Origin of the sequence: Acidiphilium sp. PA (genome assembly GCF_026191915.1) — a bacterium.
GTDB lineage: Bacteria > Pseudomonadota > Alphaproteobacteria > Acetobacterales > Acetobacteraceae > Acidiphilium.
This window is the reverse complement of the sequence record NZ_JAIMBY010000008.1, coordinates 1-57,671: the sequence shown is the minus strand read 5'-3', so window position 1 is coordinate 57,671 and position 57,671 is coordinate 1. Positions and strand designations below refer to the sequence as shown.

The window sequence follows — 57,671 nt, the reverse complement described above, 5'->3', positions numbered from 1 at the left end:
CAGAATGCCGTGCTTGCTGATCAGCCCCATGAGCGTGACCAAACCGACTTCCGTGTAGATGTTCAAGCTGAGGCCGAAGCCGAGGTAGATGAAGATGAGGGCACCGGCGATCGACATCGGTACCGAAACCAGGATGATCAGCGGGTCGCGGAACGAGTTGAACAGGGCCGCGAGAGCCAGGAAAATGACGATCACCGCAACGCCGAACGTCCCCAGGAAACCACCCTGCTGGAGGACGAACTGGCGCATCGCGCCACCGTAATCGATGTCGTAATCGGCGGGGAGTATTTTTTTGCTCGCCTGTTGTAGCACACTGACAGCTTCCCCGGTGGAGACGCCCGGTGCGGCAACGCCCTGGATGGTGGCGGCGTTGAGTTGTTGGAAATGATTGACCGATTCCGGAATCACGGTGGGGACGATCGTTGCGATCGCGCCGAGCGGGATCGGGACGCCGCCGATCGACGTGATCGGGTAGTTAAGAAGTTGAGATACGTTGAGGCGATATTTCTGTGAAACCTGGGGGATCACCTGGTAGGAACGATCGTCGAGACTGAAATAATTGACGTAATTGCCACCCAAAGCCTGAGATAGCGACGCGCCAACCTGACTCATCGTCAGGCCAAGGTTGGCCGCCTTGGCGCGGTCGATTTTTACAGTGGCCTGTGGTTGGTCAATTTTCAGATCGCTTTGCAGGAAGATGAATTTGCCAGTCTTTAGCGCCGCGGCTAGGACTTTTTGCGCGACGGTGTTGAGTTGGGCGAACGATTCGGTCGTTTTCAGCACGAACTGTACCGGCAGGCCTTGCGAACCAGGTAGCGGCGGCGGTTGGAACGCCACAATCTGCTGACCGGCAACCCCGGCGGCGGCCTGGTTCTGGATTTCGGTCTGCAGTTCCTGTGCCGATTTTTTACGCTGATCCCAAGGTTTCAGCACCATGCCAGCAATCGAGAAGGTTGTCGTTTCAAACTGGAAGGTATGTGCGACCGATTTATGCGCGATCATGAGTTTGTTGAGTTCCTGATCCCAGAGAAGTTTCTGGTCCAGCGTGGCGTTGGGCGCGGAGGTGGACGACAGGATGACAACGCCTTGGTCGTCCTGTGGTGCGAGCTCACTTTTCGAGCCAACCGCCAGGAAATAGATGCTGACCAGAATGATGGCACCGAACGTCAGGGTGACCGCCACGGTTTTCAGACTGCCACGCAGCAAGCGCATGTAGAGGCGATGGACTTGCTCGAACCGGCGGTCGATGAAGCGCGAAAGTCTGGCTTCAATACTGGGATCCTCAGGGCCGATGTAGCGCAGCAGGCGGGACGACAGCATGGGCGACAAAGTGAGTGCGACAATCGCCGAGATGGTGACGGCGGAGACCAAAGTGAAAGCAAATTCCGTGAACAGCGCGCCGGTGAGACCAGATTGAAAGCCGATCGGTACATAAACCGCTGCGAGCACCACCGTCATCGCGACGATCGGGGCGGCGAGTTCGCCGGCGGCGTTGATCGCGGCGGTGAGTTTCGGTTCGCCCATGGCGAGATGGCGATTGACGTTTTCGACGATGATAATGGCGTCATCGACAACCAGCCCGATCGCCAGCACGAGGGCCAACAAAGTCAGCAGGTTGATGGTGAAGCCCAACATCAGCATGGCCGCGAACGTGCCGATCAGCGAGAGCGGGATCGCGATGATCGGGATAATGACCGAGCGCGGCGTGCCGAGAAAAGCGAACACCACGACAACCACGATCAGCAGCGCCTCGATCAGGGCGGCGATCACGTCATGAATCGAGGCGTTCACGAATTCGGCTGAGTTATAGACCACCGCGCCAACCAGCCCGGACGGCAGCGCCGACTGGATCTGCGGAAATTTTTTGCTGACGGCATTGACCACGGTGAGCAGGTTGGCGCCGGGGGCCACCTGGATGCCGATGTAGACGCCCGGTTTGCCATCGAACGCGACCTGGCCATCATAGGTAGCCGACCCGAGCTCGACCTTCGCAACGTCGCCCAGCCGGACGATCGCTCCGCCCGATTGCAGCAGCACAAGGTTGCGAAACGCCGCCGCGCTGTGCAGGCTGGTAGAGGCGGTGAGCGAGGTTTGCGTGCTGCTGCCTTTGGAATTGCCGAGTGCGCTGATAAAATCATTGCCGGAGAGAGCGGTATAAACCTGGCTGGCGGTGAGCCCGTAGGCGGCAAGCTTGCTCGGTTCAAGCCAGATGCGCATCGCGAAATTCTGGGCGCCGAGAATCTCGGCCACCTGCACACCCTGGACCGACTGCAACTCGGGCTGCACCACGCGGGTGAGATAATCGGTGATTTGATTGGGACTCAGAACGTCGCTCTTAAAGCCGATATACATGGCATCAAGCTGCTGACCAATCTGCAACTTGAGCTGGGGCTGCTGGGTGCCGCTGGGTAATTGGTTGAGGACGGATTGAATCTGCGCCTGGATTTCGGTGAGCGCCTTATCAGCGTTGTAGTTCAGCACGAGGTTGACGGTGATGGTGCTGACGCTGGTCTGGCTGGTCGAAGTCATATAATCGATACCGTTGACCTGAGCGACGGCGTGCTCGATCGGGGTGGTAACGAAGCCAGCCATGGTGTTGGGGTCGGCACCCGGATAGGTCGTGCTGATCGTGATGGTGGCGTTTTCGGTCTTTGGATATTCGAGGACGGCGAGGCCGCCCATCGCCTTGAGGCCGATCACGAGAATTGCGGCGCTGACCACGAAGGCAAGCACGGGCCGCTTGATGAACAGGGCGGTGAAATTTTTCATGGATCAGTGATTCGGTACGACAGGATCGGGCAAATTGGGCGGCAGGATTTTGTTGTTGATCAACAGCGGTGTGCCATTGCGCAGCTTCATCTGACCGGCGACCACCACCTGCTCGCCGGCGGTCACGCCCTTGACCACCGAAACCTGATCGCCGCGCGCGCTGCCGAGTGTTACGAACACCTGGCGGGCTTGCAAGGATGGTTGTCTGGTTGTCTTGGCCTGGCCCGCAGCACCCGTTGCGGCGGAGTTGGGCGAATTTTTGTCCTTCACTGCCAGAAACACAGTATCGCCATAGGGATTGTAGGCGATTGCGGTCTGCGGCAGCGTAACGAGATTGTGCGGCGCACCGACATCGATTGCGACGCGGGCGAACATGCCAGGGCGCAGCTCGTTGTGCGGATTGTCCAGGGTCGCCCGAACCTGGATCATACGGGTGGTGGTGCTGACCGAGGAATCCAGCGCATCGATCGTGCCGGTGAACGGCGTGGCCTCGAAGGCGTTTACCGTGATCTTGATTTTCATTCCCGGATGGATGGTACGCAACGCGGCCTGAGGCAGATAGAAATCGATATCGATCGGGTTGAGGGTCTCAAGCGAGGCGATGGTGGTACCGGCCGCAAGATACTGGCCGAGATCGACTTGGCGGATGCCGATGCGGCCCGAAAACGGCGCGTAGATTTTCTTCTCTGCCATAAGCGCCTGCTGGCTTTTAACCTGGGCTTCGGCGCTGGCAAGATTGGCGCGATCGGTATCGACCGTCTGCATGCTCACGGCCTGGGCGTGGTACTGCGCGAGGTCACGCTGGTAGGTCACGCGGTCGAGCGAGGCGGTGGCCTGCAACTGGGCGAGCAGAGCATCGTCATTATTGGGCCGCAAGGTCAGGAGGAGCTGGCCTTTGTGGACGTCGTCGCCGGAATGGAAATCGATGGTTTGCACAATGCCCGCGATCTGTGCCGAGAGTGCTGCTCCCTGACGCGCGATAAGGGTGCCGGTCGCGGTTTCGTGCCGCTGGAATGGGGTTTTTTCCGCAATGATGGTCGCGACAGTTTGCGGCGGATTTTTTAGTTTGGCGAGGAACTTACCGATCATGATGTTGCGGAAGATGCCGAACCCAAAAATCATGAACAGGGCCACCCCCACCAGGAGGAGCATGATGACCATGCGCAGGATCGGGCGCGGCGGTTTCCCCGCGCGATGAGGGGTGGCACCGACCTGGCCGGCGGGTGTCGGTTCGAGCGCTTGCGCCGTCATGGCAGGACTCCACAGCAAGTTTCTACGTCTTTCGCGATATCCTCGCGGTGCCACCAGCCACCGCCGAGCGCCTGGAACAGGGCGGCGGTGTCGGCATAGCGCTGAGCGCTGGCCTTGATCCGGGCGATCGCTGCGGTTTGATAGGTCTGCTCAGCGGTGAGTACCGCGGTGTAGGGCGCGCCACCGAGACGGTACTGGTTTTCCGTAACTGCGAGGCTACGCTTGGCGGATTGCTGGTAGATCGTATCAGCGGCGAGGGTCGAGGCGTCGTAATGGAGGGCGAGCAGCGTGTCCGAGACGTTCTGAAAGGCAAGCACGACCGTATTCTGGTAGGTGGCAGCCGCGCTGCGCATGGTCGCAATCGCGGCGCGGCGCTTGAACAGGAGCGTGCCGCCCTGAAACAGGGGCTGCGTGATGCCGGATGCGAGACTCCACAGCAGGGTTTGCGGCGTGAAAAGCGAGGCAGCCGACAGGGCTTCGTGGCCGACGCTGCCGGTGAGCGTGATCTGTGGCAGCATGTTCGCCGTCGCAACACCGACCAATGCGGTATCCTCGTGCAGCACGGCACCGGCCTCGCGGATATCGGGCCGTTGGCGCACCAGCGCCGAGGGTAGGCTTACCGGCAGGTCATGCGGCAAAGTCAGATCGGCGAGGTTGAAATTATCCAGATGAAACTGGCTGGGCAGCACGCCTTCATAGGCGGCGAGCTGGTTGCGCTCCTGGGCGAGTTGGCTCTGCAATGGCGGCAACGTGGCGCGAGTCTGAGCGAGCTGGCTTTCCTGGGTCAGTTCGTTGGCCGCGGGAATGCCGCCGAGTGCCACCTGGCGGTGCAGAATGCTGAGCTCGTGCTCCTCCGCCGCGATAATCTGGTCGGTCGCCTTGATCTGCTCGACCAGCGAGGCATCGGTGACCGCGGCCGTGACGATGTTGGCGGTGAGCGAGAGGTATGCAGCTTCGAGCGCGAACCGCTGATCCTCGGCCTGGGCACCAAGATCTTCGACCTGACGGCGGACGCCGCCGAAAATATCCGGTGCATAAGAAACCGAGACCGAGGCGTTCAGCAGCGAGAACGGCGTGCTGCCGGTGCCGGTGGCCGTACTGCTGCCGGCGCCAATGGCGCCTGAGCCGCCGCTGGAAACACCGAACGGGCTGCGTTCCCGCGTCGCCTGAACACTTCCGCTCAGCGATGGGAAGAACGAACCTTGCTCGGCCCGGGCGGTATCGCGCGCTGCAAGTAAAGCGTTCTGCGCGGCGAGCAGGCTGGGGTTGTTGGCAAGAGCCGTGGCGATCAACTGGTCTAGCGGGCGAGAGTGGAATAAGCCCCACCAGTCACCCTCGATCGCCTGACCCATGACCAGGCGCTGCGCCGCGCCACCTTCAGCATGCGCAGTCGCCATGGCAGCGGGGAGTGCGTGCTCGGTGTAGCTCGTAACGCGCGGTGCCGCGGGCCGATGGTAATCCGGTCCGACGGCACAGCCGCTCAAAACCGAAATACAGAGCAGTGCCGGCCCGAACAGGCCGGACGAACGGCCGGAGCTTGATCGCACCGCCCGGCCCGTTGTTGAAAAATGATATGTCATGGCTGGTAATGATCGTGACGCGACAAAACGTTCGTGGCCCGAATTGGTGGTGCCAGCATCTGCGCGGCCAAGCCTCCTGAATTGCGGATTGGAAACTACCGAGTTTTCAGCGGTCCCGTCAAGCTGATCGGAACATGCGGCTCGGGCGCTTGAAATCAGGCTGGGTCTCTGCAATGTCTTACGAGGTCCGGGAAAGAACCAATGGATACCAACACAGCCGTTTCACGCGCACCGCGCCCGGGTTCGGGCGGTGGATCGCATCCAGCCTCCGCGCGCAGCATCGCCGATACGATCGAGCAACGTCGCGCGGCGCTGATCGCAGCGGCGGAGCAGGTGTTTGCCAAGCGCGGCTATCATGAAGCGACCATGGACGATGTGGCCGCCGCAGCCGGCATTTCGAAACGGACCCTGTACCAACTTGTACAATCAAAAGAAGAATTGTTCACCGCCCTGTTGGCCCAGCATCGCAAGCCATTCGATTTTTCGGTCGAGACAGTGGGACGGTCGATCGAGGATGTATTGCACGAAATGCTATCGGTCTGGGCGCGCCATGTGCTCAGCCCGTCAGTGGTGGCGCTGTTGCGGCTGATCATGGCGGAATATATCCACGGCACGACACTTTCGCGCCTGCTCGATCGCGAAAGTGCGAAACCCTGCCGTGACGCCTTACAATCCTATTTCAAATCCTGCTGCGCCGCCGGCACGCTGATGATCGCGGACCCCGATGAGGCAGCGCAAATGCTCTACGGAATGGTCATCGGTAATATTCATATCGAAATGTTGCTCGGTATCGGCAAGGCGCCCAGCCGGGCGGCGCTGGACGCCCGGATTACCCGGGCGGTGGCCCTGTTTCTGGCCGGGGCCTGGCCGCGCGGGTCAGCGCAAGTCGGCGAAGCGGTGGGCGAGGGATGAATCCGCGGGCGGTAGATTGCCCCACTGGGTGATTGCGTTGGTATCGAGCCATCGCTCGGACGCCGGGCGCAAGGCAGCGTAAATCGCGGCACATAGGCGCCGTGCGCCGGCACCGATCCAGGGCGAGGGCAGGAACGCGACTGGCAGGCGGGGGTCGCGCAGCATGATCCTGCGATAATCGTGGATGATCAGGGTGCGCGCCAGCATCGCATCGCGCGGGGTGAAGGCGGCGGCGATTTCGGCGATCGGGCCGAAGGATTCGATAAAATCTGTGTAAAGTGCCGCGAGCCCTTCGAGCCGCCATGCCTTGGTGGCGAGGCGCATGATGGTATCATCCGTCGCGGTTGCGGTGACGGCGAGGACGTTCGCCGCGACCGAGGGCGGCAGCGGGCGTTCGGGGGCAATCATGACGCCTTGCCATGCAACGAAACCAAGCCGGGTCAGACGGTTGCGCAGCGGCTCGCGCGCTTCACCGGCCTCGAGCAGGATCAGACTGAGCTGTTTGACCTGCGGGCGGCGGCTGGGGCCGAAGATATGGCGTGCGGCGCGGACGAATTCGCCGCGCCGCGCCGGACCGATCCCATAGAAGCTTGAACGGCTTTGCCGGCTGGCGACCAGCCAGCCGTCGGCGGCGAGCCGTGAGACGGCAGTGCGAACAACACCGGAACCGATATCCAGCCCCGCACAAAGGTCGAGAATGGTCGACAGGGCCACGGTGCCCCCGCGCGGCATGATCGCATCGCCCATCAGCGTCATGATCAGCGACCCGGTATGTGAGGGTTGCTCTTGCAATCGGAGCACTAGGGCGGCGAGATGGGGATTCATGTTACGATAACACCTCAATCCGCTGTTTTTGGCCAGTATGGTCGGTGGCGGATTGGGGCCTGACACGGAGAGATCATGGTCGGAGCCATCACGCTGCTGCTGGTATGCCAATTGCTCGGCACCATCATTGCCCATGCCGCGGGCTGGCCGATCCCCGGGCCGGTACTGGGGCTGGTGTTCTTGCTGGCGCTCCTCGTGTGGCGCGGTGGGCCATCGCCCGCGCTGCACGAGACATCCGGCGGGTTGTTGCGCCAACTTGGCTTACTGTTCGTCCCCGCGGGGGTCGGGATCGTGAACGAACTTCACGTGATCAGGATCGATGCGCTGGCAATTGCGGTGGCAGTGCCGGTTTCCACGCTGCTGGCGCTTGGAGTTACGGGCACGCTGATGCAGATTTTGACACGCGGAGAGCGCTGATGCGCGGTCTGGCGGGCAATGATTTGTATCATGTGTGGGTTTACCTGCAGAGCGGACCACAGCTGGGCCTCGTCGCGACTTTGTTGGTCTGGCAGGCCGCGACTTGGCTCGATCGGCGGACCGGCCATGCCGCCTGGTCCAACCCGATCATGATCTCGATCGCGGCGCTGGCGGTTCTGCTACTGGCAACCGGCACCTCGTACCGGGCGTATTTCCGAGGCGGGCAATATGTGCAGTTTCTGCTCGGGCCGGCCACGGTGGCATTGGCGGTGCCGATGTACGCAAATTTTGCCACGATGCGGCGAAATCTGGTGCCAATTCTGGTGGCGGTGACGGCCGGATCGGTCACGGCTTCGGTATCGGCCATGCTGCTTGCGCACGGGCTCGGCGCACCGCGTGATGTGGTGATTTCGATGGCGCCGAAATCGGTCACGACGCCGATTGCAATGGGCATTTCGCAGGACCTGGGCGGGATTCCCTCGCTGACTGCGATTTTCGTGCTGCTGACCGGCGTGTTCGGCGGCCTGGTGTGCATTCCGCTGTTTCGTCTACTGCGCATCGTGGACCGGCGGGCGCAGGGATTGGCTGGGGGCACGGGCGCACATGGTCTGGCCACGGCGCGCCTGTTGCTGGCGAGCGAAACCGCAGGCGCGTTCGGTGCGCTCGCGATAGGGCTGAACGGCCTGATCACCGCGATCCTGGTGCCGTTTCTGGTGCGGTGGTTAGGGTTTTGAACGACGTGCCGGGCTACTGACTTCTTCCACGCCACCAGTGGCGTGTTCGGGATGCGGCAGTCAGTGCAACGAGTGGCAAAACCGTACAATCCGGGCGCAGGCTTCCGCCAAGGCAGCATCGCCGGTTGCGGTGGAAAGGCGGATATGGCCGGACATCGCAAAAGCGGAGCCCGGCACCGTCGCCACCAGGGCTTCCTCGAGGAGAGCATTGGCCACATCATCGTCGTTCAGCAACCGACGGCCGGCCTGTGTCGTGCAGCCAAGCAGACCGGCGACGGCGGGGAAGGCGTAAAACGCGCCTTCAGGCTTGACGCAAGCGAGGCCGGGGGCATCCAGCAGTGCAGCTGCTACCAGATCGCGCCGGCGCCGGTAGATGGCGCGGCGTTCCGCCAGGATATCCTGTGGTCCATCAAGGGCCGCGACCGCGGCGGCCTGGCTGATGGTGGAGACGCCGGCAGTGGCCGTGCCCTGCACCAGACTCATTGCATTGAGCCAGTCGGCCGGTCCGGTGCAGAAACCGAGCCGCCACCCGGTCATTGCATAAGATTTCGACACACCACTCATGGTGACGATGCGATCCGCGAGATCCGGTGCGACCGCGGCGAGTGTCTGATAGGTGCCGTCAAAAATCAGGTGTTCGTAAATATCGTCGGAGATCACCAAGACGTGCGGATGCCGCCGCAGTACCGCACCAATCGCACTGAGCAGGGCACGATCGGCAACCGCACCGGACGGATTGTTGGGATAGTTCAGCAGCAGCAAGCGGGTTCGATCGGTAATGGCCGCGTCGAGCGCTGCCGGGTCGAGACGGAAGCCGCCGGCCGCCGGACCGTCGAGGAACACAGGTACCCCGCCGGCGAATTCGACGACCTGGATGTAGCCGGCCCAGCACGGCGCAGGGATAATCACTGCATCGCCGGCCTCGATCACTGACATGACGGCGTTATAGATTGCCTGCTTGCCTCCATTGGTGATCAGCACGTCCTTCGCAGTCACTCGCAACTGCTGTTCGCGGGCAAATTTGCGTGCAACCGCGGCTCGGCAGGCCTCGGTTCCGGCGATGGGCGGATATTTTGTCTCGCCCGCGTGGGCAGCACGGTGGGCCGCTTCGACGACATGCACGGGCGTGGGCAGATCGGGCTCACCGATCGACAGGGAAATTACGTCCTTGCCAGCGGCACGCAGGGCGCGGGCGCGGGCGGCCATGGCGAAGGTGGCGGCTGGTCTGGTGCGTTGGATGCGGGCGGTGAAGCGTGTCATGTGATCCGCAGGACCACAGACACGCCCTCAGATCAAGCGGCAGCCGAGAGTGCGACCGCGCAATACTCGTGCCAAGCGTACTGCAACGCGTCGCCGAGATTTTTGCCGAAGCGTGCCGCATCACACAGCGGGCTTTGCAAAACCTGCGCGCGCAGCCGCGCTCTCAGGGCAGCAAGAGCCGGCAGGTCGCTGGCCATCGCCACGGCACGTTCGATGTACTCATCCGGCGTGGTCGCCACACAGCCCTCGACCCCGACGTTCGATAAATGACTCACCGAATGGCGGGCCGCAAAAAAATCTCCGGCCAAAGTGATCACCGGAACGCCCATGTACAATGCCTCGCACGTGGTCAGGCCGCCGGAATAGGGATAGGGATCGAGCGCGATATCGATATCCCGATAGGACGCTATGAAAAGCTGATGCGATGCCTTTCCCTGAAGCGTCAGCCGCGATGACGGTAGTCCCAGCGCTTCGGCCCGCCCGATGAACCGTTCCAGTACCCGGGGTTCGGAGAATTGCGGACAGCGTAAATTCAATCGCGAGTCCGGCAGGCGTCCCAGCAACCGGGCCCAGAGTTCTAACGACGCATCGGTCAGTTTAGCCAGGTTATTCAGGCAGCCGAATGTCAGATGACCATTGGTCAAGGCGGGCAGCGCACTGACGTCTGCGGCTTGGGGCGGCGGCGTATAGCAAACATATCCATCCGGCATTCGAAGCAGTTTTTCGGTGTAGAACCGATCGTATCCTTCAGGCGTTTCCCAGCGGTCGCTGATCAGCCAGTCCATCGTCGGTACGCCCGAGGTTGAGGCCTGCGTTCCGACCCATTTGATCTGGACCGGCGCGGGCCGGTAGGCCACGATCGGCGTCCGCCCGCCATCGCCGATGCCGCTCAAGTCGATTAGAATATCGATATCCTGGGTGGCGATAAAGGCAGCCGCTTCGCGATCGGTCATAGCATCGATGTCGTGCCACGCGTCAACATGACGGGCGAAATCAGGCGCGAAAACGTCACTCGCCTCATAGTGGCCAAAACAATGCAGCGAAAACCTCGACCGATCGAGGGCTTTCAGACCCGCGAATGTCAGCCACGCCACGGGATGGAGCCGCAACGTGTTGGACAATAAGCCGACCCGCAAGGGTCGATCACGATCGACCATGGACATTGGACGCAGTCGCATCAACGGTGAGGCATCGCGTGGCAGGGCCTTACCGAGGGCCGACATTGCGTCGCGCAGGGATTCCGCGTTGGCATCGCTGCGATAAGGCAACAAGGCGCACTCCGATTGCAACGCCAGGCGTAAATCATTGGTCGCGCATTTCGCCGCATCGATATCACGGCGTGACCCTTCGAAATCGCCGAGCGCGGCTCTCAACGTGCCCCTGTTGAACAGCATCTGTGGTGGCAACGCGTCATCGCCGATCTGATTCATCAGGGCTTCGGCTTCGCCAAATCGATACAGGCGTGCCATCGCCACCGCCAGATCGTTCATCGTTACCGCGTCGCCAGGCAGCAGCCGAGCCGCTTCGCGCAGCAGAGGTTCCGCCATTTCAGGACGCATCGTGCCGAGATAAACCGCAGCCAGATCTTTCAGGACGACCACATCGTCAGGAAGCAGGATCGCCGCAGCCTCGAGCAAATCAGCTGCCTCATCGAATGCGCCACGCGAACTTGCCGCCCGCCCATCCAGCGCGAGCCGGACCCCGTCCGACCAGTCGGGTGGTGCGGCCACCTCATCCAAGCCGTATCGTCGCATCACATCCATCAAATCGACCGCATAGAGCAGGCAATTCGGTGCCAGTCGCCCCGCTTTCGCAAGCGCGTCCGCCGCCGCGACGCCTTGATCGAGCAGAGTCAGGGCGTATCCCAAGGCGTGCCAGACCTGATGTTGATCAGGCGCGACGTCGGCCGCTCGCTGCAACAATACAACGGCACTCTGGGGGCTTTCTGCGAGCGCGAGAACCCCGCGCGCCAAAAGGCTTTCGAACCGATTGGGATTACGCAGCAGCGCCGCATCGTATGCCGCAGTTGCCTCGACGCGCCGCCCCTCCCCGCGCCAACTCTGACCAATCCGCAACCAAGGTTCGTCCCAATCCGGCGCCATATCTGCTACCCGATGCATCAGGGCGCGCGCGTCTTCGCGCTCGCCCTGATCTTCAAGCAAGATGGCCCGGCTCAGCAGCGCGATCGGCAGTTCGAGCGCGGCGCCGATCACAGGGTCGGAGCGGCCGGCGTCAAGCATGACGTGGCAGATGTGCGGTCGATTTACCGAATAAGTCAGTCGCTTCGGTCCATCGACCGGATTTGACTGCCGACTGGATCGCGTAGATCCCGGTTTGCGCATCAGCCAAACCGCCAACCGTCATGGCCCTGATCTCGGTGTCGGCCGCATCAGTGTCGCTCGCTTCGAGCAATGCACCAATCAATGCGTTTCGCATCCCAACGCTATCACTCCCGGCTGCGATCGCGGCACGGATCATCGCAACCGCATCGGCGGGCGCCGCACGGGTCAGCGCAGTCAGGCTCGACATATCCGTCGGCATATCCGCCAACGCGTCGCGCAGGCAGATCGCGGCCTGTTCGGTTTGGCCGAGCTCCAGCAGTGCCTGGCCAAGGATTGACTTTGCCGATGGATTGGCCGGATCCGCGATGACTGCGTCGGCGGCCGCCAACGCGGCACCGACCATATCCCGGTTCTGGAAATTCAGCCGAGCGCGTAAGACGAGCAAAGGGGCATTATTCGGTGATTCGATTAGACCTTGGTCGATCGCTGACTTCGCCTCGGCAAGATTGCCGCGCGCAAGTGCAATTTCTAGTCTGAGGAGCGCGACATCGGCTTGGTCAGGACACAGTTTCTGCAGTGTCGGCAACAGCAAATTTGCAGCATTTATTTGTCCGCGACCAATGAGGCTGCGCACGCGCTGTACAAGACTTACTGAGAAATCCGGTGGTGATGTTTGGCTAATCACCGGCTGAGCGAGCGTATCGGAGAGTGCGGGCATCTTTTATGTCCTAACGATGTGTGTTGATGTTATGCGACGAGGCCTTGCGCCTTGACCGCCAGTGCGGCCAGATTATTCGATGAACTTGCCGAGGATCGAGCTGCGGATTGCTCGACGGCAAGATAACGATCCGCAAATGTCTGGACGAACTGAGGTTTCTGGAAATCCGAGACGTTCAACCCGTTGTTGATCGCCTGCTCTTGTGCGCTCAACGGCTGATAGGCGATTTGCTTGGGAATGCCCAAGGCGGTGGTGACCACCGATCGCATCACGGAATCACCAAGGATTTGTACGGCAGAGGTAAAATTCTTGGCATTCTGAATGAGGTAGAGCGCGTTGGACAATCCCGGTGTCTGCGCATCCAACGATTGCCGCCACAGCACCTCCGCATAGCCGTTGGTGATCGTGCTGATCGCGCTTGGCTGCTGGATGATTGCCAGACCCTTAGTGGCGAACTGGTAGGTCTGCGCCGTCGATAACCATTGTGAGTTCGTACCGGACAATTGATTGGCCAGAGACTTCGGGTCCGATGGGTTGGACATCAATGCCTTCTGCGCCAACGCCGTAAAACCCGCTTCGGAACCAAGCCCGTTGGCAGTGAGCAGTACGTTCAGAACCGTCGGATTGGCCAGAAGTTGTTTGACCGATGTCGCGCTTTTGACCGCCTTGGTGAAGGCGGCAATCTGGTGCTGAACCGCCGGTTGCAGCGACTCGGCCTTGATATCTTGGGTCTGATTGCGCTGTGCAACTTGCAAGGCCACGATCGGATTTTCCGAACTCGCGCCGGATGTGGCCGCAGAGATATTGCCTTGCGCGATGCTGATCAGCGAAGATGCGCTTGTCGCATTGCTCCCCGATCCGCCGATCGCTGAGAACAGCGTCGAAATATTGGTCGATAATCCAGCAAGACTAACCGACATGCCAGCCCCCCTCGTATCAGGTACGGCCGCTCAGGCCGTCGGCAAAATTGTCACCGATCGTCGCGATCGTTGTAAGATTGGGCTGATCCTGCTCAGCCATACGGATGACCGCATTAGCGACTGATACGATCTGGGCACGTAACGGCGCCGGCAAGGGATTCAACGGATCGAGATTCGCGGCCATGACGGTGCGCCATAATGTTATCGTACCAGCGAGCGCACGAGTGCGACTGAGATCGTCCGAAGCGCTGCGCAGCAGGGCACTGAAATGGCGAAAAACATCCGCATCCTGATCGCGCGGGCTGCGAAGCGCGGAGGCGGTGTCATAGGCTTTTAGCATGCGGGTAGATGAGGACATGTTTGATCCTTTTTGATCATTGATGGGTCTGCAGTACGGCGGCCTCGTGCCGCATGATGCGCCGTGCGAGTTTCAATGCCTCGTAACAGTCATCAGCTCGCGCAAAGGCCAGAGCCTTATCGAGAATTTCACGCGCCAAGGCCGAGGTCGTCACCGCCTTGAACTCCTCGATCAACTCCTGCGCATGCACAAGCGCGGCGTTGCGTTCATCCTCGGTGCCGATATAGGCGGTCTGCAGCGAGAAATAGATCCGCTTCGCCGGCGAATCGACTTCATCAGGCCGCAGGATCTGTTTGCCGAACATAAACCGCGCCTTCGCGGTCAGTTCGATGCGCGACTTCGTGCGGAATCTGATCGGGGCGCCGTTCAGCACCATGATATCGCCCTGACGAAGCTCGAGTACCAGCACGGACATTCTGTCTACCTCAGCTGAGCGGGGAAACGATCTCCGGCCCGCCGAAGCGGCCCGGAGATCACGCGGTAGGTTAGATCAGCTTCGTCAGCAAAGAAGGCGACTGATTGGCGATCGACAGCGCGGTAGTGGCAAGCTGCTGCTGAATCTGCAGCGACTGCAACTGCGCGGACTCCGCGGCCATGTTGGCATCGACCAAGGCGCCGAGCCCGTTGCTGAGCGCGTCCATCTTGTTCTGGTTGTAGGTTACCTGGTTGTTGATCTGGTTGGTCAGGTTACCATAGGTATTCATGTAGCCACCCATGGAGCTAACGGATGTGGTCATCTGGCCCGTTGCTGTGAGAAAAGCCTTGACCGTCGCGGCGTTGGTAGTGTTAGTGGTCAGGGAAGCGCCGATCGTGCTCAAAGACTTGTAGACGCTGTAAACACTTTGCGTCGTGATCGTCAGGGTACTGCCGTTCGCATCCGTCGCGACAGACAGACTCGTCCCGCTGAACTTCGCAATCGTGTTGCTCAGCGTCCCCGAAGCGCTACCGATCAAGCTTATGCCATTGTAGTTGGCGCCCGTGACGAACGAGGCGATGTTCTTCAGCTGCGACGTGAATTCCGACGCATATTGCGATCTCTGGCTGGACGACAGAGTCGAGCTCGACAGATTGACGAGCGTCTGATCCATGCTCTGCATCAGGTTGGAGATGTTGGTCAGCGCCGTACTGGTGGTCTGCACGAGACCTGACACGTCGCCAAGCTGCTGGTTGGCCGCGGTCAGGCCGGACATGGTGGTACGGACCGACTGGGCCACTGCGTATGCCGCTCCGTTGTCGGCCGCGCTGTTGACTGAATAGCCGGTCGAGACGGCGGTTTGCACCGTCTGCAGCGAAGAGTTGATCGAATTCAGGGTTTCGACGCCGACCATGGCGGCTGAATTTGTGATGATGGACGAGGAGACAATGCCGGACATAGTATTTTCCTTAGGTACGATTTATCAGATGATCTGCATTTTGCAGAGCTGACGCATATTGCGCCAAGGTTGTTAACGTCCGATGAATCAATATCACTCAGATATATTGAGTGAGCGACATTGTTTTCATCGCGGCGATCAATTGGTACGACGCCTGCAACTGGGTTTGCGTCGACGACAGATTGGCCAGTGTGCTTGTCATGTTGACTTGGTCGTAACCGGCGAGCTGTGTGGTCAGCGCCGTCGCTGTCTGTTGCAGCGTGGTCGCCTGCGTAGAGATCAGCGCCTGATTGTTACCGAGCGCTCCGGCATCGGACGCCATCGTATTGATGGCACTGGACAAGGTTTTGACCATGCTCGCCGCAAACCCGGCGAAATTCGCGCTGCCGGTCTGCGCAGTCGTAACGCTGCCGATCGCGGCAAGACTCGTCATGATGTCGTTCATGTACGAGCCGGTGGTGGTCGAGCCGGTCGATGCCGGGATCAGCGTGTTGGCATTGGCGACCAACCCCGTGGTAATCAGCGCACCGCCTGCACCGAGCACTTGTGGTGGTTGCAGCGTGCCAAGCGCGCTGTTAAACGGTGGCGTGGTCATACCAGATTGGAGAACTGCTGCGGCAGCATTCGGGTTGGATGTCAGACTTTGCACCGAAGTCTGAATACTGATGTAAAATGACGAGGACGTTATCGAATTCGGGTTCGATATCGGCGGCACGCTGCTGTTCTGACCGCTAAAGATATAGGTCGCGCCATCCTGTGTGTTGAGCAGATTGCCGATCTGGCTCAGCGCCTGACGCGCCATGGAAGCGGCGGTCAGCGCTCCCTGCGGTGTTGCCGCATTGACGGTCTGGAACTGCGACAGCACGTTCGATGCAATCTGGCTAATTGCAGTAATCGTGCTCTGCTGGACTTGCATCTGCCCCGCGACCGCGTTGAGATTGGTCACTGTGGCATTGATGCCGGCAATCTGCGGCGCGATCGACAAGGCGCCCGCCGCCGATCCCGGCGTTGCATTATCAAGCCCCGCGTAGGTACCGGCGACGTATCCGGTGGTCGATTGCGTGGTCAACTGGTCGAGCTTGGCCGATGTTCCCGAGGCATCGGCAATCAATTGTTGCATTAATCCATAGGTGCCGCCGGTGATGCCGGAAATGGAACCGCTCATGAAATCATGGCCTCCTGGGCTGCCCACATCTGCTGGGCGATGGTGACGACCTTGGCATTCGCTGCATAGGCGTTCTGCAGCGTGACCAGCAGGCCCATCTGTTGATCGATGCTGACGCCGCTGGTGGAAGATGCCTGGTTGGTCAAGGCGGTGGATAGCGAGGCAGCCGCGGTGCTGGCGGTCTGGGCGTTGCTACTAAGGGCTGCCTGATTGGCGGTCACATTGCTCGCCGCCGTCGAGAGGGTTCCGCCCGGCGCCGTGGCCGGGCTGCTTAAGATTGCGCTGATCACGCCAGTGAACCCGGTGGCACCAGTGGGGTTCAGCGCGCTGGCCGGCGTGCCATCCCGCACGAGCGATGGCGTCGCGGCGACTTGCGGATTGACGGCAATGACACTGGCGAAGCCGGACGCTGTTGAGGGCACATTGCCGGACGGATCGGAAAACAGGGTGAGACCGGTAGCGGCAAAGCCGCTTGCCAGCGATTGGGCGAAACGATCGAGGTTGGATTGTAGTCCCGGCAGCGTGGTCGTCGCTAGCTGCAGGCCGGCGCCGATCGATCCAGCGGTGAACGTGCCAGTGACGATCTGGCTGCCGAGCGTAATGATCGGCGGGTTGCCGCTCGCTTGGAACGTCCCGGCACCGGCCGTTGGCAGTTGCTGGCCGGAGGGCGTGTACAGCGAAATCGCTCCATCGGGCTGCAGGATGGATTTGGCACCGGTGAGCGAGGCGATGGTCTGCACCAGGGCGTCGCGTTGGTTCTTCAGATCGGCCGTGCTTTTGCCCTGCTGGCTCAGGCTGATGATCTGGTTATTAAGCGTCCCGATCTGGGTCAGCGACGTGTTCAACGATGTTATACCGGCGGCGACTCCGTTCGCAGCCGTCTGCGTCGCATTGCCGATCGCGCTTGAAATCGCGTTCATCTGGCGCGCGAGCGTTTGCGCGCTGGAGACAACGGTGGATTGCTGCACCGTGTTGGCCGGATTGGTCAGCAGCGTGGCAAAGCCCGCTTGAAGATTGCCGAGCAGACTCGACAGATCGTTGCCCTGACCCGGCGTGCCCATCACCTGATCGATGCCGGACAAGGACTGAGCCGTGGTTTGCTGAAACGACTGATTGCCGACCGCGGCGTTGACCTGCGCCTGCATGCTGGCGTTGACCAACTGGGTCGCCGGTCCGCTGATCACCCCGGTACCCAGGCCCTGCACGGATGTCGCGGTCAGCGTTGCCGCTTCGGCCGAATAGCCGGCGGTGTTCGCATTGGCGATATTCTGCGACACCACCGCCAGTTGCGCTTGGATCGCGGCGAGGCCGCTATTGGCGATTGAAAGTCCGCTTGCGATGCTCATGACGATGATTATCCGCTTAAATAGTTACTGAACCATGTTCACGACTGTAGTTAGTAACTGCTGCGCCGTGGTGATCACCTTGGAATTGGCGGTATAGGCCTGCTGCGCGGTGATCAGGTTGGTGAACTGGGTCGCGATATCGACGTTGGAGCTTTCGGTCGAGCCGGTGACCAGCGCATTTCCGTTGCTGCCAATCGGGTTGATCGTTGCGGACCCGGACCCCTGGCTCGCTGTATAGATCTGACCGCTCTGGTTTTGCAGTGCATCCGGCGCATCGAATGTCGCGATCGGGATCTGGGCGACAGCCTGGGAGAAGCCGTTATTGTAATTGACGGTGATGTTGCCTTGTGTGTCGATCGAGAGATTGGAAAAATTGCCGGGCGGCGTGCCGTTCTGCGAAGCGCCCTGGAGATTGAGGCTGGTACCTGCATACTGCGTCAGCCCGGCGGTGCCACCGAACGTGCCGAAATCGAGCGCGATATTCTGGGTGCCGTTGCCGAAATTGGCAGGAATCGTCAAAGTTGCCGGTTTCCCGGCTGTATTGGCCGATGCCGCAGCATTGGTGGTGGTGGTACTCAAAGCGCTCAACGTCCCATTGCTGCCGAACGTCATGCTCGCGGTCGCGATCGGGGCGGCAGCGGTACTCGCGCCAAGATCACCAGGCGCATAGGCGGCCATATTCCATTGGTTGGTACCCGTCTGCGTCCAACTCAGATTGAGCTGCTGCAGATTGCCGAGTGAATCGTAAATATCGACCTGCGTATTGACCGGCGATGTCGCAGGCGTCGTCGGTAGGGAGGCGGATAAACTGACGCTGCTCGTCGCCACCGGCGGTGTGGTGGCCTGAGAAATCTGGATCGGCGCGAGGGACGAGGTGTTGACGATACCGGTTGCGGTGTCGATCGGCCAGGCGTTCAGATAGGCGCCCGCGCTGTTAACAAGGTAACCCTGCTTGTTCAACGTGAAATCGCCCGCCCGGGTATAGTATTGCTGACTTTGAAAACTTTGCGTCGTACCGCCAGCTGTGGCACTGGCCGCAGGCTCGCTGACGTTGAAAAAACCTTGTCCACTAATTGCCAGTGCCAGAGGGTTGGTGCTTTGCGTGACCGTTCCCTGCACTGTGTTGGTGTAGCTCGGCCGGGCGATTACCGAGTCGGCACCGTTGCTGCTAGGTGAACTCTGAACCAGATAATTTATGAAATTGGTGTCGACCCCTTTGTAGCCGGTGGTCTGGCTGTTGGCGATGTTATCGCTGATATTGGTGAAGGCGCTGGACTGCGCCTGCATGCCACTGACCGACGTATCCAATGCACCAAAAATCGACATTCTGTCCTCATTGCTGGAATAGTAGCGGTTTTGTGTTCCGATCTCACGAGATCGCGTTAGTGAAGGGGGAACGTAGAACCGTATCTGCAGGAACCATGCCAGCATTCCACAAGACTAGTTTGGCTGTTATGTGGGCGGAAAAACATCAGTCGACCCGGCAGATTTCGCCGAGCTAACTATAATGACCCGGCAAAAAATGCCGTACCGCCTTGATGCGTATACTGGTTTATTACCAAATTCGAACGATTGCGTCCCGGTCAACGGTAAAAATCTGACTGGCAGGGATCTTGCAAAGCGTGCGACATGACTGGTCTCTCCGCAGCATCCAATACGTTTGTTTCTACAGGTCCCGTAAAACCGGCTCCAACCTCCGTCGCCCAAACGTCGGGGCCATCTGCGGCAACGCCGGCCGGTGCGACACCTGTCACCCCAGGCACAGCGATCCCGCTCAAAACCGCCGGGCCATTTGGCGAAGCGCTCTCGGCTGCCTATCCGGCCAAGGCAATCGTTGCCGATACTAAAAACACTTCCGCACAAGCTGTTGCACCAGGGATGCCGGTATCGGGATCAAGCCTCAACGCACCAGAAAGACTGGCGCCGGCCCGCCCACCGGTCGCTGCCGGCACCAATGCCACGCTTTACGACGCGCTCAGCAGTACGACGGACCCGCAGGCCGCGGGTTTAAACGCTGCGGGTCATCATAGATCAGCCGGCAATCCCGCGCCGGGGGCTGATAAGACGAAAGCAAAACCAGTAACCACCCAACCCGCACTGGTGAATGGGGCTCCAACCGTGGCGAGCACGCCCCCGCCCGTTGGATCACTGCCTGCTCCATCGCCGGCAGAAACAGCGCCTTCCAACGCAGCCCAGTGTATAGCACCGCAAATAATGGCTTCCACGCCTGCCGCAGCAATTCAGCCCGCGGCACTACCGACGATCGACCGGGTTGACGTGCCAGGACGCGCCCCAGCCCGGACTGCATCGCGCGGCTCAAACCTATGTCTGTCGAGTCTACCCGCACCCGCCGCAACAGCAATCGGAATACCGGCGGCGACAAACGCGGTACCAGCCACGATATCGTACCCGGGCTCTGCTATTCCGGCAGGCACAGCGACCACCCCGGTCGCCAGCCAGGGGGCGCCAGTGCCGGTAACGACGCAGGCTTCGGTCACGGGCCAGAGCAACCCCAGCACCGGGACCATTATGCCGCGCGACCACGCCGGCAACCCTGTGGCAACATCTGCGTCGAAGGTCACCGCACCGCACTTGCCGAGCGTATTGGCCGCTGGGTCGAGCTTCGGGGGTGCGCCAACCATTGGGGCGGTGGCAGGCTTTCCGTCAGACGGCGCTCCGCCGCCTCTGCTTGGAGCCCCAACACCCGCTGCAGCATGGCACCCAGCGACGCAGCAGATCGCGAGTGCAATGGTCGGCGTTGGTACTCTTACTGCCGATACCGGGGGCACCCGGCTCCTGATCGCGATGACACCACCCGCGATCGGCATGGTCAGTATCCAGATCGACCGTGCTACCGACGGCACGTCGGCGATTGCAATTGCCGCGACCCATCCAACCACTTTGGCGGCGCTGCAGAACGATCATGCCGGCCTCGACCAGATGCTGACCTTGGCCGGTCTTCCAACAGATCATCGGAACGTGACATTTCATCTCGACCCACCCCGCGTCGATGGCGGCGGCAATGGCGGCTCGGCGTCATCACAGGCCGGCACCAATCAAGGCGGCGGATCATCAGGGCATGGGGCGGAGCGTCAATCAGACGGTCACCAAGCACAGGGCAGTACGCAAGCCTACGATCGCCGCGGCCAGACCGCATCGCATGCGCCCGAAACCCCTGCGATCGCCGCGAGCATACCACCGTCCACCATTCAGATGCGCCGCTTCGGCGTGAACATGATGGCCTGAGAAGGTCATGGCAAAATCAAAGGAACCGCAAAAATGTCCGGCACGATCGCTTCTGTCGCTTATCAGCAAAGCCAATTGACCGCTGCGGCCAACGCGGCTGCCGCAGGTTTGACCAACACGGGGGCGAGCGCAAACGGTGCGGCGGCCGGCAGTACGAGTTCGCCGACCGGTTCGCCAGCCGGAAGTACCGCCTCGACGACTTCAAGCAGCGGCGGCGCTCTCGGCGCGCTCGCGAACAATTACAATGATTTCCTGACAATGTTGACGACCCAACTGAAAAACCAGGACCCTTCAAGTCCGATGGACTCCAGCCAATTCACCTCGGAACTCGTGCAGTTTTCGAGCGTGGAGCAACAGATCAACACCAACTCAAGCCTTGGACAGCTTATCCAACTGACCCAAGCCGGCGACCTCACACAGGCAAGTGCGATGCTGGGCAGTCAAGTCACCGCGACATCCAGCCAGGTTCCATTACAGAACGGCAAGGCCAGCCTGAGTTTCAACGCCCCGGCCGCCGAACCAGTCGCGATCGCTGTCTACAATGGCGCCGGCACCCAGATTTTGGATACCGCGCTGACCGCGACCCAAGGCAGCAACACATGGAACTGGAACGGCAAGGACGCCAGCGGTACCACCGTGCCGGATGGCGCTTACACCGTAGCCGTCATGGGTCAGGGCACCAATGGCACCCCAACCGCGCTGCCTTTCACAGTCACCGGCACGGCAACCGGGGTTAGCAGCAGTGGAAATGCCGTCAAGTTGAACCTCGGCACCCTATCCGTCCCATTCACAGCGGTGACAAGCGTGACCAAAGCAGGCTCAACCGCGGGTGGTTGACGGCGGTCATTCCTTGTCGTGGAAACAATGAGTGCCATGGGTAACCGCAGCCCCCGCCCGCAGTGCGGCTGTCACCATGATGGTTTCGGCCAACTCGGAGTCCGTCGCGCCGGCGGCACGCGCCTTGCCGACGTGAATGTCGATGCAATAGGGGCATTGGGTCGTATGCGCGACAGCAAGAGCGATCAATTCCTTATATTTTAACGGCACTGCGCCATCTGCCATCGCGGCCGCATCGAATGCCACGAATGCCTGCATCGCTACCGGGGCATGGGAACCGATGGTGGCAAGATGTTTGATGTGCTTCATATCATACATGGCGCAGCCTCCTGTTTTTGTTGGTTGGATTGTCCATCGATACCGGATCGCACGACGTCCGGGTCGACCGTGAACGAGTTTATGCGGCAAAGCGCTTATGTCAATTGAACCCAGCATAGCCACGATAGCAACTAATTGAAGGCCTGATGCCGTCGCCCGGCCAGGCTGTTGTGAGACATAGCTCGAGTCTGCCGCCGCGCGGCATTCCCATCGCCTCCCGCCGACTTACGCCTCCCAACCCCGAAAAATCGAACAGCGACCAAGATCGGGCAATCCAGCCCCGGTCCGGAATCCGCCGAGGCCCGCGACCCGGAGGACCGCAGCATGAAAGCCGCCCGACGCGGCATAACCGTCTTTTGATCCAGTTGAGCAGACCAAGCTTGCCACCGCCGTCAGTAAAGGCCGTCCAAGCAGAAAACAGTACCGAGGAGATGGTCCAACATGCTCAAATCGCTAAGAAAATCTGGAGCGGGCGAAGGGATTCGAACCCTCGACCCCAACCTTGGCAAGAGGCGGTAGAGCCTACGCCTTACTTCGATATGCTCCGCTGCGCTCGATTTTTCCACATAAAATCAATGAACTAATTTCCCCCTGCTTCGCCAGCCTGCGCTCCACTTTTCTCCCTCCTGCTTACCTGGTGCTTACCCGCATGCTAAGGTGCCATCCGGGTAAGCAGATCAGAGGAGGCAATCGATGGCAAGAATCACAAAGCGACTTGTGGATGCCCTTCGCCCCAAGAAAGCCGGCCCGAGCGATCTCGATGTCACAAGAGCCCGCTACGCCGGCCGCGCCTCAAAGAAGGACGTCGTCGCTTGGGACGACGAGCTGCGCGGCTTTGGCATTCGCTTCAAGCCGACCGGCGCAGGCGCCTACATCATCCAGTACCGAAACGCTGAGGGCAGGAGCAAACGCCTGACACTCGGCTCTGTGGCCGAATTGACTGCCGAGGAAGCCCGCAAGCTCGCTCGCAGCAAGCTCAGCGGCGTCGCTCAGGGAGGCGACCCCGTCGAGGAAAAACGCGCGGCGCGCACCGCTCCCACGGTGGCAGAGATCTGCGATTGGTATCTCGAAAAGGCAGAGAGCGGTGAACTGCTCGGACGCCGCCGCCGGCCGATTGCCCCGAAGACCCTGGCCCTCGACCGCAGCCGGATCGAGACGCACGTCCGCCCACTCCTTGGCGATCGCAAGGTCGAGAGCGTGTCGCTGGCGGATATCGAACGCTTTCAGGCCGATGTCGTCGCCGGCAAGACGGCGAAGCCTCGGAAGGGCCGCGGCGGGATAACCACCGGTGGCGCCGGCGTCGCAGGACGTACGGTTGGGATGCTGCACACGATCTTCGAACAGGCGACCCGCCTGCATCTCATCAGCCATAACCCGGCAAAGGGCGTCCGAAAGGTCAGCACCGACAACAAAGTCGAACGGCGCCTGTCGCTGGGAGAGATCGCCCTGCTCGGGAGGGCGATCCGGCAAGCCGACGAGGAAAGCCCGGTCGCGCTCGCGGCGATCCGCCTCATGCTCCTCACCGGGTTTCGTCGAATGGAGGTCCTGACGCTGGAGCGGGGCTGGATCGATCCGGAAGCCGCATGCGTGCGTTTTCCGACGACCAAGAGCGGCGCCCAGCTCCGTGCCATCGGTCAGCCAGCCCTCAAGTTGCTGCTCAGCCAACCCGGCGGCCAGAACGAGAACCTATACGTCTTTCCCGCCGAGGTCGGCGACGGCCATTTCGTCGGCGTCGTCCGGATTCTTCAGCGGCTCTGCCTGGCCGCCAAGCTCAAGGAAGTCACCCCGCACGTGCTTCGGCACACCTTCGCCAGCGTGGCCGGAGACATGGGCTTTTCCGAGCTGACGATCGCGGGCTTGTTGGGCCACACCGGGCGAGGCGTTACCCAGCGCTATGTCCACCTCGACAAGGCTTTGCTTCTGGCGGCCGACAAGGTCGCCGAGGAGATCGAGCTCGCCCTGGATACCGCCGCTGAACGGCGGTCAACGCGGCCGTCGGCAAAAGGGGGGCGCCATGTCGAGTTCGCTTGAAAGATATAGTCCCAAGAGCTATATTTTGGCTATGTCCGGTCGGCCCTGCCGGAAATGAGCGTTTACGTCACCAAGGAGTTTAGGCGGTTTGCCCGAAAGGCGGGCTTGGCCGATGGAGAGCTGCTCGAGGCCGCACATGACCTGGTGGCGGGCCGTTACAAAGCCGATCTCGGCGGTGGCGTGTTCAAGCAGCGCGTCGCCCGGGAGGGCGTCGGCAAGTCGGGCGGTTCCGGACGAACATCCTCTTTCGGATCGAGAGCCACAGCTTCTTCGCCCACGGTTTTGCGAAGAGCGACAAGGCGAACGTGTCGGCCAAGGAGTTGAAAGCATTGAAGCAGCTGGCGGATGTGCTGCTTGGGTTTTCGGATGAGCAGATCGCGGCGGCTCAGGCCGCCGGCGAATTGAGCGAGGTTAAGAGCGATGGCGGCGACCAAGAACAGGGCTGGAGGCGGTATCCTCGCCTCGGTCCACAAGACCGCGACCGGCCTCCACGAGGCTGGCCTGATGGACAAGGCGACCATGCGCGAGTTTGACGCCCTGTGCCTCACTCCGGTCGCACCGCTGACACCCGAGGAAATCCGGGCGCTACGCGAACGCGAACAGGTCTCCCAGCCCGTCTTCGCCCATTACCTCAACGTCCGGAAGGATGCCGTCAGCAAGTGGGAGCGAGGTAAGAAGCGGCCGGATGGGCCGTCGCTTAAGCTTCTCAACTTAGTTCGTGCCAAGGGACTTCAGGCAATTACCTAAGAGGCGGAATGCAATTTGAGTGATGGGATGAATATGTAATTGCGGAATATTTCGCTTTAGGAGAATATATGCCTGCAATATTCGTACACGTTTCGGATATTCACTTTGGTCAGGAAAGTGATCATACTGTCCATATCCATAATGATGTGAAGGGGCAGCTCATTCTGGATGCTGCTGAAGTAATTGCTGCTCTCCCGGGACACTCAGCGCACGGCATCCTCGTCACTGGTGATATAGCCTACTCCGGCAAGCAGCCCCAGTACGAAGAGGCGGGTCGCTGGCTCGACGAACTCGCCGACAGAATCGGCTGCCCAATCCACCGAGTGCAGATGGTGCCCGGCAACCACGACGTGGACCGAGATAAGCTCTCCATCGGTGGCTCAAAGTTGCTCGACTACATCCGTGCGGGCGGTGCTGCGGAGTACGAGAGGGTGGTGAGCAATTCGGCGGACCGCGCATCGCTGCTCGCCCGCTTCGAGGACTACGGCAACTTTTCGTTCGGCTACGATTGCGCGCTCGACGGGGAAGTCCGCTTCGCCACGAACCTTCGCGTCGAGCTAGCGTCGGGCCGCTGGATCCGTCTCATCCGCATGAATTCATCCCTTCTCTGTCATGGGAAGGAAAAAGATGATGCGCCAGAATTGGTGATAGGCGCGAGACAATTCACCATCCCCCGCCACCCTGGCGAAGAGAATGTTGTGCTCGTCCATCATCCACTCAATTGGTATAAAGACGCGGGCGAGGTTCGGCAGTACGTGCGAAGCCGCGCGCGAGTGGTCATTTCCGGCCATGAGCACAACCCCAAAGTGGAAATCGACCACGTCGAGGCTGAATGCGACGTTATGATGCTGGCGGCCGGTGCCGCTGTACCATTCAAGTCGGATGTTATCTATACGTATACCTACAATATCATCGAGTTCGATTGGGATCAGGAGGTCGATGCGCTAGCAGTCACAATACACCCCCGAATCTGGAACCCGGAGAAGACAAGCTTCCAGGCCGACGACAAGCGCCTCGGCGGAAGCAAGCCTCGCTTCACGCTGGGCTCGCCGAACTTCAGGAAGTGCAGACAGCCGGACGTCGATCAGGACATCGCGGAGGTTTCGGCGGTCGGCAGTTCGGAACCAGAACCGATCCTGGAAGTGGTCGCCGCCGATGGCGAGGAAGGGGAGACACCGCCCATGCCACCGCCCGTCGAAGGCTACGAACTCGCGCTGCTACGCTTCTTCCGCGACCTGCTTGAGAACGAGCGCCTCCGCATACTCGTCGAATTGGACGCTTTCCCCGCAGATTCAGATGAACGCATGACTCAGGGCGTCGAGCGCAAGCTGTTCGACTGGCTCGTACGTGAGGGCAGGCTTCCAGAAGTGAACCAAATGATCGACAGGCTGATCGGCGAACGACAACAGGGGCAAGATTGATGAGCAGGCTTCCGGTTCATATGAGAATCACCGGCCTTTCGGTGAGCAACGAGGACGTTGATTCGCGCCAAAAGGCGATTACGCAGCTTTCGACCGCTTGGGGCAAGATCAAGTCACCCACCGATATTCTGGCCAAGTCGGCGGAGATCGCGATCGCACTAGGGGGAGACGGTTCGCCCCCTGCGACCCTGTCCAGCGAGGTCGAGAGCGCGGTGCAGAAGCACGCCTCCGCGTTCTTGAGTTCAGACCGTCCCTTGGAGGTCGGGATCTGCTCGGGCATGGCGTTTCTCTCCATGATGGAAAGTAACCCCGGCGCCAGCGGCTGGACGATCACGGACCTCTATTCAAACGCCCTGTGGTTAGCCCTTGCGTTCCAGCCTGCGCTTCAGGAAGAGAAGAGAGAGGCGCTCCGCACCGAAGTGCTTGATCGAGCGCGGGCGCGCAGCCTGGAAAGCGCTACCAAGGCGCGCGAGCGGGAGCCGGTGCCGGAGGTACAAGATCTCGAAGTCGCTACCGATGACAAAGCCAATGTCACGACAAACTTCAAGAAAATAGCTGCTGGGATCATCGACCCGCTGCGACGTAACGCAGCGCTCGACCGAGAGGAGCTCGACTATCTCTGGTGGGCGCAACTGAACCGGAGCCGTGTGCTCAGTCGATCACTCCCCGACATTCCAGAGGCGGCTCGCTTGGTGACGATGGGCCTCGAAGGAGCAGCGTTACTCCGTCGCCTGCCGGCGGACGTGCATCGAGAGATTGTCCTTCGCACCGTGGAAGCCGATCCGGAATTGGACCTCGGCGAGTTGCTCGGAGTGATCGGTGCCGATCGCAAGGCGCTCGCCAACAAGATCCCCGCCGGAGTGACTTCCACCCCCACCATCTATCCGCTGCTGAACGCTCTCGTCACAGGCACCGCTGACGGTAGCGGTGCGACTGAGAAGAGAAGGGCTTCGACCTGGGGCTGCCGCGCGCTTCTGGAGGCTACGATGGCACACCTAGTGTCTAGCGGACCCGGACGCCTATGAGCCACGCCTGTACTTTCGATGGATGTACCGTCGGAGAGACGGGAGCGTGCGCCCTTGAGCGCGATCCAGCAACCTGCGAGCACCGCATCGGGACGGCAGCGTTTGCCGGCGTGGACGCGGTCGCATCAGGAACGTCGGCTGCTGATGCGATCGACGGCCTCGGCGCTCCGGTGCTCGAGAAGCCGAACAGTGCTGCGTCGTTCCCTTCGAGCCGGACCCTGCGGCCCGAGTTCGTGTCGGGCATGATGGGTTCGCGCTACGTAACCGTCGTCGGGATTTTGGGTGATCCCGAGTCAGGCAAGACTGCGTGCCTCGCGAGCCTCTACCTCATGATCGCCAATGCGCAGCTCGACGGGTGGTCTTTCGCCGACAGCAAAAGCCTTATGGCTTTCGAGGAGATCGCCAGGGGTGCTCGGGAGTGGAACGAGGGTCAGCTGCCGGACCAAATGACCCTCCACACCGAGATGACCGATGATCGCCGTCCTGGCTTTCTGCACCTGCGCTTGGCTAGGAGCTCCGATGGGCGTCGTTTCGACTTCGCGCTTCCGGATCTGCCTGGCGAATGGACCACAGCACTCGTCGGCACCGCTCGGGCCGACCGCTTCGAGTTCATGAAGTCGGCCGAGGCGATCTGGCTTGTGGTAGATGGACGCGCGCTGGCAGACAAAGAGCGGCGCCAGGGCGCCATTAGTCGGCTGGGTCAGCTCACCGGCAGGCTAGAGACAATTTTCGGCGGCGCCCTTCCTCGTGTGATGATCGTGGTCACACACCGAGACCATGGCGAACTTGACGGCGTAACAACAAGCCGCATCACCGCAGAGCTCGCGAAACGAAACGTCGTTGCCGGGATTCATCAGGTCGCGCCGTTCTCGGAAAATGGCGGCGTAAAAGCTGGCTTCGGCCTCGCGGACCTGATCGATGCAACCGTGGGTTCACCGCGGAGTGCGGCTGAGTTTTGGCCTGACAGCGCCCCGCAGGAAGGTTCTCGGTCCTATCTCGCTTTCAGGAGGGACCGATGAGGCGCGCAGTGGTACTGCTCGGCGGCCCGGATTCGGGCAAGACCAACTATGTGGGCCGGCTTTGGCCAGAGCTCGACGCGAAAAAGGGGCGACTCATCGCGGCGCAGCAACCTAATGACATCACCTTCGTCCTGGAGGTCGCCGACCATCTCTTCTCTGGCAATTTCGCGCCCCGTTCTGAGCATACCGACAAACGTCGCGACTTTGAGGTCGTGGTTGCCGACCGTGAGGGAAGCGAGGAGACCGCGATTGTAGTCCCCGACATCTCAGGCGAGCTCTGGCGTAACGCCGTCCAGGACTGTGAGATCGCGCAGGATTGGATGGAGGAACTGCGCCGGGCCAATGGCGCGCTGTTGTTTGTCCGGGTCGGATCAGATCAGGACGTACGCCCACTCGACTGGGTTACCTCTCAGAAGATGTTAGCCAAGCTCGGCGGCGCCGACACGCCCGGCCTACCCACTCAGGTGATGTTGTGTGAGCTGGTCCGTTTCCTCGAAGTCACGCTAGCTGATCGGCCGGATGGCAGCCGTCCGCGTCTTTCTGTCGTGGTTAGTGCATGGGATCTCGTCGATCCTCAAAAGTTCGAAGAGGGCCCCAAAGCTTATCTACAGCGAGAGTATCCCTTGCTGGCGGGCCGGCTCGACGATCTCCACCGACTCAATGTGCGTGTGTGCGGGCTCAGCGTGGTTGGCGGCGACCTCAAGGCGGACCCCTCCTGCCGGGACGAACTCCTTGAGAGCGGTCTTGACGGGCACGGTTGGGTGGCCGCGGAGAACGAGAACGGCACCTGGACGAAGGATAGCGATCTTACCCTGCCGGTGGCATGGGTAATCGGTCGCTGAGATGATCGTCGTCGACCGCCAGGTCCACGGATATCGGCAGGGGCACCAGCTCCTGGCCGCCTCCTCGCAGCTCCCGAAACCAGACCAGTCGATGATCGACAGGCTCTCCGACGTCGCTGGACCGCTGCGGCCGCGAGAGCGGTTCGAACCGTACCTGTCCGTCTATCCGTTGCCGAGTGGGGAACGGGTGGTCATAGCAAGGACGTGGCAGGACACGACCGTGGCCAGGGCCGGCTGTGTCCGTACACTCAGTCTGGTCGTTGGCGCAGAGGATTGGTCGTACGCTGAAAGCCTGTCGCCGCTTTTTGAGCTGCTTGAGACTGACGGGCTACCCGGAGTGGAGAACGCGACGTCGCGACAAGTCTACGCCTCCCCCGCGAAGCCGCTCCCACCCGCGCCCGACTTCAGGGCGGGCGAGCTACTAGAAGCCCTCTTTCTGGAGGAAGCACGTCCCGTCGTCGTATTCGATGCCCCACCCGGAGACCTGATCGCGCTGCGCCTTCTGACTGCGTTGTGGCCGTCAATGCGGCGGCGGTTCGCTGTGTCGACCTTCGCGCTCTCACCGCGCAAGGTTGGTGGACGCGACTTCGACCTCGTGTTTGCGCCCAAGGACGCAAAGGGAAGATTCTCGGACTGGAATGGTCGCCGGATTGATTGGCGTTCCAACCAGGACGCGCGCCACCGCTGGACAAACACTATCATCAGCCGCGTCTTCGATCAGCCTTATCCGCAGCTACTCATAGCGTCAGAGATTGGCCTCGTTGGCGCCGATAGCGACGTCGATGATGTCGCCGCCTTTCGGATCGCGCTCCTTTGGGACGAGCTCTTCAGCAAGCTGGACCGCACTCCAACGGCCGCTCTTGGACTCCTCGATATCGCGAACTCCGGCAAAGTTCGTGACGTGGAAGCGGTCGGATCGCTTGAGCCGGCGCTCGCAAGCGCGGTCAAGCGTGCCTCCACCGATCTGCCGGAGGCGGAAGCTTGGGACTTCCTCAGCGCTATCGCCTCGAAGATACGGACGCGCCCAATGCCAACCGGCAAGAACGCAGTAGGCGCAGCCGCTGAGCTGCTGTCCGCTCGGTTTCCGGACGGTGCTGTCGCGCTGTTAGTTCGGCCGCCGCCTGCAGAGGTCGCAGCGGATCTTCTGCCAAGAATCGCACAGGGGCTCGGAGGGTCGGCCGAGGGATCGGGCGAGCGCGCCTTGCTCTCGGCGCCGCCCGAGCTTCTCTTGCGGCTTGTTGCTGAGGATGGACGGCTGACCGGCCGTGTGGCCGCCAACGGCGCGCTCATAGAGCGCGTCGGCGAGGCTGTCAGAGATCAGGATTCATCCCTGGTCGACGCCGTTAGCGCGAACCTTCTTCCCCATCTCGTCGAAGATTGGCAGTTGCCCGCAGCGCGTCCGCTCGTCGCGAGGCTGGACGCAGAGGCGCTAGCTACAGAAATTGCGCACTTGGGAGCCACCAACGACTTCGAGGCTGGTGGGATCGCCGAGCTGGTGATTGAGCGCGCTCGTATCGTTGGCGCCAAAGAGGAGGTGAGAGCGTCAATTGTCACATCGCCTCCATCGGAGCGTAGAAACGCGCTACTGGCGCGAACCATTGATCCGGCGGTGGCTGACGTCGCTTGGCTGTTCGATGCACCAGGGGTGGCGCCCGATCTTGTGACTAATCTACTGGTTTCCCTATCGCGTGCGGCAGACGACCAGCAACTTTCCGCGATCCTGGGTCAGCCGCGCCTAGGCGACGAGGTTCTGGCCAGGATCGAAGGTGAAGCGCCAGACATTCTTGAGCGAGCTGTCCTTTCGGGCGAGCTCCCGATCGACGTTTTCGTACGTTTGGTCGGCAAAGTCCTACCGAAGACCGATACGGCAACAAGGATTCGGGTAGCGGACAACGCGCTTCGACGCTGCCTCTCAAGTCATTTCGATGGCGACGAAAGGGACTTCCTCACGAAAATGATGGGAATCGTCGCGGAGAACCTGGACGGCGTCTCGGCTGTACGGGCTGGTTTGGGCCGTGATGTGCCGGCGTCGGTAGCGAACCGCAATATGCTTGTATTCCGAAATGCTCCATCTCCAGCACATCTTCGTATCGTTCGATCGATCGCCGAACTCGCTGGGGCGCTCTGCGATCGAAAGTCGCTCGATCTCGATCAAACTGCGCTGGAGGCTTGTGCATACCTGATGTTCGAGGCCGAAAGGGCCGAGCCCAAGGCGATGCTGGATGCGTCCGGGCGTCTTATGCCGGTCCTGATGCGACATCCCCGTGAGCCGGTCTCCCTAATGGTCGCAGCCGCTTTTCCGATGGTCTATCGCGAGCTGGCCAAGGAGGACGATGTTCCCGACCTCCTGAAGTTCATTCCATTTCTGGACTGGGACCGCTGCAGGGCGGCTCGTCGCGAGTTGGTGTCTACGTTCATGTCGTCATCTTCATGGTCGCCCGCGGACCTTGCGCTGACGGCCTGCCGTTGCGGAGATGTCGGCAAAATTCTGCGTAGAACGGCCAAATCATACGGTGGCGAGGAATACATTGAGCGACTCCTAAAACAGGTCGGTCATTTGCCCGATGCGTGTCGGCTGACAGTGGAGCAGACTATTTCACATATTAAGGCAGATCGGTCCGCGAGGCTTGATTGGCGCGATTGAGCAGCCTCACGAGCGTCGCCTTTCGGGCATGAGTCCGGTGACTGTGTGATGTAATCGTCAATTATGCAAAAAAACATGACAATTCGTCCGCCATCGTTGGCACCAGGAGACTGCGGTCGAGGAAGAGGTTCCTCATCTCGCAGCTCGTTTCGGCGATTAGGAGGCATCCATGGCAAGCGGCGCCGTGAGTCGCCCGATCCCCGCTCCTGTCGTCTGGTTCATGATCAGCGCAAACGGGATCGTTTGAGCAAATCCGAAGCCGGTCCATGGCGCTCTTGAGGATGTAGGCAAACCTCGGAGCCGTGGCGACAAGCCCGCCAAGCGTGCCCTGCGCCCCGGCGCTCGCGGTATAAATAAGGATACCGCAGCGGTCGGCGTCGCCGGCGCCGCGCGTACTGGACAGCGCATAGACTCTTTCCTTCAGCGAACTGGCCGGATAGCCGCAATCGAGGGCTATCTCGGCCATCAACGCGTGTGAGATACTGTGGAGAAGAACGTAAGCCGTTCCCGGATAGGTAGGCGCCTTGCCGGCAAACCGCTTTTGCCAGTGCCCATATCCTGCAAGCAACTTTTGATTGCGAACGGACGTGGCTGCGGTTTGGAGCCATTCGGCAATCGCGGCAGCGTCAAAATGGATGAAGATGCCTTCGCCGAACTGTTCGATTGCCGGCAGCCAGTCCGCGTCGCGCGAGATCGGCGCGCCGCGCACGCTCAACTGAATGTCTTCGATGTCGCCATCGGAGCCCGTCGGCGCAGCTTCAAATCGCGTGAAGCCATAAAGGCAGGAGACCTCCCTCAGGCGATGCACCGCGACCAGATTCTTGATCCCGGACAGATCGATCCCGGCATCGGGGTCGGCCCAAGCCTCTCGCGGAAGAGTCTGGGCGTAGAGCTTTGCGGTTGGATGGTTCGCGCCGATCTCAGAACGGCCGCTAGCAAACGTATCGAACTCGGACAGCTTAGGTGACCGCGTGGCGTCAGTTCTTGCACCCTCACGAATGCGCTGAAGCCTATCGAAAATGTCGCCGTCCGAATAAGGACCGAGTGACGCAGATACCTTTGGGTTGAACTTCTTGGCCTGAGCCACATCCTGGACTGTTTGCACGCCAGCAAGATCGCCCGATAGCTCATCAACGAGCTGGCTAAGTTCGTCCTCCTCGGTCGGCAGCGAAATAACCGTGTGAACCTGCGGGAAATAGGTGTTCGTCGCCGTTCGCGTCAGCAGCTTCAGATTGTCACCGCAGCCTTCAGGATCCCGGTCGAGCAGCCACGGCCGCTCGCCTCGGCATTTGCCGAGCCGCCCTGGCTGGAAGGTGTCTTGAAGGGACAGACGACGACCGCATCCGCACACGATGCTGGTGTCTGCGGGATCCGCGCTGGTTCCCTTTTCCTCCACCCACATCGGCTCGTGACATGCCCCCGAACCGTGAACGACCCAGCGCCAGTCGATATCTTGCAGATGCCCCTTGTCGCAGGCGCACACGAAACGGATCGGCGTCACATCGCTCTTCCGTCCGTCATCGTATTGGAACCTTCTGCGACCCTTGCTGTCGAGGTCCTGCCAACGCACCAAACGCCGTCGCCTGGTCGTTTTGGCGCCGGAGGTGTTCGTTTCCACCTGCTCGCAGATGAACCATGTCGGGAAGATCGGCGCAGCGACGCCACGGGGCACGCCATCCCTCGAATCAACCGACGTGGGCGGTGTTCTCAAGGTCAGGCTGGCTGCCGGATCAAGGCGCCCCTGCTCCTTCAGAATCTGCTCAAGGCGCATCGTCAAACGCGGCTCGGGAAGCGTCGAGAAGGCGTTGCCCTTCATATCCCATTGTTCGAGCCCGCCCACCACGACGGACCGCGTCGGCAAATCGATCATCGCCCCGGGGCCGAACGTCGAAATCAACTGGCTGAGGCGCTGAGCATTCTTGGTCATGTGAGATCATCCGCGTTCGCGATCGTGTTTCCGTGAGGATCCCTGACCTTCAGGGTGACGTTGGGTTCCACGTCGCGCATGGAACGGCCCGCCACAAAGCGGCGGTGGGGTTCAGCCAAGTTGCCGATCTCCGGTTCGAGCGGCATGTGCAGCAGGCGATGCGGACTTTTCTTCTTGGCATAGGCAAACGCATTGCCGCCCGCCGCCTGCTCATCGGAAGTCTCAATCCAGGCATCCAAGATGTCGTCGATAAACTTTGAAAGAGCAGCGCGACCGCCGGCGATCATGCGCTCCGGCGCTCGGTCGACGATCGAGTCTCGGACCAAGTTGCGGATTCCGACATTGTTCTTCAGTTCATTGACCGCGACATCCGGGGTGAGTGCGCCATCCACATGGCGCGCCGCAGCGACCACGACCGCAGCCAAGGCGCGATCCAGCGCCCGTGCCGCCCAAGGTGTCACGCTCGTCGCTTCGACGGCGCGATAGAATGTGCGGTGAAATTGGCCGAATTGCTCGAAGTGCATTCGGTCACGCGGCTTGTGGAGGTTCAGAACCGCTAGCACCAAGCCGGGTCTGGAGTGGTCACGGCCGACGCGGCTGGTCGCCTGGATGTATTCAGCGGCCGTCTTGGGCTGCCCCTGCACGACCATGAGCCCAAGGCGCGTGATGTCGAGACCAACCGAGATCATGTTGGTCGCGAGAGCCACATCGACGGTTTCGGCATCCCGGCCAAAGATCGCCTCCAGACGCTGTTTCGCCTTCGCCACCTCGTCGGTAGAGACACGAGATGTGAGCTCCATCGGCTCCTTGATGGCTCTATCGGCGAACGGTGTATCGGCAGGGTCCACCCGGCGGCGTTGGGCGCCGTAGCGAGCCGCCCGATCACGCACTTCATCCTCAACAATGCGCCGCGCCCCACCCAACTCACGCAACGCGTTGAAATAGCAAAGCGCGGTCATGTACGGATCAGCAGGATTTCTGGCCTTGGCGTCGGCGGGGATATTCGCGTCGTAAGCGGCCTGCGCGGCGGCGACGAGCGTTGTCAGAGACCGCAGGAAGACCAGCTTTGGGCCACGGCCTTGCGCCGCGATGCCCAAATAGAGCCGGGCTGGATTGGTCGATGACGGCACCGTCCGCGCGAAGAAGCTATCGACACGATCAATGCCGGGCGGCGGGAAAATGCTGGTTGTGTCCCGATCAAACAGAGCGGCGATTTGATCGGCGGCCCGTCTCACGGTGGCGGTCGACGCGACGATCTTCGGACGAACGCGGTTTTCACCGGAGCCTCGCGAGGCAAGCTGATCAATCGCCGCTTCATACAGACCCGCGACCGTTCCAAGGGGACCGGCAATGAGGTGCAATTCGTCCTGGATGATAAGATCGGGCGGATCCAGCGACCAGCCGTTGCCCAATGGTCGGCCTTCGCCCGGCTCAGCCGCCCCATAGAAGCCGACGCCATCTTCGAAACGGTCAACGTGCCCAAAGAAAGCGCCGGTCTCACCCACCCAAGGCAGCGCTGCGAACTTGTCGACCGTAGCGATCAGAAACGCCGGAAGACGCCGGTAGATGGGCTCGTCGACCGTAAGCACCGGCAGCGGTCGATTCCTGCTGAACTCACAGCTGGTATTGGCGCACCGAATTTCCAAATTGGTCGGCGCGTGTTCGTTCGGCGTGCAGGAAAACGATGACTGCGTGAACTCGGTTCCGCACCACGGACAAGCCTTGAGTGGGGCCGGCGCGCGCTTGTCACGCCCGTTGCGATAGCGCCGAATTCGACCGACCGCTGTTGTCTCGTCCGACTTTCCTTTGCCGCCCAGCTTGTTCGGCGACGCGTCGGAGCCGACCCACAGACCGATCTCGATTGGCCAGTCACCAAGCATCCGACGACCGCGCTCATCGACGTTCTTGGCGTCGGTGCGCATCAGTTCGAGCGCGCAGACGACACCTGCCGCGCGCGCGAGCTGGTCGAGCGTCAGAAGGCGTAGGGTGTAGCGCATGATAACGGCGACACCAGCGCCGAGCATGCCCGACCCGCCCAGCCGACGATGCGCAATCACCAAGGCCGCGAGGCCGAGATAGGCCTCGGTCTTGCCGCCGCCTGTTGGAAAAAACAGAAGGTCAGCAGTCTCACGATCAACGTGAGTTCGGTCGATTAGGCCGGCCATGTTGAGCAGCACGAATGCGAGCTGAAACGGCCGCCACTGTGGCTCATCAAGAGCACTCGGATCGCCTGTCGCGCCGGCGACGCGACGGCGCGCGGCCATCGAAACGGAAAGATTCATGAACCGGAACGCTGTGCGGGCTTTTGCGTCCGTCGATAGAATCTCGATGCCCTTTGCGATCCGGTCCTTCGCGGTCACCATCTCGGCGACAAGGCGTTCTCCGGTCTCGCGTCGACGGGCGGGAAGGCCTGCGAGCTTATTGCGCTCGGCGTCGATCCATATTCCATAGAGTGACGGCAGATCGGCCAGGGCGGCGCGAAGGCCGGCGCCATCGCCTTCCGCCAACTGCGCGAGCGCTTCCATGCCGAACGTCACCTGCGCCTTGAATTCAGCGTCCTCATTCGGCGCAACGCGTTCGACCTCCGCCGACGGCAGCGGGTCGGTCCATACCCGCGTCACACCGTTGGCGCTGTCTTCAGAAGTATCCCATCCGGCAGCCGCGTTTCGTCCCACCGCCCATTCACGCATGTCGCGATAGTGCAAATCCGCGATCCGCAGATCCCAATCCTGGGCGCGATAGCCAGAAAGGTCGCGACGCGGACGGAACCCGGTTTCGCTTACAAGTTCGAGCCGCGCCTGAAAGGCGTAGCTCACATCGGCGTAGAAGCGATGAACGGTAGCCCGCCGATTGACGAGGAAGACAGTGAGGGCACGGACACGCTCAGTCTTGCCGTCCGGCGTGGTGTAACTGAACAAGCGGGAATGGGTTTCCAACACCAGGCCGCCACCGCGGCGTTGTTCGGCCGCGCTCTCCGGCACGATGAACGGGCCGCCGCGGCCATCTTTGATGGGAAGAGCCACGACCCGGTCTTTCGGGGTCCGAACCCATTCGACCATGGGGCGCTCGACGCGCTTGGGCTTGCCGTCCTCGCCAAGCTCCTCCGGTAGGGGCTCCGGCAGAAGGATCGCTTCCGGCAACGGCGGTTCGGTTCGATAGTCACCCCAGGAAACGCGCGCTTCGATCGACGTCACATCCGGATCGAGCAACACGGTGAGCCCAACGGACGACGGCAGAAACCGCCGACGCGCGTTTGGGGCTTCCGGCTCCTCGTTGTCAGTCGCGGCGCCGCCGGCGCCATCGGCGTCCGGCTCCTCGACGTCGATTTCCATCTCTTCCTGGGCGGACGGATCGTTCTCGTCATCATCCCCGTCCAAGGCGAGCGCATCCTCCGCAGGCGCGATAAACCCGGCCAGATACCAGCGCGCCGGGCTTTCGTTCAGGCGCTCGCTGGCAAGATCAGCGTCCTGCGGCCCTGGGCCGATGAGGTCGCGACGAAAGACGTCCACGATGTGGGCGCGAATATCGACTGAGTTCGTCATGACCGCCCGAGCCCCTCTGAGATAAACAGTTCTCCAAGGACCTTTTCGAGCCACTTGGTGGTATAGGCCAATTTCAGGGCCTCTTTAGGCCGATGCCCTGCATCGTCGAGCAGCGCTTCCAGAGCGATCAGCCGATCTTTGAGCCCAAGCCGAACGCCGAAACGCATACTGGCCTTGTCCGGTCCGCACAGAACCCAAACGTCGCTTCGCGTCAGCGCATGCGCCCACAAAGACCGCTCGCCGACGTCCAGCGCGATGTCGGGTGCTCGAACCGCCACGACGGCGCGCTGCGCATCCTCCACCGGATGGACCGCCTTGAGCGACGCCACGAGCTGCGCCGCATCGATCTGCAACTCCGCCCTTCGGCGCTGAAAGCCGGTCTGCGTCTCTGTCACGCAATCCTCGACCGTCTCGACGCTGTAGCCGTTCGAAAGCGCGCGCCAAGATCCAACCCGGAAACACTCCAGGATGGCGTTGGTATCGATGAGGACCGGTCCCTGATGGCGAGCCATAGGACCTCACAGCTCAACAGGGGACGAAACCCCATGCGTCGTGAAGAGGTCGGCGAGATCGTCAACTGTCAGGTCCAGTAGCGCACCGGCCCGACGCGCCGAAACGCGGCCTTCGTCGACGGCGAGGCCGATGACTTCCATGAACGGTTTCGAGAACAGCGGCGGCACCGCCGCCGGCACAGCGTCACGTCCATTGTTGCGAAGCGCAGCATCTGGAACCGAGCGCGCGATTGCGGGCTTCAGCCTGTCCATGGCCACGAGCCGCCATTTGAGAGCGGAAGCCGTGACCTGAAGCTCATTCGCCACCGCGTTCAAGCGACCAGTGAGATCGCCGACGTTGATCGCGGACCAATCGCCATAACGATCGAGCACCGGCGTTGGCATCAAAACCGCCGACGCGAAATTGTTGGCGAGTTGCTCCACGCGATTGCCGCCAGTCTCCCGCGCCTCCTCGGAATGCTCGGGCGGCATCGCATCCCAAGTGAGGATATGGAAAAGCTCGTGCGCCAGGTCGAAGTGACGTCGCCCCTCGACCTCGTGCCGATTGATCACCACCACATCGAGTTCCGGCAGACGGCAGGCGGCACCCGAAATGCCCTGAAACGCATCCACCATCAGCACGAGGATGCCCAACTCGCGCTCCATCACCTCGACGAGGCGCTTCGCCGGCACGTCACCCAGCCCAAACTCGGCGACAAAGCGCTCTCCGGCCTCCATCGCGTCTTCGAAGCGCTGGTGGCGCGTGATGCCTAGCGACCGGCGCAATAGCGGCGCCGATCGGCCGACCTGAGGCGCGATAGCGCGGAACGCTGCGATCCAGCGGCCGGCGCTCCGCTCATAGGCGCTAAGCTTCTGTGGGCCGACATTGGTTTGCCGCCACGAGAACCGGCCCTCCCCAACAAGCAGGAATGGATCGGTGAAGTAGTCCAGCGACGCGCCCAGCTTCTCGACGGCGAGGACGAGCTCCTCGGCCGTCACCCGCCGCTCGCCGGTCTCGATCGCCGAAACCGTCTGACGGTCTTTGAAGCCGAACAGGCGCGCGAGGTCGTCCTGCGAGAGCCTTCGCTCCTCGCGCAACGCCTTGATCCTCGCTCCTATGAAATTCGTGGTCATCACCGCCTCCCCGGATGGGTATAATCTTGCAAATGGCCGATTGCAAGATTATCTTGCGTTCGCGAGGTCGAGTCGGTCGCCCTTTGACCCATAGAGGATCCCATGACGGATAAACGGGCATTCATCGAGCGTCGTCCCGGCGAAGGCGATTACGCGGTTCGCAAGCCAGGCTCGGAGCGGGCCAGCGCTGTTCTGCCGACCCAGGCGAAGGCGATTGACTGGGCACAGCAACGCGGCGCGGACGTTTTCGTCGAACGGGTTCGCCAGACCAAGGGCGGCACCCCAGACAAGTGGCGTCGGCCGTAATCGGCCAGAACGCTCTTAGCTTCGATCAGTCGGCATCCTCGTCATCATCAATTTCTTCATCGTCTGGCGCAGCCCTAACGCCGGCCGCGCGTTCGGCGGCGGCACGCTCTACGTTGAGGGCAAGTAAGCGGGCAAGAACCTCGTCCTTGAACTCGGCCGGCCAGTCTAGGCGCGTCTTGGGTATTTTGCCGTCGTCAGCATCTTGCTCAACGAACTCGGCGGCGGCGCGACCGGCAAGATCGTCCCAGCCATAGGCGCTCAGCACCGCGACACCCATCTCGTGATGGAGTTCACGCAGGCGCGCTATATCAGCGGCATTTTCGCCGCGCGCATGCAAGCGGTTGTAGGTTTTGGTCAGCCCCTCGTTGCGGTTAATCATCATTTGCGCGCGGAAGGTGTGATACGCTTGCCCAGCGTGCTTGAGTGCCACGCTGTTCTCAAAGTCAGCTGGAAACGGAAAGCTGCGGAAACAATCAGATGGCGCATATCGAAGATCATCTTTCATTGTAGATGAGAAAGTGCGAACCCAGACTTCATGGCACCGCGACTGTAAAACTGCAAAGCTTTCAAACACTGGCATTGCGAATACGATAACGGAATTCGCAAAATATTGCTTTGTATTTATTATTGAAAAGCAAGAGTGAGGTGATGTAAATATAGTTGCGACAACCCTCTCTATGTTGCATATAGTTTCATATAGTTCGGGGGTCGACCTACTCCATCGCCACCAATTTTCACGGCGCCTAATAGCATCATTGTTTCCTTTAAGCATGTCACGCTCTGGCTTGACATAGCGTTCAATTATTTCGACCAGCTCTGGAAACTGCAGTCTCGCAGCGTCGATGCTCATGTCGCTTATGTTTATGGCATATCTTGAGTGTTCCTGCCTTGGGTCGTTGTTTAACTCGAACCCTCCCAGGAACGGTTTGATACGCGACGAAAGATTGGGCTTCCTCTGCAGAAGAGACTCCATCTCAGCGATCGACAACGCTGATGAGCTTGAAGCAAGTTCATCATCAATCGAGAATCCCATGCCCTGCAACTCAGAGCCTTTGAACGCTTTCTTTGCATTCGCAGCCAGAGGCGCAGGTGAAACGTCCAAGTTTCCCTCAACGAGGTAAGCAGAAATTCGCCTAACAGACTTACCGTCGAGAGAGGGCTGGGGAGCGGTCCCCTTAGCGAGATGCACGACCGATACCACCACAGCGGCCTCACCCGGCCACTTTAGACGTCGCTGTGCTCGCAGAATGGCGCCGCCATTTGCTAAAATCCAAGCTAAGCCGGATGCCCTCGTATCCCCCTGACCAATAGTGTTGGTCGCAATCAGCCCGAATACACCGTCTTGTCGCAGTAAGCCGAATGCACGACGAAAGAAGTGTGCGACAAGATCGGCATTTCCATGTGCTCCCTCATGCAGCGTTTGCAGCCAAGGCAAATAATTCTTGGAATTCCCGCCTATAATGGTGTTCTTTCCAGCGAATGGTGGATTCCCAACAATGGCGTCAAAGCCACCGTCCTGACGCGCGAAGACCTCAGGGAATTCGAGCTCCCAGTGGAATGGCCTGATCGCATGTGGTTCGCGCAAAAGCGCGGCGCGAAGCTGCCGGGCAATGTCCCAGTCAGGCGGAAATTTGCCTACATCATGCTCAACACGTGCAAGACTCTCTCTGCGCGCCTTCGGCTTGTCGCCTGCGAAGAACGCCGCGATGACGGCATCACCAGCTAAGCGTACTTCGTCAGTTTTTTGCTCCAGAAATTTGTGACGCTGCTCCTGTATCGCGCGGACGACATCGTCGGGCGCTGAGCGGATCTCATCCCGCCCCCTCACAGCTTCCTCAAAGCGCTGTTTTACCAGCAGTTCAAGCATGGTCGACTGGGTACCCGCAGCCACGCTCTCCCAGGTGAGCGCACCAATCTGGCGTCGCGATAGACCAACCAGGCTGTCGCCGTATTTTAACGCGTGATCGAGGAACGTGAACTCATGGTCCCGCGCCAGTGTCGCCAGCCAAAGGGACAACCGCGCTAGATCGACCGCGCGTGGGTTCTTGTCCACGCCATAGAGGCAGCGCTGCGCAACGAGTCGGCGGGCATGAAGCTCTTCGTCCTCGTCCGCCGGAATGGTGGGGCGCGTCTCCGGCCAACGCGCCCAGGCGGCGACCAGACGCTCGCCCAAAGCGCGGCAAGCTTCGACTAGAAACGCGCCCGAACCCATCGCCGGGTCGCACACCTTCAGATTCAGCACCTCATCCGGGCGCGCGTCAGGCCCCAGCCGGTCGAAGGCTGGCTCCAGCGCATATTTGACGATCGGCGCGGTGAGCGACCGCGGCGTGTAGTGGCTACCGGTCCGTCGCCGTTCGCCGGTCGGCTGCAAGATCGGGGTCCCGGATGCAGCCACCCTTTTCTTGGGTGAGCCGCGCTCGTCCACCATCCCGTCGAGCGCCGCCACAAGATCCTCGACGCTCTTGGCATCCTCGACCGGCTTGCTCTGCGCCGCAGTCAGCGCGCGGCCTACATCTTCCTTCAGCTCCTTGATCCGATCCTTACCCTTCTTGGCGAGAAGGTCGTCGAGCGCGACGAACACCGGCGTCTTGTTGTTCTTGCCCGCCTTGATGGCGAGCACGCGGCTCTTGGCGGCCTCGACCGTAAAGCCCATGACCGTCTCGTAGACCGAACCGATCTGTTCGACGTCGAGGGTCCTGTAGGACAACCGCTCGCGCTCCGCACCGCGCAGCTTCAGGGTCATCAGCCCTTCGAGAATGCGAAGGAGGCACCCGTCGGACACGGTTAGAATACGCGCCGATTCGTCCTTCGAAGCGCGGCCCTCAATGAAAGGGAATTCGTCCGGATCAAACAGCTTGCCACCACGCGCCTGCACGAAGCCGGTTTTGTGGCCTTTGTGGATCAGACGAAACAGCGCCAGCAATCCGCCCCATCCGCCACGCCGCTCATCCATGGTGTCGGGATTGAGCGTCGCGTCTTCCGTGAGCTTCGCGTAGAGCCCGCGAACCGAATAACTCGTCTCGTAAATCTCACGCGCCCTTGCGTCCGATCGCGACGGAAGCAAGTCCCGGTCCTCGGCGTAGAGCACGAAGACCAGGCGCATCAGTACGGTCAGCAACCCCTCATAGAGATGATCGGGACGACTGGCCGCGAGTTCGCGGACGAGCACGGGTTCGGCGCTGTCCAGTCCGCGCAGCAGCTCGTGGAGCGCGCCGAGCACCTGCTCTGCGAGGGCGGTTGACACCAGAGCCTGGGCGTCGCGGCTGTGCTTCAGCAGCGCGGGCAGCCGCCGATCATCAGCATCGGAGAACAGCCGAAACCGATCGAGCAAGAGCTTCAGGCCGCCGAGCATCGGCCGACCGGCCACCGTCGCCATCGGCCTGATTGGGAAACTCTGATGGCCCGACGTTTCGCCGCGCGGCGCATAGATCAGGCGAAACTCGGGATAGTACCGAACCTCGCCATCCTTCCGTTCGTCCCGCTCGGAAATCAGCAGACCGGCGAAGACGCCCGTGTCACGCAACAGCCGCTCAAAGCGCTGATGCGGAGTCGCCTCCCACCCATCGAGAGCGTTCCGGGCGTCAGGATCGACGCCTGGCGCCTCGATCCGCACGAGAAGCTGCCAGCGGCGATCGCCGTCACCGAGCTCTGCGACACCCCATGTCGGTCGCAGTGTGGTGCCATGCTCCGGGAGCGCTACGAGCAGTTCGTCCGGAACGGCCGGACCGCCGGGCGCGCCAGCGACGTGGCGCGCTTCCCAGCCCAAAACCTGTTCGACGAAGGCCCAGGGATCAGTGAGAGCGGGCTTGGAAAGTTCCGAGCCGATGATCTCGGCAACCTGGCCGGTGTCGATTGGGGTTTGCCTGAGCGGCAATAACCCCAATTCCTTGAGGAGCGTCGGCGCGACCACGAGGCCCACCGGGGGCACATGGTCGAGCCATTCGAGATCGGGATCGCGATAGATTTCCGCAGCCATTGTGCTCACCCCGATACCGGCCAGAGATAGACAAGGCCGACGGGCTCCAGGCGATGCGCTCGCACCTCATAGGAGTCGCGAAGCCGTTTCGGTTCATCGCGCAATTCACGTTCAAGGCGCGTCAGGCGACCTTCCCAGTGCCGCCGGTCCGCTTCTCGCTCGCGCCGCTCCTCGGGTACGAGATCGAGGGTGAGCTGATTGGGATCGAACTCTTTTGCCGCCTTGGCGATACGTGATCGCTGCTGTTCGAGCAGGTCTGACAGCGAGCGCGCCTCCTCCTCTCCTCGCTTCTGTAGTTGAGCCGTAACCGTCGTCAGTCGCTCTGAGGCGATCTTCTCCAAGGCCGGGACGAGGTCGGCGATATCCTTAGCGACGAGAGCCTGGATGCGGGCGACGGCGGCGCCTGACGCTTCGCGGGCGTCACGCAGCGCGTCTTCGAGCTGATTGAGGGTCTTCTCCTCGCCACTCTCGCCCAGCGGTCGGAGCGCCTTGCGGTCGCGTTCTGACTCCGTCCAGATCGCGGTAATCGGAATGACTTCTTCATGCAGCCGGGCTGCGCCGGCGCCAAAAACCGCCAGGCGTCCCATCAGCACGATACGAGGCTGCGCGCCCGGCCCGTAAATGACCGACACGCGCGAAAGCTTCGACTGGAAGCCTTGGCTGAGGAAGCGAGACAGAAGCCGTCTGACCAGGCGGTGCTCAAGATGCACCTGCACCACGTCCGAGGCGTCACGGCCGTCGGCCATGATCGGCGGACTGAAGGCAATTGACCGGATGGGCGCATCGCGCCGCCAGTCGCCGAGGCGCTCACCCCGCTTCCGAGGTCGAACCCGCAGATCGTCGAAGGCATCGTCCCAACCCGCGTCCTTTGTGAACGCCGGGTCGTTGGGATTGAGCCGGTAGGTTTCCACCTTGCCGACCGCCGGCCCACGGGCGTCATCCAGGACATACCCGGCGCGTGACAATGCCGCCGCAGCCACACGATGAAGATCTTCTGGGTCGACACCGACGCGCTCGCGCGACCGTTCGAGTGCGCGCTGCAGATCGGCCTGCTCCTTCAGCAACCGTTCGTGACGCGCGCGCTCGTCGTCGTCCATTTCGGCGCGCGCGCGATTGAGCCGTTCGGCATCGCTTTCCTCAGCGATGGCACGAGCGATCGCCGCGCCCTGACCGCGCAAAATGCCGCCTTCGGCCAGACGCTTCGCGATGCGCTCTTCAATCACTTGGCCGACCGATCCGAGCTGCTCGCGGATGGTCTCCGTCTTCCGGACCAACGCCTCCAAAACGATGTCGGCTTCGCGCTGCTCGTAACGGAAATATCGGCAAATGACCTGTTTCGCCGGTTGGAGCTTACGATCGATACGCCCGTTGCGCTGCTCCAGCCGGGACGGGTTCCACGGCAGATCGAAATGAATCAGATCGGAGCAATAGCTTTGGAGGTTGATGCCTTCGCGGGCCGCGTCAGTGCAGATGAGGATGCGCAAGGGCTCAACGTCGGGATCCGCGTTGAACGCTCGTTTCACATCTTCCCTTCGATCCGATCCAGTTGCGCCAGTGAAGACGCCAATTCGGTCGTCAGCGCGATCCGTGTCCGACACCGCCTCTCGCAGGCGTCGTTCGAGCCACCGCCGGGTGTCCTCGTATTCTGTGAAAATGATGAGACGCCGGCGATTCCAGTTTTGGCCGCTGAGAAGGTTGGCTTTGATCCAATCGGTCAACCAGCGCACCCGGGCGTCGGGCCGCGACGCGTAGCGCTCTGCGATGGCCAACATGTCGTCGACCGCAGCAAGCTCTGCGCGCATGTCGCCTTTGGGGGCGTCAGCAACGCCGACGGCTGAGGCGGCCTCCGCCGTCGCGTCGTCATCGGCATCGATGGTCTTCTCAGCCCGCTCGTCCTCAAGCCCAAGTTCGGCGCTATCTTCACTTCCGGGGCCGCCCACAAACGCGAGGGCAGCCGCGGCGACCAAGCCGGCCTCTTCGCCGTTGAGCATTCTCTGCAACGTCGCCCTGTGGACCTTCAGCGTCCGTGCGAAAGCGGCGACCGATGACAACAACCGCTGCTGGAGACCTACAAAGGCCAGCTTCGCCATCGACGCCTTTTGGGTCGGAAGATTTGCGATGCGCCGCATCCGCATCTCGCCGTACGCGGCAAGCTGCCGGGCGAGTGCGAGTTCAGGCGTATCCTCCGGCAGGCCGGCGATGCGAACCGCCTCGATGATCCGCTCTGGGAACGCTTCGCCAAGGCGCCGAAGATCGGCCTTAAGCCGCCGGACCATGACGGGCTCAAGATCCTTTGGGCGAACCTCGACACCGCGCGTGAAGCGCTGGGGATCGAGCATCTCGAGCAAAGCCGAGAAGCTGTTCGAGTGCCCATTGTGTGGCGTGGCCGTCAGGAAAAGGCGGTGCTCGAACCGCTCGCCGAGTTCACGAACCGCCTTCGTGAGCTGGCTTGAGATTGCGTAGCGAATGCCCGCCGCGGGCGCGGCGTGGTGCGCCTCGTCCAAAACGAATAGCGCACGGGCACGAAACTCGCCGAGTACGTCACGAAGTCCAGCGGCATAAACCTCATCCGTGAGGAGACGGTGCGAGACGATGAATCGCGAGCCGGTCGCCCAGGGATTCACGGAGAAGCCCCGAAGCCGGCGCATCTCGCCTATCCGCTCCCTGTCGATGATTTCGAACGAAAGCCCGAACTTCGCTTCCAGTTCGTCCTTCCACTGGATCGTCATAGCGGGCGGGGCCGCAATGACGATGAAATCGATCCGCCGCCGCAGCAGTAGCTCTCGCGCGACTAAGCCTGCCTCGACGGTCTTGCCCAAGCCCACGTCATCCGCGATCAACAGATTCACGCGCGGAAGCCGCAACGCCTTACGAAGCGGGAGAAGCTGATAGGCATCGAGCCGAATGCCTGCCCGAAAGGGCGCTTGCAGCAGGTCGCGGTCGGCGGCTGTCGCAGATCGCCATCTTATCGCGCGAAGGTGGGCGGCCAACACTTCAGCTCGATCAGGAAGGCCGGCGCCGACATTCCGCCACCCATCCTCATCGAGCACGACGGCGCCGATTTCGGCATCCCAGAGGATTTCCAGCCGCTCACCCTGAGCATCGTCGGAAATGCACGAGAGGTTGAGGGTCTGAAGGTCGTTTGCCTCCCCTTGGATTTCCTCAACCAGCCACGGCCGGCCCCGCAGCTCGACGAAACTTCCCGGTTCGATTGTCGTCCCAATTGCCCGTTGCATTACTTCAACCCCACAAACACGATAGTGGCGCCGCCGCCAGCCGGTCGCCGAACGGCACGAAATCAGTGCTGTCGTACAGGACGACGCCGAAGGCAAAGCGGTCCCCGCAAGCTTCGGCCAATGCCCGCAGACCCCCGAAATCCCCTGCCTTGACCGTGGCGCTCGCCTTCACCTCGATCCCCACGATCATTCCGTCATCGCGCTCCAGTACGATATCCACCTCACGCATGTCCCGATCCCGAAAATGATGAGGCGTCAGCCGCAGTTCCGAGGCCGTCATGAGCTTCAGCACTTCCGAAAACACGAAGCTCTCCAGCAGCGCGCCGAAAGTCCCTCGATCAGCCTTCACCCGGTCGAACGTCAGCCCCCGCACGCTGGCAAGCAGTCCGGAATCGAGGAAATGGAGCTTGGGCGTCTTGACGATCCGCTTCAGCGAATTGGTGAACCAGGGCTGCACGGTCGCAATCAGGAACACCTGTTCGAGGAGCGCGACGTAACGCTGTCCCGTCTTGTGGGTCACGTTGATACCGGCGCCGAACTGCGAATAATTGACCAACTGGCCGGAGTGCTCGGCCAGCAGCCGCACGAATTTCGGAAGCTCGGTCAGCTTCTCCACATCTGCGATGTCCCGCAGATCGCGGGTCAGGATCGAGGTGAGGTAAGATCGCAACCAGTCCTGCCGCCGGCGCTCGCTGTCGCGACTGATCGCTTCGGGGAAACCGCCGAGCAGGGCGAGCTGGACGAGATCATCGCCAATAATCGCGCCGCGCTGACTCTGGAGTTTTCCGTCGAAGAGGCGCTCCAAAAAGGAGGGGCGACGACCTTCGATTTCGGCCTTGGCAAGCGGCAGCATCTGGATGGTCTCCATCCGGCCAGCAAGGCTGTCTGCGATCCGCGGAAGGGTCAGCACATTTGCCGAGCCGGTCAGCAGAAATCGGCCTGGGCGATAGTCCTCGTCGACCGTCTTTTTAATTGCCAGCAGCAGGTCCGGCGCGCGTTGGATTTCGTCGATGATGGCTCGGTCCAGGCCCCGGATAAAACCGGCAGGATCGGACTGGGCGGCCTCGAGCACGGTTTGATCGTCGAGCGTGATATAAGTTCGGCCGGTCTCCCCCATCTTTCGGACGAGCGTGGTCTTTCCGGCCCTGCGCGGTCCCACGATCAGGACGACAGGCGTGTCCGAAAGGGCTTCTTCCGCCCGCCGCTCTACAAACCGTTCGAACATGCCTTCTCCTAATCCCGGATAATCGGGACTATGGGTATCGGCGAATTGGGAGTCAATGGTCCGCTGATTGGGATTTTATGGACCGCTATTTGAAGGGCCGGGAGGGAATGCCTTCCCCCTGGTCGGCGCCGCTGTCGCCGACACACCCCTTTCTGCGGGGAGTTCCACGCAACGTCCCTTTGAGAGTGAGAGGGCGGAGGGCTTCGCCGTGACGGGTTGTAGGCTGGAGGAGAGGCCTCTGGCGCCCGTCGCGGAAATCCGCGATGTCCAGATACACCGCTACCGCCCGCGCCGGCTCGGACCGGGCGAGCCTCTACGATGAAATCACGAGCAAAATCATCGCCCAGCTTGAGGCCGGCCGCGTGCCTTGGGTCCAGCCTTGGGGCACGGCGGCAGCGAAGGCGCCGATAGCGATGCCACGGAACGCCGCTACCGGCCGGCAGTATTCGGGGATCAATGTGCTGATCCTCTGGGGCGCGGTGATCGAGCGCGGCTACCCGGCCCAAAGCTGGCTCACCTTCCGCCAGGCCCTCGGCCTCGGCGGCAACGTGCGCAAGGGCGAACGCGGCGCCACTGTCGTCTATGCCGACCGCTTCGTGCCCGAGGACGAGCGGCAGCGGTCCCGCGAAACCGGGGAAGAGGCGCAGGCGATCCCGTTCCTCAAGCGCTTCACCGTCTTCAACACAGCGCAATGCGAGAACCTGCCCGAGGACATCGCCGCCACCGCGCCGCCTCCGCCGCCAGGGCTGGTCGAGCCTCAGGTCGAGGCCCTCATTCGTGCCACCGGTATTGATTTCCGCATTGGCGGCGACCGCGCCTTCTACGCGCCCGGCCCGAACTTCGTGATGGTCCCCCCGCCGCAGGCCTATTTCGAGCCGATCAACTGGCATCGCACGGCGCTGCATGAGATGGGGCACGCCACCGGCCATCCTTCTCGTCTTGGCCGCGACCTGAGTGGGTCGTTCGGCACGAAGAACTACGCGTTCGAGGAGTTGGTGGCGGAGATGAACGCCGCATTCTGCTGTGCCTCGCTCGGCATCGTCCCCACCGTGCGCCATGCGGACTACATCGGATCCTGGCTCGAGGTGCTGCGCGAGGACAATCGCGCCATCGTCCGCGCCGCCTCCCAAGCGAGCAAGGCGGCGGACTGGCTGCTTAGCTTCTTGCCCGCGCAAGACCAGGCGGAGCCCTCGATCGACAGGAGGGCGGCATGATCCTCCTCACCGCCGAATTGCGCGAGCGCCTGCTCGCCAACGGTCGCCAACCCGACATTGACCACGTTCCTGTGGTCAAATTCTTCAATCCTCTCGGCGCCGGCGTCTGGCTTGCCAGCGAACTGGACGCCGACGGCGATAGGCTGTTCGGCCTGGCCGACCTGGGCGAACCGGAGCTTGGCTCCTTCAGCCTGGCCGAGATGGCGGCCGTCCGCCTACCCCTCGGCCTCGGGATCGAGCGTGACCTCTTGTTCGAGGGAATGGTCCCGATCTCGGTCTGGGCGGACGCCGCACGCGAAGCGGGTGGCATCCGGGAGGCGGAGCGCGTGCTCTACACGGCGCATCGCGCCCGATCCCAGGACGAGTGAGGGGCGTCAACTCGACGGTGGGGCGCTCCGTAACGGTGAGAGTGAAAGGGCTGCGCTCGTTTTCGCGGCGGGTTGGAGGTCGAGAGAGAGGCTCTCGGCCGCCCGCCGCGGAGACTGCCAAGATGGCCACTACGGTTCAGAAGATCACCCTGTCGTCCTCGCGCGACATTCCCTTCAACAAACTGGTGCTGAGCCAGTACAACGTCCGGCGCGTGAAGGCCGGCGTCTCGATCGAGGAGCTGGCCGAGGACATCGCCCGGCGCACGCTCCTGCAGAGCCTGAGCGTCCGGCCGATCCTCGACGCCGACGGCGTCGAGACCGGCATGTTCGAGATCCCCGCCGGCGGCCGCCGCTATCACGCACTCGAACTGCTGGTGAAGCAGAAGCGCCTGGCCAAGACCGCGCCCATCCCCTGCGTGGTCCGCGACCCCTCGACCGACATTCTCTCCGAGGACGACTCCCTGGCCGAAAACATCCAGCGTGCGCCGCTGCACCCCCTCGACCAGTTCCGCGCTTTCCAGGCCCTGCGCGACAAGGGGCGGTCCGAGGAGGACATCGCCGCTGCCTTCTTCACCTCGGTGAACATCGTGAAGCAGCGCTTGCGGCTCGTGTCGGTCTCGCCAGCGCTGCTCGACGTCTATGCCGAGGACGGCATGTCGCTCGACCAACTGATGGCCTTCACCGTCACCAGCGATCACGCCCGCCAGGAACAGGTCTGGCAGGCGCTCGGCAACGCCTGGTCAAAGGAGCCCTATCAGATCCGCCGCATGCTGACGGAGAAGACCGTGCGCGCCTCCGACCGACGCGCCGTGTTCGTCGGGCTCGACACCTATGAGGCCGCCGGCGGCGTGGTCCTGCGCGACTTGTTCCAATCCGACGACGGCGGTTGGCTCGAAGACGTCGCCCTGCTCGATCGTTTGGCGGACGAGAAGCTGAAGGCCGAGGCCGAGACCATCGCCGCCGAGGGCTGGAAGTGGATCGAGGTCGCGGTCGATTTCCCCTACGGCCACAATCGCGGCCTGCGAAGGCTGGAAGGCGTGACCGCCGCTCTCACCGAAGGGGAACGGGCTGCTATCGAGGCGCTGAACGCCGAATACGCCAAGCTCGAAGCCGACCATGCGGAGGCCGACGAACTGCCTGACGACGTGGACCAGCGGCTTGGCGAAATCGAGACGGCGCTTGCCGCCTTCGATAACAGGCCGGTTGCCTACGCCCCGGCCGACATCGCCCGCGCGGGCGTGTTCGTCAGCATCGGCGCCGAGGGCGCACTGCTCGTCGATCGCGGCTATGTCCGCCCAGAAGACGAGGCGCCGGCCGCGGACCCAGAGCTCGATAGCGATTCCGCGATCACGATCGAACCCGGAAGAAATCCGCCCGCCGCGTCCGTCGCCCCACGTGCGATCATCACCGTCGCCTCGCCTGCCTCCGAGCCGGATGAGGAGGACGATGAAGTCATCAAGCCGCTACCGGAACGCCTGGTGACGGAGCTGACGGTCGAGCGGACCCTGGCGCTGCGCGACAAACTCGCGACCACGCCGTCGGTCGCGTTCCAGACCGTGCTGCATAAGTTTTGCCTGGACGTCTTCGCGCGGTATCTGGCCTCCGGAACGGCCATGGAAATCTCGGTACGCAGCGCCAGCTTCCCGGTGCAGGCGCAGGGCCTGAAGGACACGCACGCCGCCAAGGCGATCGCCGAGCGCCACAAGGCCTGGGAGGAGCGGCTGCCCAAGGACAAGGACGCGCTCTGGCCTTGGCTCGCCACGCTCACGGACGACGAGCAGGACGCGCTATTCGCCCATTGCGCCTCGTTCGGCGTCAACGCGCTTTACGAGAAGGCCGACCGGTACGGCGGCAGCGTGTCAGCGCACACGGTCGATCAGCGCCTTGCCGACGCCGACCGGCTCGCGAAGGCCGTCGACCTCGACATGGTGCAGGCCGGCTGGCGGCCGACGGTCGAGAACTATCTCGGCCGCGTCCCAAAGCGCCGCATTCTAGAAGCGGTCCGCGAGGGCGCCGGTGACCATGCGGCCGAGCTCATTGATCACCTGAAGAAGGGCGACATGGCGAAAGAGGCCGAACGCCTTCTGGCGGACACCGGCTGGCTGCCGGAGCCGCTCCGTGTGAGCGATACAGGCGACGCCACGCCTGACGGCAACGGCGCGGACGAGCCCGAGAGCGAGGCGCTGCCGGAATTCCTCGCGGGCAACGAAGACGATGGCGTCGAGAACCTCGAGGAGCCCCTCACGCTCGCCGCTGAGTAGCGCATCGGGCGGGGTGGCTTCGGCCGCCTCGCCCTTCCTTTCCAATCCCCTCCACCCGCCCGGCCTTTGCGCCGGGCGCTCTTCGTTCAGGAGCCAGACATGACCAATACCACCCAAGCGTCGCTCCCCTGCGACACGCCACTTTCCGACTGGGAGCGGCAGAACGCCACCTTTGAAACGCTCAAGGCGGAGCTGTTCGCTCTCAACAAGGCGGCCTTTTTTGACGTGATCGCGCCGCTCGGTGTGACCCAGATCGTTGTGACTTTCGACGGCTATGGGGACTCCGGTCAGATCGAGAATATCGAAATCAAGGCGGGCGGCGATGTGATCGCCGAGCCCACCGTGATGATTGAACTCGCGGAGGCCGAATGGGGGCAGGCTGAGCCGAGCCGTTCATCCACGAGCATCTGCGCCGCGGCCGAACGGCTCACATACGATGTTCTCGAACAGACGCATTCCGGCTGGGAGAACAATGACGGCGCCTATGGCGATGTCACCTTCGATGTGGGCGCGCGCGAGATCACCCTCGACTACAACGAGCGGTACACCTCCTCCGAAAACTACGTCTACACGTTTTGAGGAGGCGACGATGGGACACTGCTATCACCATGCTCTCTCCTCGGTCCGGAAATGGGGCGGCACGGCTGAAGATTATCTGTCGATACACCAGTGGTTCGATGAATCGAAGGAGATCACCGCCGATTTCCGACATCGGGCGCTGCGTCATCACGCCCAGGGGATTTTCGAACTGGAGCGAACCTTCGGGACCACCATTATTCTCTCGACCGAGCGCGTGGTTCCCGTGCGCCTGATCGGCGAGCAGCATGTGCTGGAGGACCTCGGCTTCATCCCGAGTTTCGCTGACTGGGTGCGGTGCATTCGCCCGGCGCCCTGGATGGGCCGCGCCCAGCCCATCCACAAGCTGGTCGATCCATTCGCCGCCGGAGTCAGCACCGACGGAGCCGCGACATAACCGCTGAGGTAGCCAAAGTCGTTTCCTGGCTGCGCGCCTATGACGTGTTCGACGATCGGACCATTCCGGCTCCAATACTTCGACCAAGATCCCACGCCAACCCAAAAGGCCCGGCCATTGCGCCGGGCCTTTCCAATTTCGGGAGTAGGTTCCCATGCCTGAGATCATTCAAACGACGGTCTACCACCTCGACGAGCTCTCAGCCGCCGCCAAACAGCAGGCGCGCGCCTGGTTTCGCGAAGGATGCCTCGACGATTTCTGGTTCGAGTTCATCTACGATGACTTCGAGCGCATATGCGCCATACTCGGCGTCGAACTCGATACCAGATCCGTTCAGCTTTACGGCGGCGGACAACGCCGAAAGCCGTGCATCTGGTTCTCGGGCTTTTGGAGCCAGGGCGATGGCGCCTGCTTCGAGGGGCGCTATTGCTACGCAAGCAACGCCGTCCGCCGGATCCGCGAATTTGCTCCCGTGGATTCAGAGCTTCATCGGATCGCGGACGCCCTTCAGGCGATCCAGCGCCGCAATTTCTATCGGCTCAGCGCGACCATCACCCATCGCGGACGCTACTACCATGAGCACACCATGGCGATTGCCGTCGCCCGCGATAGCGCGAACGGCCAGAGCATGACGCGCGACGCCGAAGACACCGTGACGGAGACGCTCCGCGATCTCGGGCGCTGGCTATACCGCCAGCTCGAGCGCGAGTTCGATTATCAGACGTCCGACGAAGCCGTGGACGAGGCGATTAGCATAAGCGAATACAGCTTCACGGAAGCCGGACGCCGCTTCGGCTGAACGAGGCGGTCCCGCGTGGCGTGCGCCGGCGTCTGCCCTCCGGCGGGCACGCCCAGCCCGCCCAGAGGGAGAGCCTGGCCGGAACGGGTTTGAGCCGGACCGGTCTGGAGAGAGAGCACAGACCGGCTTGCCCGTTCCCGCTCTCTCGGGGCTTCCCTCATGAACGACCTTTCCCCGATCGCGGCCTGCGAGGCCGCGTCACGCTCGCCCCTGAGCGAACGTGATCCTGCGGCTGCCATTCTCGCAGCGGCCGAGCGTCTTCTCCCCCATCTCGAACGCGGCGAGCGCGTGGACGCCGCGATGCTGCGCAGCGCGATGGAGGCGGCCTTCGGCGCCTCCGATGCGACGGGCGCCTGGGACTGGAAATCCGCCTACGAAGCCGGCGAGGTCGCCACCGTCTTGTTCCTGCGCAAATACGGAAAAGCGCTGTTCCGCAAAGCTGGCACTCCGACTTTACGCCTTTCCGCTCTGACCAGGATCGCGAACCTACTCCCCACGCAGACGCGCCGATCGGTCGAAAGCGATACGTTTCAGCAATTCTCGACGCCGATCCCGCTCGGCCTTGCAGCACTGACGGCTGCGGCCATCACATCCGGCGACCGCGTCCTTGAGCCCTCGGCCGGCACCGGGCTCCTCGCCATCCTGGCCGAGATCGCCGGCGGCGCCCTCGTGCTGAACGAGTTGGCTGCGACTCGTGCCGCGCTGCTTGTCTTCCTCTTTCCAGCCACTCCCGTCACGCGCTTCGATGCCGCGCAGATTGACGACCACCTCGATCCCGCGGCCGTGCCGAGTGTGGTGCTGATGAACCCACCATTCTCGGCCCTTGCCAACGTCTCCGGCCGTGTGACCGACACCGTCTATCGCCACATCCGCTCCGCGCTTTCCCGCCTTGCCGACGGTGGGCGTCTGGTGGCGATCACCGGCGCCAACTTCGCTCCCGACGCGCCCGCCTGGCGGGACTCGTTCGTTCGCCTGCCGGAGCGCGGCCGCGTGGTGTTCAGCGCCGGGATCGACGGCAGCGTCTACGCCAGGCATGGCACGACCGTCGAAACCAGGCTGACCGTCATCGACAAGGCGCCGGCTGACGATCCGGGCACATTCCCCGAATCCCCCGGCATCGCGCCCGATGTTGCGACGCTGCTCCGCTGGATCGGCGAGTGCGTTCCCGACCGGCTGGCGATCAAGAGGCCCGCGACGATCCCGATGCCCGCGCGCGCCGCGCGGCGCGCCGTGCCCGTCTCACGCGCACATGCCACGGTAGTCCGGCCGACCAAGCCGCCGGTCACCGATCCCGAGGCGGTCGATCTCGCCTACGAGACGACCGATTGGACGGCGCCCGAGGCCGCACGCCTGAGCGAGGCGATCTACGAGGAGTACCGCCTCCAATCGAGCCGTATTCCCGGCGCCCAGCCGCACCCGACCAAGTTGGTGCAATCCGCGGCAATGGCGTCGGTCGCGCCGCCCAAGCCCAGCTATCGCCCAAATCTCCCGACACGCATCGTCACCGACGGCCTCCTGTCCGACGCCCAACTCGAGACGGTGATCTATGCGGGCGAGGCCCACGGCGAGTATATCGCCGGCGCCTGGACGGTGGACCAGACCTTCGATCTCGTCACCGCCGCGCCAGACGATGCGCCGAACGCGGTTCGCTTCCGCCGCGGCTTCATGCTCGGTGACGGCACCGGCGCCGGCAAGGGCCGCCAGTCCGCCGCTATCATCCTCGACAACTGGCTGCGCGGGCGGCGCAAGGCGGTCTGGATCTCGAAGTCCGACAAGCTGCTGGAGGACGCGCAACGCGACTGGTCGGCGCTCGGCATGGAGCGGCTGCTCATCACGCCGCTCTCGCGCTTCCCGCAAGGGACACCGATCCGCCTGGCCGAAGGCATCCTATTTTTGACCTACGCTACGCTGCGGTCCGACGACCGCGGCGAGAAGCTTTCGCGCGTCCGGCAGATCGTCGAATGGTTGGGCTCCACCTTCGATGGGGTCATCATTTTCGACGAGAGCCACGCCATGCAGAATGCCGGCGGCGGTAAGAGCGAGCGCGGTGACATCGCGCCCTCGCAGCAGGGACGCGCCGGACTGCGCCTGCAACACGCGCTGCCCGATGCACGCGTCGTCTATGTCTCGGCGACGGGCGCCACCACGGTCCACAATCTCGCCTATGCCCAGCGGCTCGGCCTGTGGGGGGGCGAGGATTTTCCCTTCGCGACCCGCGCCGAGTTCGTCGAGGCGATCGAGGCCGGCGGCGTCGCGGCGATGGAGGTGCTGGCGCGCGATCTGCGCTCGCTCGGCCTCTACACCGCCCGATCGCTCTCCTACGACGGCGTCGAATACGAACTGGTTGAGCACCAGCTCACCGATGAGCAGCGGCGCATCTACGACGCCTATGCCGGCGCCTTCGCGATCATCCACAACCATCTCGACGCCGCGATGGAAGCCGCCAACATCATCGGCGAGTCCGGCACGCTGAACCGGCAGGCGAAGGCGGCGGCCCGCTCGGCGTTCGAGAGCGCCAAGCAGCGGTTTTTCGGCCATCTGCTGACCAGCATGAAGACGCCGACGCTGATCCACTCGATCGCGCGCGATCTTGCCGAGGGCCATGCCGCGGTCGTCCAGATCGTCTCCACCGGCGAGGCGCTGATGGAACGCCGGCTCGCCGAAATCCCGACCGAGGAATGGAACGACGTCCGCGTCGACATCACGCCGCGCGAATACGTCCTGGATTATCTGGCGCACTCCTTCCCGGTGCAGCTCTATGAGCCCTTCACTGACAGCGAGGGCAATCTCTCTTCGCGGCCTGTCTTTCGTGACGGGCAACCCGTTGAGAGCCGCGAGGCCGTGGCGCGGCGCGACGAACTCATCGAGCGGCTCGCCTCGCTGCCACCCGTGCCCGGCGCGCTCGACAAGATCGTGCAGCGCTTCGGCACGGACACTGTCGCCGAGGTGACCGGCCGCTCGCGGCGGATCGTCCGCAAGGGCGAGCGCCTGATGGTCGAGAACCGCGCCGCCTCGGCAAACCTCGCCGAGACCGCTGCCTTTATGGACGATGTGAAGCGCATCCTCGTCTTCTCGGACGCCGGCGGTACCGGCCGCAGCTATCACGCCGACCTGACGGCGCGGAACCAGCGGCTGCGCGTCCACTATCTGCTCGAACCCGGTTGGAAGGCCGATGCCGCGATCCAGGGGCTCGGCCGGACGAACCGCACCAACCAGGCGCAGCCACCGCTGTTCCGACCGATCGCGACAGACGTGAAAGCCGAGAAGCGCTTCCTCTCCACCATCGCCCGGCGGCTCGACACGCTCGGCGCCATCACGCGCGGGCAGCGCCAGACCGGCGGCCAGGGCCTGTTCCGTCCGGAAGACAATCTCGAAAGCCCCTATGCGCGCGACGCCCTGCGCCAGCTCTATCTGCTGCTCGTTCGCGGCAAGGTCGATGGCTGCTCGCTTCAGGCGTTCGAGCAGGCCACCGGCCTCTCACTGATGGACACCAACGGCCTCAAGGACGAGCTGCCGCCGATCACCACCTTCCTTAATCGGCTACTCGCGCTGACCATCCAATTGCAGGGTGTGCTGTTCACAGCCTTCGAACAACTGCTGAACGCGAAGATTGAAGGCGCCATCGCCAGCGGCGTCTACGATGTCGGGTTGGAGACGCTGCAAGCCGAGAGCTTTGTCGTCACCGATCGGCGCACGATCTACACCCATCCCGCGACCGGCGCAGAAACCCGTCTGGTCACCATCACCGAGCGGCGGCGCAATCATCCGCTCGGCCTCGATCAGGCGCTTGGCCATCTCTCCGATCGAAGGGCGGTCCTGCTGATCAACGAGCGTTCTGGCCGCGCGGCGGTGCAGATTCCAGCGCCGAGCGTCATGCTCGACGACGGCGAGATCGAACGTCGCGTGCGACTGGTCCGGCCGATGGAGCCGCAGACTGTCTCGCTGAAGACGATGGCGGAGAGCCGTTGGATCGAAACGGACCGCGAGACCTTCGGCGCCGGGTGGGATCGCGAGGTGGCGCAGGTTCCGGAGTTCTCCGAAAGTGTCAAATCGCGTCCAAACGCGACCCCCTTTTCGCGTCCAATTCCGACCCCTTTGGGCGTTAGAAACAGCGTTAGCGGCGGGGGCTTATCCACGTAGTGCATAGGGGGGACCCGCGCGCCGCGGAGTGCCCGACGA

Annotated in this window: 43 protein-coding genes and 1 pseudogene (1 of these 44 running past the window's edge); 21 read left to right on the top strand and 23 right to left on the bottom strand. The window is 62.1% G+C overall.

Translation table 11 applies throughout. The features are described 5' to 3' along the window. The 3 genes in view from AruPA_RS11465 to AruPA_RS11455 are tightly spaced (at most 3 nt apart) and all read right to left on the bottom strand, a layout consistent with a single transcriptional unit that may run on beyond the window. Positions 1 to 2,769 carry the 5' portion of an efflux RND transporter permease subunit gene (locus tag AruPA_RS11465; RefSeq protein ID WP_265636840.1) on the bottom strand. The gene continues 282 nt to the left of window position 1, outside the view, so 2,769 of the gene's 3,051 nt are visible here — the first part of the coding sequence; it begins with the start codon at positions 2,767 to 2,769; its stop codon lies off the left edge, out of view. Between the two features lie 3 nt (positions 2,770 to 2,772). Beyond that, the gene (locus AruPA_RS11460; RefSeq protein ID WP_265636839.1) at positions 2,773 to 4,020 is read right to left on the bottom strand and encodes an efflux RND transporter periplasmic adaptor subunit; all 1,248 of its coding nucleotides are present in this window, start codon (positions 4,018 to 4,020) and stop codon (positions 2,773 to 2,775) included. After that, positions 4,017 to 5,600 carry an efflux transporter outer membrane subunit gene (locus tag AruPA_RS11455; RefSeq protein ID WP_265636838.1) on the bottom strand — a complete coding sequence of 528 codons (1,584 nt, stop codon included), beginning with the start codon at positions 5,598 to 5,600 and terminating at the stop codon, positions 4,017 to 4,019. The genes AruPA_RS11460 and AruPA_RS11455 overlap by 4 nt, the downstream gene beginning before the upstream one ends. Before the next feature lie 201 nt (positions 5,601 to 5,801). Between AruPA_RS11455 and AruPA_RS11450 the strand changes: the two genes are divergently transcribed. Then, on the top strand, positions 5,802 to 6,512 hold the full coding sequence (locus AruPA_RS11450; protein WP_265636837.1) for a TetR/AcrR family transcriptional regulator: 711 nt from the start codon (positions 5,802 to 5,804) through the stop codon (positions 6,510 to 6,512). On the opposite strand, the gene AruPA_RS11445 is transcribed toward AruPA_RS11450, so the two are convergent. Beyond that, positions 6,477 to 7,337 (bottom strand): PaaX family transcriptional regulator C-terminal domain-containing protein, encoded by an 861-nt coding sequence (locus AruPA_RS11445; RefSeq protein ID WP_265636836.1) that lies wholly within the window; start codon positions 7,335 to 7,337, stop codon positions 6,477 to 6,479. The two genes, AruPA_RS11450 and AruPA_RS11445, sit on opposite strands and share 36 nt — an antisense overlap. A 75-nt stretch (positions 7,338 to 7,412) precedes the next feature. Between AruPA_RS11445 and AruPA_RS11440 the strand changes: the two genes are divergently transcribed. Both AruPA_RS11440 and AruPA_RS11435 read left to right on the top strand, forming a co-directional pair. Further along, positions 7,413 to 7,754 carry a CidA/LrgA family protein gene (locus AruPA_RS11440; protein WP_265636835.1) on the top strand — a complete coding sequence of 114 codons (342 nt, stop codon included), beginning with the start codon at positions 7,413 to 7,415 and terminating at the stop codon, positions 7,752 to 7,754. Further along, positions 7,754 to 8,488 carry an LrgB family protein gene (locus AruPA_RS11435; protein WP_265636834.1) on the top strand — a complete coding sequence of 245 codons (735 nt, stop codon included), beginning with the start codon at positions 7,754 to 7,756 and terminating at the stop codon, positions 8,486 to 8,488. The genes AruPA_RS11440 and AruPA_RS11435 overlap by 1 nt, the downstream gene beginning before the upstream one ends. A gap of 60 nt (positions 8,489 to 8,548) precedes the next feature. Here the strand turns inward: AruPA_RS11435 and AruPA_RS11430 are convergent, their stop codons facing one another. The 11 genes from AruPA_RS11430 to AruPA_RS11380 all read right to left on the bottom strand — a co-directional run bounded on the left by AruPA_RS11430 (position 8,549) and on the right by AruPA_RS11380 (position 20,552). Continuing rightward, the gene (locus AruPA_RS11430; RefSeq protein WP_265636833.1) at positions 8,549 to 9,748 is read right to left on the bottom strand and encodes a pyridoxal phosphate-dependent aminotransferase; all 1,200 of its coding nucleotides are present in this window, start codon (positions 9,746 to 9,748) and stop codon (positions 8,549 to 8,551) included. Positions 9,749 to 9,780: 32 nt separating this feature from the next. Beyond that, positions 9,781 to 11,988, bottom strand: a complete 2,208-nt coding sequence (locus AruPA_RS11425) for a hypothetical protein (protein WP_265636832.1) — start codon at positions 11,986 to 11,988, stop codon at positions 9,781 to 9,783. After that, positions 11,981 to 12,748 (bottom strand): lipopolysaccharide assembly protein LapB, encoded by a 768-nt coding sequence (locus AruPA_RS11420; RefSeq protein ID WP_265636831.1) that lies wholly within the window; start codon positions 12,746 to 12,748, stop codon positions 11,981 to 11,983. The genes AruPA_RS11425 and AruPA_RS11420 overlap by 8 nt, the downstream gene beginning before the upstream one ends. Positions 12,749 to 12,777: 29 nt before the next feature. Further along, positions 12,778 to 13,668, bottom strand: a complete 891-nt coding sequence (locus AruPA_RS11415) for a DUF1217 domain-containing protein (RefSeq protein WP_265636830.1) — start codon at positions 13,666 to 13,668, stop codon at positions 12,778 to 12,780. A gap of 16 nt (positions 13,669 to 13,684) precedes the next feature. Then, positions 13,685 to 14,008 (bottom strand): flagellar biosynthesis regulator FlaF, encoded by a 324-nt coding sequence (locus AruPA_RS11410; protein WP_265636829.1) that lies wholly within the window; start codon positions 14,006 to 14,008, stop codon positions 13,685 to 13,687. A gap of 34 nt (positions 14,009 to 14,042) precedes the next feature. Continuing rightward, a complete protein-coding gene (locus AruPA_RS11405) occupies positions 14,043 to 14,441 on the bottom strand; it encodes a flagellar biosynthesis repressor FlbT (RefSeq protein ID WP_265636828.1) in 399 nt (132 codons plus the stop codon). A gap of 70 nt (positions 14,442 to 14,511) precedes the next feature. Continuing rightward, positions 14,512 to 15,399, bottom strand: a complete 888-nt coding sequence (locus tag AruPA_RS11400) for a flagellin (protein ID WP_265636827.1) — start codon at positions 15,397 to 15,399, stop codon at positions 14,512 to 14,514. A gap of 97 nt (positions 15,400 to 15,496) precedes the next feature. Next, a complete protein-coding gene (locus AruPA_RS11395; RefSeq protein ID WP_265636826.1) occupies positions 15,497 to 16,564 on the bottom strand; it encodes a flagellin in 1,068 nt (355 codons plus the stop codon). Beyond that, a complete protein-coding gene (gene flgK / locus AruPA_RS11390) occupies positions 16,561 to 17,910 on the bottom strand; it encodes a flagellar hook-associated protein FlgK (protein WP_265636825.1) in 1,350 nt (449 codons plus the stop codon). The genes AruPA_RS11395 and flgK overlap by 4 nt, the downstream gene beginning before the upstream one ends. A gap of 24 nt (positions 17,911 to 17,934) precedes the next feature. Further along, positions 17,935 to 19,236: a flagellar hook protein FlgE gene (gene flgE / locus AruPA_RS11385; protein WP_265636824.1), complete on the bottom strand. Its 1,302-nt coding sequence runs from the start codon at positions 19,234 to 19,236 to the stop codon at positions 17,935 to 17,937. A 914-nt stretch (positions 19,237 to 20,150) separates the two neighbouring features. Next, complete coding sequence (locus AruPA_RS11380) at positions 20,151 to 20,552, bottom strand: hypothetical protein (RefSeq protein WP_265636823.1); 402 nt, start codon at positions 20,550 to 20,552, stop codon at positions 20,151 to 20,153. 106 nt (positions 20,553 to 20,658) lie between these two features. Here AruPA_RS11380 and AruPA_RS11375 point away from each other — a divergent pair, with 106 nt between their 5' ends. Both AruPA_RS11375 and AruPA_RS11370 read left to right on the top strand, forming a co-directional pair. Then, positions 20,659 to 21,156, top strand: coding sequence for a hypothetical protein (locus AruPA_RS11375; RefSeq protein ID WP_265636822.1), 498 nt, complete (start codon positions 20,659 to 20,661; stop codon positions 21,154 to 21,156). A gap of 33 nt (positions 21,157 to 21,189) precedes the next feature. Beyond that, the gene (locus AruPA_RS11370; protein WP_265636821.1) at positions 21,190 to 21,993 is read left to right on the top strand and encodes a flagellar hook assembly protein FlgD; all 804 of its coding nucleotides are present in this window, start codon (positions 21,190 to 21,192) and stop codon (positions 21,991 to 21,993) included. Positions 21,994 to 21,999: 6 nt separating this feature from the next. On the opposite strand, the gene AruPA_RS11365 is transcribed toward AruPA_RS11370, so the two are convergent. Next, on the bottom strand, positions 22,000 to 22,311 hold the full coding sequence (locus AruPA_RS11365) for a carboxymuconolactone decarboxylase family protein (protein ID WP_265636820.1): 312 nt from the start codon (positions 22,309 to 22,311) through the stop codon (positions 22,000 to 22,002). A 693-nt stretch (positions 22,312 to 23,004) separates the two neighbouring features. On the opposite strand from AruPA_RS11365, the gene AruPA_RS11360 reads away from it, so the two are divergent. The 8 genes and pseudogenes from AruPA_RS11360 (at position 23,005) to AruPA_RS11330 (ending at position 32,040) form a co-directional block, all read left to right on the top strand. Next, a complete protein-coding gene (locus AruPA_RS11360; RefSeq protein WP_265636819.1) occupies positions 23,005 to 24,342 on the top strand; it encodes a site-specific integrase in 1,338 nt (445 codons plus the stop codon). 54 nt (positions 24,343 to 24,396) lie between these two features. After that, a pseudogene (locus AruPA_RS21805) lies at positions 24,397 to 24,875 on the top strand (type II toxin-antitoxin system RelE/ParE family toxin). Next, positions 24,763 to 25,089 carry a helix-turn-helix domain-containing protein gene (locus AruPA_RS11355; protein WP_408858595.1) on the top strand — a complete coding sequence of 109 codons (327 nt, stop codon included), beginning with the start codon at positions 24,763 to 24,765 and terminating at the stop codon, positions 25,087 to 25,089. The pseudogene AruPA_RS21805 and the gene AruPA_RS11355 overlap by 113 nt, the downstream one beginning before the upstream one ends. 68 nt (positions 25,090 to 25,157) lie before the next feature. Next, complete coding sequence (locus AruPA_RS11350; RefSeq protein WP_265636818.1) at positions 25,158 to 26,510, top strand: metallophosphoesterase; 1,353 nt, start codon at positions 25,158 to 25,160, stop codon at positions 26,508 to 26,510. Next, a complete protein-coding gene (locus AruPA_RS11345) occupies positions 26,510 to 27,535 on the top strand; it encodes a GTPase-associated system all-helical protein GASH (protein WP_265636817.1) in 1,026 nt (341 codons plus the stop codon). The genes AruPA_RS11350 and AruPA_RS11345 overlap by 1 nt, the downstream gene beginning before the upstream one ends. Beyond that, positions 27,532 to 28,554: a TRAFAC clade GTPase domain-containing protein gene (locus AruPA_RS11340; protein ID WP_265636816.1), complete on the top strand. Its 1,023-nt coding sequence runs from the start codon at positions 27,532 to 27,534 to the stop codon at positions 28,552 to 28,554. Before AruPA_RS11345 ends, AruPA_RS11340 begins: the two co-directional genes overlap by 4 nt. Beyond that, positions 28,551 to 29,396, top strand: a complete 846-nt coding sequence (locus AruPA_RS11335) for a hypothetical protein (protein ID WP_265636815.1) — start codon at positions 28,551 to 28,553, stop codon at positions 29,394 to 29,396. The genes AruPA_RS11340 and AruPA_RS11335 overlap by 4 nt, the downstream gene beginning before the upstream one ends. A 1-nt stretch (position 29,397) precedes the next feature. Further along, positions 29,398 to 32,040, top strand: a complete 2,643-nt coding sequence (locus tag AruPA_RS11330) for a hypothetical protein (RefSeq protein ID WP_265636814.1) — start codon at positions 29,398 to 29,400, stop codon at positions 32,038 to 32,040. A 61-nt stretch (positions 32,041 to 32,101) separates the two neighbouring features. On the opposite strand, the gene drmB is transcribed toward AruPA_RS11330, so the two are convergent. The 4 genes from drmB to AruPA_RS11310 are packed head-to-tail and all read right to left on the bottom strand — an operon-like array spanning position 32,102 to position 39,134. Then, on the bottom strand, positions 32,102 to 33,967 hold the full coding sequence (gene drmB / locus AruPA_RS11325; protein ID WP_265636813.1) for a DUF1998 domain-containing protein: 1,866 nt from the start codon (positions 33,965 to 33,967) through the stop codon (positions 32,102 to 32,104). Then, positions 33,964 to 37,509: a DISARM system helicase DrmA gene (gene drmA / locus AruPA_RS11320; RefSeq protein WP_265636811.1), complete on the bottom strand. Its 3,546-nt coding sequence runs from the start codon at positions 37,507 to 37,509 to the stop codon at positions 33,964 to 33,966. The genes drmB and drmA overlap by 4 nt, the downstream gene beginning before the upstream one ends. After that, positions 37,506 to 38,021, bottom strand: a complete 516-nt coding sequence (locus tag AruPA_RS11315; RefSeq protein WP_265636810.1) for a hypothetical protein — start codon at positions 38,019 to 38,021, stop codon at positions 37,506 to 37,508. Before AruPA_RS11315 ends, drmA begins: the two co-directional genes overlap by 4 nt. 6 nt (positions 38,022 to 38,027) lie before the next feature. Continuing rightward, a complete protein-coding gene (locus AruPA_RS11310; protein WP_265636809.1) occupies positions 38,028 to 39,134 on the bottom strand; it encodes an XRE family transcriptional regulator in 1,107 nt (368 codons plus the stop codon). Between the two features lie 102 nt (positions 39,135 to 39,236). Here AruPA_RS11310 and AruPA_RS11305 point away from each other — a divergent pair, with 102 nt between their 5' ends. Next, positions 39,237 to 39,440: a DUF2188 domain-containing protein gene (locus AruPA_RS11305; RefSeq protein ID WP_265636807.1), complete on the top strand. Its 204-nt coding sequence runs from the start codon at positions 39,237 to 39,239 to the stop codon at positions 39,438 to 39,440. A gap of 25 nt (positions 39,441 to 39,465) precedes the next feature. On the opposite strand, the gene AruPA_RS11300 is transcribed toward AruPA_RS11305, so the two are convergent. The 3 genes from AruPA_RS11300 to AruPA_RS11290 are packed head-to-tail and all read right to left on the bottom strand — an operon-like array spanning position 39,466 to position 47,877. Then, positions 39,466 to 43,416: an Eco57I restriction-modification methylase domain-containing protein gene (locus AruPA_RS11300; protein WP_265636806.1), complete on the bottom strand. Its 3,951-nt coding sequence runs from the start codon at positions 43,414 to 43,416 to the stop codon at positions 39,466 to 39,468. A gap of 5 nt (positions 43,417 to 43,421) precedes the next feature. Next, positions 43,422 to 46,652, bottom strand: a complete 3,231-nt coding sequence (drmD, locus tag AruPA_RS11295) for a DISARM system SNF2-like helicase DrmD (RefSeq protein ID WP_265636805.1) — start codon at positions 46,650 to 46,652, stop codon at positions 43,422 to 43,424. Positions 46,653 to 46,656: 4 nt separating this feature from the next. Continuing rightward, positions 46,657 to 47,877 (bottom strand): ATP-binding protein, encoded by a 1,221-nt coding sequence (locus tag AruPA_RS11290; protein ID WP_265636804.1) that lies wholly within the window; start codon positions 47,875 to 47,877, stop codon positions 46,657 to 46,659. Positions 47,878 to 48,140: 263 nt separating this feature from the next. Between AruPA_RS11290 and AruPA_RS11285 the strand changes: the two genes are divergently transcribed. The 7 genes from AruPA_RS11285 (at position 48,141) to AruPA_RS11255 (ending at position 57,632) form a co-directional block, all read left to right on the top strand. Further along, positions 48,141 to 49,091, top strand: coding sequence for an ArdC family protein (locus AruPA_RS11285; protein WP_265636802.1), 951 nt, complete (start codon positions 48,141 to 48,143; stop codon positions 49,089 to 49,091). Beyond that, a complete protein-coding gene (locus tag AruPA_RS11280) occupies positions 49,088 to 49,459 on the top strand; it encodes a DUF2958 domain-containing protein (RefSeq protein ID WP_265636801.1) in 372 nt (123 codons plus the stop codon). Before AruPA_RS11285 ends, AruPA_RS11280 begins: the two co-directional genes overlap by 4 nt. A gap of 122 nt (positions 49,460 to 49,581) precedes the next feature. Further along, positions 49,582 to 51,720: a ParB/RepB/Spo0J family partition protein gene (locus AruPA_RS11275; protein ID WP_265636800.1), complete on the top strand. Its 2,139-nt coding sequence runs from the start codon at positions 49,582 to 49,584 to the stop codon at positions 51,718 to 51,720. A gap of 99 nt (positions 51,721 to 51,819) precedes the next feature. Further along, the gene (locus tag AruPA_RS11270) at positions 51,820 to 52,299 is read left to right on the top strand and encodes a DUF6878 family protein (protein WP_265636799.1); all 480 of its coding nucleotides are present in this window, start codon (positions 51,820 to 51,822) and stop codon (positions 52,297 to 52,299) included. 10 nt (positions 52,300 to 52,309) lie between these two features. Further along, positions 52,310 to 52,693: a DUF6915 family protein gene (locus AruPA_RS11265; protein ID WP_265636798.1), complete on the top strand. Its 384-nt coding sequence runs from the start codon at positions 52,310 to 52,312 to the stop codon at positions 52,691 to 52,693. A gap of 154 nt (positions 52,694 to 52,847) precedes the next feature. After that, entirely contained in the window at positions 52,848 to 53,492 is a 645-nt protein-coding gene (locus tag AruPA_RS11260; RefSeq protein WP_265636797.1) for an antitoxin of toxin-antitoxin stability system, read from the top strand. Between the two features lie 159 nt (positions 53,493 to 53,651). Further along, the gene (locus AruPA_RS11255) at positions 53,652 to 57,632 is read left to right on the top strand and encodes a strawberry notch-like NTP hydrolase domain-containing protein (protein WP_265636796.1); all 3,981 of its coding nucleotides are present in this window, start codon (positions 53,652 to 53,654) and stop codon (positions 57,630 to 57,632) included. Positions 57,633 to 57,671 lie beyond the last annotated feature (39 nt).

Excerpts from the sequence above, each read along its gene's own strand:
- AruPA_RS11275 (WP_265636800.1), top strand. The coding sequence starts at position 49,582 with ATGGCCACTACGGTTCAGAAGATCACCCTGTCGTCCTCGCGCGACATT.
- AruPA_RS11455 (WP_265636838.1), bottom strand. The coding sequence starts at position 5,600 with ATGACATATCATTTTTCAACAACGGGCCGGGCGGTGCGATCAAGCTCC.
- AruPA_RS11435 (WP_265636834.1), top strand. The coding sequence starts at position 7,754 with ATGCGCGGTCTGGCGGGCAATGATTTGTATCATGTGTGGGTTTACCTG.
- AruPA_RS11300 (WP_265636806.1), bottom strand. The coding sequence starts at position 43,416 with ATGGCTGCGGAAATCTATCGCGATCCCGATCTCGAATGGCTCGACCAT.
- AruPA_RS11340 (WP_265636816.1), top strand. The coding sequence starts at position 27,532 with ATGAGCCACGCCTGTACTTTCGATGGATGTACCGTCGGAGAGACGGGA.
- drmA (WP_265636811.1), bottom strand. The coding sequence starts at position 37,509 with ATGACGAACTCAGTCGATATTCGCGCCCACATCGTGGACGTCTTTCGT.
- AruPA_RS11425 (WP_265636832.1), bottom strand. The coding sequence starts at position 11,988 with ATGCTTGACGCCGGCCGCTCCGACCCTGTGATCGGCGCCGCGCTCGAA.
- drmB (WP_265636813.1), bottom strand. The coding sequence starts at position 33,967 with ATGACCAAGAATGCTCAGCGCCTCAGCCAGTTGATTTCGACGTTCGGC.
- AruPA_RS11445 (WP_265636836.1), bottom strand. The coding sequence starts at position 7,337 with ATGAATCCCCATCTCGCCGCCCTAGTGCTCCGATTGCAAGAGCAACCC.
- flgE (WP_265636824.1), bottom strand. The coding sequence starts at position 19,236 with ATGTCGATTTTTGGTGCATTGGATACGTCGGTCAGTGGCATGCAGGCG.
- AruPA_RS11460 (WP_265636839.1), bottom strand. The coding sequence starts at position 4,020 with ATGACGGCGCAAGCGCTCGAACCGACACCCGCCGGCCAGGTCGGTGCC.
- AruPA_RS11280 (WP_265636801.1), top strand. The coding sequence starts at position 49,088 with ATGATCCTCCTCACCGCCGAATTGCGCGAGCGCCTGCTCGCCAACGGT.
- AruPA_RS11380 (WP_265636823.1), bottom strand. The coding sequence starts at position 20,552 with ATGGTTGGCGCACCCCCGAAGCTCGACCCAGCGGCCAATACGCTCGGC.
- AruPA_RS11410 (WP_265636829.1), bottom strand. The coding sequence starts at position 14,008 with ATGCTAAAAGCCTATGACACCGCCTCCGCGCTTCGCAGCCCGCGCGAT.
- AruPA_RS11360 (WP_265636819.1), top strand. The coding sequence starts at position 23,005 with ATGGCAAGAATCACAAAGCGACTTGTGGATGCCCTTCGCCCCAAGAAA.
- AruPA_RS11420 (WP_265636831.1), bottom strand. The coding sequence starts at position 12,748 with ATGCCCGCACTCTCCGATACGCTCGCTCAGCCGGTGATTAGCCAAACA.
- AruPA_RS11430 (WP_265636833.1), bottom strand. The coding sequence starts at position 9,748 with ATGACACGCTTCACCGCCCGCATCCAACGCACCAGACCAGCCGCCACC.
- AruPA_RS11290 (WP_265636804.1), bottom strand. The coding sequence starts at position 47,877 with ATGTTCGAACGGTTTGTAGAGCGGCGGGCGGAAGAAGCCCTTTCGGAC.
- AruPA_RS11450 (WP_265636837.1), top strand. The coding sequence starts at position 5,802 with ATGGATACCAACACAGCCGTTTCACGCGCACCGCGCCCGGGTTCGGGC.
- AruPA_RS11395 (WP_265636826.1), bottom strand. The coding sequence starts at position 16,564 with ATGAGCGGTTCCATTTCCGGCATCACCGGCGGCACCTATGGATTAATG.
- AruPA_RS11405 (WP_265636828.1), bottom strand. The coding sequence starts at position 14,441 with ATGTCCGTGCTGGTACTCGAGCTTCGTCAGGGCGATATCATGGTGCTG.
- AruPA_RS11355 (WP_408858595.1), top strand. The coding sequence starts at position 24,763 with ATGGCGGCGACCAAGAACAGGGCTGGAGGCGGTATCCTCGCCTCGGTC.
- AruPA_RS11370 (WP_265636821.1), top strand. The coding sequence starts at position 21,190 with ATGTCCGGCACGATCGCTTCTGTCGCTTATCAGCAAAGCCAATTGACC.
- AruPA_RS11310 (WP_265636809.1), bottom strand. The coding sequence starts at position 39,134 with ATGACCACGAATTTCATAGGAGCGAGGATCAAGGCGTTGCGCGAGGAG.
- AruPA_RS11365 (WP_265636820.1), bottom strand. The coding sequence starts at position 22,311 with ATGTATGATATGAAGCACATCAAACATCTTGCCACCATCGGTTCCCAT.
- AruPA_RS11305 (WP_265636807.1), top strand. The coding sequence starts at position 39,237 with ATGACGGATAAACGGGCATTCATCGAGCGTCGTCCCGGCGAAGGCGAT.
- AruPA_RS11350 (WP_265636818.1), top strand. The coding sequence starts at position 25,158 with ATGCCTGCAATATTCGTACACGTTTCGGATATTCACTTTGGTCAGGAA.
- AruPA_RS11335 (WP_265636815.1), top strand. The coding sequence starts at position 28,551 with ATGAGGCGCGCAGTGGTACTGCTCGGCGGCCCGGATTCGGGCAAGACC.
- AruPA_RS11265 (WP_265636798.1), top strand. The coding sequence starts at position 52,310 with ATGGGACACTGCTATCACCATGCTCTCTCCTCGGTCCGGAAATGGGGC.
- AruPA_RS11400 (WP_265636827.1), bottom strand. The coding sequence starts at position 15,399 with ATGTCCGGCATTGTCTCCTCGTCCATCATCACAAATTCAGCCGCCATG.
- AruPA_RS11260 (WP_265636797.1), top strand. The coding sequence starts at position 52,848 with ATGCCTGAGATCATTCAAACGACGGTCTACCACCTCGACGAGCTCTCA.
- AruPA_RS11440 (WP_265636835.1), top strand. The coding sequence starts at position 7,413 with ATGGTCGGAGCCATCACGCTGCTGCTGGTATGCCAATTGCTCGGCACC.
- AruPA_RS11345 (WP_265636817.1), top strand. The coding sequence starts at position 26,510 with ATGAGCAGGCTTCCGGTTCATATGAGAATCACCGGCCTTTCGGTGAGC.
- AruPA_RS11415 (WP_265636830.1), bottom strand. The coding sequence starts at position 13,668 with ATGTCGGTTAGTCTTGCTGGATTATCGACCAATATTTCGACGCTGTTC.
- drmD (WP_265636805.1), bottom strand. The coding sequence starts at position 46,652 with ATGCAACGGGCAATTGGGACGACAATCGAACCGGGAAGTTTCGTCGAG.
- AruPA_RS11285 (WP_265636802.1), top strand. The coding sequence starts at position 48,141 with ATGTCCAGATACACCGCTACCGCCCGCGCCGGCTCGGACCGGGCGAGC.
- AruPA_RS11330 (WP_265636814.1), top strand. The coding sequence starts at position 29,398 with ATGATCGTCGTCGACCGCCAGGTCCACGGATATCGGCAGGGGCACCAG.
- AruPA_RS11270 (WP_265636799.1), top strand. The coding sequence starts at position 51,820 with ATGACCAATACCACCCAAGCGTCGCTCCCCTGCGACACGCCACTTTCC.
- AruPA_RS11255 (WP_265636796.1), top strand. The coding sequence starts at position 53,652 with ATGAACGACCTTTCCCCGATCGCGGCCTGCGAGGCCGCGTCACGCTCG.
- flgK (WP_265636825.1), bottom strand. The coding sequence starts at position 17,910 with ATGAGCATCGCAAGCGGACTTTCAATCGCCAATAGCGGCCTCGCCGCG.
- AruPA_RS11375 (WP_265636822.1), top strand. The coding sequence starts at position 20,659 with ATGGTCGGCGTTGGTACTCTTACTGCCGATACCGGGGGCACCCGGCTC.
- AruPA_RS11315 (WP_265636810.1), bottom strand. The coding sequence starts at position 38,021 with ATGGCTCGCCATCAGGGACCGGTCCTCATCGATACCAACGCCATCCTG.